The following is a 57,671-nucleotide window of genomic DNA, read 5'->3' as shown; positions in this document are numbered from 1 at the left end:
GCGCGGCGCTCTTGCGCTGCAACCCGGGCGTGTTAATCCGAATAGTCTTTCTGCTTGTTCATGCGGTTCACTTCCAGCTTGGCGTCCCGCTCTTTCAGGGTCTGGCGCTTGTCGTAGAGCTTCTTGCCACGACCGACCCCCACCTTCATCTTGATGCGGTTACCCTTGATGTAAATGCTCAAGGGAATCAGGGAGCACCCTTTGATGTTGAGCATGTCCGAGATCTTGCGGATCTCCTTCTTGTTCAGGAGCAGCTTTCTCGGGCGCAGGGGGTCGTGGTTGGAGTGAAAGGAAAAGGGGTACTGGGAGATGCTCATCTGATAGACGAACAGCTCGCCGTTCTCCGCAATCTTGCAATAGGACTCCTTGAGGTTTACGGCCCCGTCGCGCAGGGATTTTACCTCGGAGCCCACCAGGACCAGGCCGGCCTCGTACTGATCGGTGATTTCGTAGTTGAACCGCGCCTTTTTGTTGTTGGCGATGGTTCGGGTGCTCTTTTCTGCCATAATCGCTGTCCTTGCCCACCTTATGGTGGCTGATCCCGCATGGCCCTGAATACAGAGATGCGGTCGAAAAAAACCGGTGGCCGCCTATGCGGCACCGGTTTCTCATGGGAGCCGCACAGGCGGCCGAAGGCATCACGCCGAAGCGGTACCGTTCTCGTTTTCTTCGGGGTAGACGAACTCGTCCATCATGGAGGCCACGCCGTCCACGGTGGTTGCCTCAAGAACCCTGGCTGCAAACTTCCGGGACTCGGAAAAACTCAGGCCTCGAACCATCTCCTTGACCATGGGCAGGGACTGGGGCGTCATGGAGAGCTCGTCAAGCTCCATGCCCAGAAGCACCGGCATGTTGGCGGGCTCCGAGGCCATTTCGCCGCAGATGCACACCTTAACGCCGTGCTTCTTGCCCACATCCACCACCTGCTTGATCATGCGCAGCACCGCAGGGTGAAGGGAGTTGTAAAGATGGGCCACCTTGCGGTTGCCGCGATCAATGGCCAGGGTGTATTGCGTCAGGTCGTTGGTGCCGATGCTGAAAAAGTCCACTTCGTCGGCCAGGCGCTCGGCCATGACCACGGCAGAGGGAACCTCCACCATGATACCGATCTCGAAGTTCTCGCTGTAGGGAATCCCTTCGGCTTCGAGCTGGGCAGCAGCCTCTTTGAGCATCTTTTTGGCTTCCAGAACCTCTTCCACGCCGGAGATCATGGGGAACATCACCCGGACATTGCCGAAGGCGGCTGCACGCAGGATCCCTCGGAGCTGGGTCATGAACACATCGGGCCGCTGGAGGCAGAACCGGATGGCCCGAAGCCCCAGGGCCGGGTTCTCCTCATCGTTCTCCCGGGCGTAGGCCAGGGCCTTGTCCCCGTTGATGTCCAGGGTCCGGATCACCACGGGCTCGGGGAAGATGAGCTCGGCCACCTCCCGGTACTGCTCGTAGAGTTCCTCTTCCGTGGGGAAATGGGAGCGGCTCAGGTACTGGAACTCGGTGCGGAACAGGCCGATGCCCTCTCCGCCGTAGTCCATCACCGAGACGATCTCCTCGGCCAGCTCAATGTTGCCCATGAGCTTGATGGTCACCCCGTCCACGGTGGTGGCGGGAATCTTGCTCCGGCGCTTGATATTGGCCCGCCGCGTCTCGTAGCGCAGCTTCTTCTCTTCGTACTCGAGGAGGGTCTCGTCCGAGGGGTCGATGATGACCAGCCCGTCGTTGCCGTCCACGATGATGATGTCGTCGTTCTTGATCAGGGCGGACACGTTGCCCAGGCCCATGACCGAGGGCAGCTCAAGGGTCCGCGCGATGATGCTGGTATGGGAGGTTTTCCCGCCGCGGTCGGTGACGAAGCCTTTGACGCGCTCCAGCTGGATGCGGCTGGTGTCCGCAGGGGTCAGGTCTTTGGCCACGAGGACCACCCGCTTGTCGATGTTGCCGATGTTCACGGCGTCGACCCCTACGAGATTCATCATGATGCGATCCGAGTCTTGCGGCCGCCGCCGCCGCCTTCAGTAGGGTCGGCAATGTCCTGGAACATGGCCTTGGCACGGGTGGCCACCTTTTTCAGTGCCCACTCCGCGTTGATGCTTTCGTCACGGATCGCGTCGATGGCCCGTTCGTAAAGCATCTTGTCCTTGAACAGGGCAAGATGGGATTCCAGGATCGTCAGGTGATGATGGAGCTCCTCGGGGAGCTCTTCAATCACTTCGATGAGCTCGTCCTCGGACTTTTTCACCGCTGTTTTGAAACGGTTCACTTCGTCTCGGATGCTCTCGGGTCGGACGGTGTACTTCTCCACAACGTCCACGCCCTCCCGATCCACGAGATAAGCCTGGCCGATGCAGATCCCCGGTGATCCGCTGATGCCCTTCAATACTGTATCTGAACCTTTGTCTGCCATGGGTAAAGATCTGCTCTTCTTAATTTTTCGTAACCTTGCACACGTCGTGGTGCCGGTTCACGTTGTATTGCCCGGGCCTTGCAACGCCCGGTGTTGACACTCGCACACCACGGCCCAACCCAAAGGATCGGGCTCCCGGCGAGCGCACCTCATGGTGTTATACACCAAGCCGTCCGCCAACTTAAACGGAAAACGGCCTTTGGTGTCAAAACACCTTGGAGGGAAACGTCAATCAATGAATGAATAGTTGAAAAAGTATCGCCGCGGACCACGCTTGATGCGTATCTCCCCGGGCCGGACGGCCGGGGCGGGGAACCACTCATCGACCTCGATGGGTCTTCACTCATCATCCTCGATGAGTTCGAAAATTCGATCAAGGACAGGCCTGTCGGAAGCGTCTTCCACTTCGATCTCCACCTCGGTGCCGCAGGCGCAGCCCAAGGTCAGGATATCGATGATGCTGGTGGCGTCGGCCTTTTCGCCATCACGAACCAGCCACACCTCCCCCATCGCCTCAGCCGCGGCTTTTGCAATCATGGCGGCAGGCCGAGCGTGGATGCCCAATTCACTTTTTACCGTTGTTTTTCTTGAAATTGCTTTGATATGACTTACCTTCAGGAAATGATGCGTAACAGCCCGGTTTCCCGGTCCAACGAAAAATACCGGACATTATTAGCACACAGCACCCCCTTGTGTCAAATTGAAAAACGTCGAGATTCTTCCAGATTAAAAACAATCCCAAGGGGTTGGGTTTACCCGCATATTCGCTGAAACCGGTTCATCAACAAAGGAGGCTGATCCCATGAAGCACTCGGTCACCATATACGGCAAAGACAAATGTCCCTTTACCCGGGCCGCCGTCGACGCCCTGAAAGAACGGGGTAACGATGTGGTCTACATCGATGTCCTCAAATCCCCGGAGATGATGGATAAAATGCTCGCCCTCTCCGGGGGCGGGCGAAAAATCCCGGTCATCGACACCGACGGAGAGGTCTCCGTCGGCTGGCAGGGAAAAACCTGACGGGTCTGAGACGACTCCGGCAGGTTGCCGGAGCACCCCATCGCCTGTCTGCACATCAACCAAGGGCCCAGCGGCCCGGCACCCCTTTTGGAATGCCCAGTTGAGCGGACGTTGCGTTTCACCACATGAGGAGTAATACCATGAAGCATCAGTACGTCATCGAAGAGTTCAAACTTGAAGAATCCTGGAGACTGTTCCGCATCATCGGCGAATTTGTGGAAGGGGTGGACAGACTGCATGACCTGGGCCCTGCCGTAAGCATCTTCGGCTCGGCCCGCACCAAACCGGGGACACCCTACTACGAAAAAGCCCGTGAGATTGCGGCCCTCATGGTGAAGAACGGGTACAACGTCATCACCGGTGGCGGCGGGGGCATCATGGAAGCGGCCAACCGCGGCGCCACCGAGGCCGGGGGAAAGTCCGTGGGCCTCAACATCAACCTGCCCTTTGAGCAGAAGCCCAACCCCTACGCCAACATCTGCGTGGAATTCAACTACTTTTTCATCCGCAAGGTGATGTTCGTCAAGTACGCCTCGGCCTATGTCATCATGCCCGGCGGCTTCGGCACCATGGACGAACTCTTCGAGGCGGTGACCCTCATCCAGACCCAGCGGGTCATGCCCCTGCCCCTGGTCCTCTTCGGCACAGAGTACTGGGGCGGCCTCATAGACTGGATCAAGGCCCGCATGCTCGAGGAAGGCACCATCAGCGAAGGGGACCTCGATATCATCAAGCTCACCGACGATCCCGAAGAGATCGTTGAGTTCGTCAAGGCAAGCAACAAGGATTAATCCGCGAGGCACACCAGCCCCCGAGGCGGCTCATGCAGCCGCCTGGCCCCGGCGGCAGCCCCGTCCCCAGCGAGCGGGCACACAACCCCGCGCCCCCTTCCGTGATTCCGGCGTTGTGGCACAAGCCACAACCTGATACACGTACCGTCTGTTTATGAGACACATGAAACACATCGCACACCGAAACGAACCACGGACAACCCCAGCATAACCCCAAATAAGCAGACCGGAAAAACAGGCTGGCGTCTTCCTGGCCGGACCAGAGACGACCGAGCCCGAGGGGCTTTACGGCCCCATGCCCGACACCCGACAACGCCTGTGCCTGCACGGGCTCGACATATAAGGCAGTACATTTTCATGAACACCACCCACGCCCTTCACTTTCTCAACGCCGCCGCCATGGAGGCGACCCCGGACCACAGCGTCGACCTGGTGGTCACCTCCCCCCCGTACCCCATGATTGCCATGTGGGACGAGGCCCTCTCCAACGCAGACCCCGCCGTGGCAGAGGCCCTTGACCAGGGCCGGGGCATGGAGGCCTTCGAGGCCATGCACGGCATCCTGGATGCGGTCTGGGACGAGCTGGCCCGCGTGGTGAAAAAGGGAGGTTTCGTTGCCATCAACATGGGCGACGCCACCCGAACCATCGCCGGGGAGTTCGCCATCTACCCCAACCACTCGCGCATCACCATGGCCATGCTGAAAAGGGGGTTCACCCCCCTGCCCGAAATCCTCTGGCGCAAGGTAAGCACCGCACCCAATAAATTCATGGGTTCCGGCATGCTTCCTGCAGGAGCTTATGTCACCCAGGAACACGAATACATTCTTCTCTTCCGCAACGGCGGCAAACGGGTCTTTAAAAGCGGCCCGGACAAGGAGATTCGAAAGGCCTCGGCCATCTTCTGGGAAGAGAGAAACCGTTGGTATTCGGACACCTGGAGCGATATCTCCGGCGTACGCCAGGAAACAGGCGACACAGCCCTGAGGCAACGCAGCGCCGCCTACCCCCTGGAGCTGCCCCTGCGTCTCATTCTTATGTACTCTGCCATGGGAGACACCGTGCTGGATCCGTTTTCCGGGACAGGCACCACCATGCAGGCCGCCCTTGCCACCGGCCGCAACAGCATCTCCTATGAGATCGACAGCGGGTTTGCCCCCATGTTCGATGCCCGGGCCACACAGGCACCCGGCCTTTCGCACACCATCGCGCGAAGCAGGTACGAGGACCATGTGCGGTTTGTCGATGAAAGGCTGGCGTCCGGAAAAGCGATCAAACATACACATGAAGCCTGGGAGCTGCCCGTGGTCACCGCCCAGGAAAAGGGGATGACCCTGCCGGTGACCGTATCCGTCGAAAAAAACGGGGCCGGCTTCAGCGCTGAACACGCCCCCTTTGTTCCGGGCCAAAAGGCGCCCAAGCCGTCGCCCCTCACCGGAACAGATGAGGCCCCCGAAGAAAAGGGTGCCACACAGATGGCACTGTTTACCTAAACCCAACCAATGAAAACAGGTTTTCACCACACCCCGATCCGTGTTTTCAGGAGGATGCATGCATATATACCCAGACACCACAGAGCACCCAGAGGGATACCCCTCGCGGAAGGATTTTTTCGTCTCCACGGAAGGTGATGAAAAAGGATTCGGTCTTTTTACCAGGCGAGCTTTCAAAAAAGGGGAGATGATGGCCCGTTTCACCGGCGAGGTCCTCGACGAAATCCGGCTGCACACCCTCCAGATCAGCCCCACAAAACACCTCCACGATCCCCATTTTGTGGGCTACCTCCTCCACGCCTGCGACCCCAACGTGGCCCTGGACATGAAGACCCTCACCATGTGGGCCCTCAAGGACATCGACCCGGGTGAAGCCCTCACCATGGACTACACCTCCACCGAAGACGTCCTCTACAGGCAGTTCCCCTGCCTTTGTGAGGCCGACAACTGCCGCAAGTGGATCACCGGACGCCTGGAGGCCCCAAGCGAAGAGGGATACGCCTACCTCGAAGGGCTGAAACTCGCCACTCCGGCCAAGAAAGTCTACGCCCATGCCTGATTCTTCCCACACCCCATTCTGGTGGGAACGCCAAGGGCTCTGCTACGACAAAGGGCACCTTCGCTTTGCAGAAAAAAAGGTGCAATCCCTGGCCCGGCGCTTCGGCACCCCCACCTTTCTCTACAGCGCCCCACGCATCCGGGAAAACCTTGCCAGGCTCCGCCAGGCACTGGAGACCACAGGACGCCCGTATCGCCTGCACTACGCCATGAAGGCCAACCGGTTCGCGCCCATCCTCACCCTTATGGCCACGGAAAGACTCTGCTGCATCGACGCCTGTTCCCCGGAAGAGGTGATGCACGCCATGGGATGCGGATTCAAAGAGTCCGATATCTCCTACACGGCCACAGCCGTCTCCAATGAGGACTTGGACACCCTGGCCCGGTTCGAAAAGCTGCACATCAACTGCGACGCCATAAGCACCCTGCGCCGCCTGGGCACGCGGGCCCCGGGGCGGAACATCGGCCTGCGCATCAACCCGGCCATGGGCGTGGGCTACGGGGACAACGCACTGCTGCGCTACAGCGGCAAGAGCACCACCAAATTCGGCATCTACGCCGAACAGTTTGACGAAGCCCTTGAAATCGCTGCAAAGCACAAACTCGCCGTCACCACCCTTCACCTCCACACCGGCTGCGGCTACTTAAGCGATCAGCTCGCCCCATGGGAACAGATCCTTGAAGAGGCCAAAACCTTTGCCGAGAAAATCCCCGGCCTGCGGACCATTAATTTGGGTGGCGGCCTGGGCGTGCCCCACACCCCCACAGACACCGCCCTGGACCTTGGCCAATGGGCCGCTGTCATCAAGCGGGTCTTCGGAGATTCCGGCCTCACAATCGAGGTGGAGCCCGGGGACTACATCGCCAAAGACGCAGGCCTACTCCTCCTCACCGCCAACACCGTGGAGACCCGGCGATCCACCCGCTATATTGGCGTGGACGGCGGGTTCAACATCGCCGTGGAGCCCGCCTTTTACCGCCTCCCCTTCGAGCCGGTTGTCACCCGACTCAAAAAAGGCCCCATCCTTTCCGCAACCGTTGCCGGCAACATCAACGAAGCCCTTGACCTCTTTGCCGAAGGGCTCCCCCTGCCCCCTGTGGAAGAGGAAGACACCCTGGCCCTCATCAACGCCGGGGCTTACGCCTCCTCCATGAGCTCCAACCACTGCATGCGCGGCCAGTTCCGTGAGGTGTTGCTTTTTTAAAAGCGTGCCTCCGGCGGCGAGGTGAGCCACCTCGAAAGCATATTGCCCTTGCGCTTCGCCCTTCGTTCCTCAGGACAAATCGCAAGGACATTAAGGACGGGATCTTTTCTTCGCTCCCAGGCTCTGCCTGGGAATGTTTGACGCAAGGCTCTGCCTTGCCAGCATGGAGGCAGAACCTCCGAAAAACATCCCCAGGCGGAGCCTGGGAACGACGGGGCCAAGTCGGCTACGGAGGCAGCATCGGCCTTGATCACCGTTTGGCCCATGGGCGTATATACATCCCCCCCGAAAACCTTTGTCCCCTGGAGCGCCGCACTCCTGTGCGGCACGGGTAACGACGGCCTAAAAAGCCGCACCGGAGTGCGGCGCTCCATTTCAGTCGGTCTTCTCGGGTTTATTTAAGGTCACCGCCAAGCGTCATCCAAAGCGATCCTTATCAAGGTATAGCCCCGCCAAAAGACAAAGTCGGTGGCCATTCACCCATGGTGCACGGAGTGCGCCCTACAGGATGTCGTTCAGCGTGCCGCCTTGTCCTATCCAAAGCCTTTAAGCAACGAGATCGGAGACCTCCCCTTGCATTGGAAGCACCGGGTACCGTTTTCCTCGGAACCTAGTCGGCTGCGGAGGCAGTATCGGCCTTGATCACCGCTTGGCACATGGGCGTATGTACATCCCTCCCGAAAACCTTTGTCCCCTGGAGCGCCGCACTCCTGTGCGGCACGGGTAGCGACGGCCTAAAAAGCCGCACCGGAGTGCGGCGATCCATATTCAGTTGGTCTTTCTCGTTTTTTTAAGGTCACTGCCAAGCGTTATTCAAAACGAGCCAGTAAGGCCTAACCTCGTCAAAAGACGAAGCCCATTGCGGTTCCACCATGGTGCCTGGTTCTTCCCCCATAGCCCCCCAAAACAAAACAGGCCGTGGGATAATGGGATCATCCACGGCCTGATGTATTCAAATAGTCTGGAGAATTCTTTCAACGCACCATCCGGTTGTACCGGCTGCCGAAATTGACGTAGTCCCCTGACGGCGTCTTTTTGGGCAGGGCATTGATCCTGCGGCCCATGGAGTTGGGAAGCCAGTGGGAAGGCTCTTCGTCCCAGGGCACATCGGCCTGGACGCGCCTTAGGCGGGTCAAAAGCGTGGCCATGCCGGAGGGATCGTAGCCCGCCCGTTTGGCGTAGAGCACACCGCGGGCGTCGGCCTCCATCTCGTAGACCTCTTTGCGCCCCCTGATGGCATGTTCGTACATGTCCATGGCCAGGTCATCGAGTTCCTGCTCCACCTCATCCTTGCCCAGCTCATCGTCCATCTCGGCGAAGGCATCCTCTGCATGGATCTTGGATTTCCTCGCCTCGGTTTCGATGGCACCGTGCTGGAGGGTCACGTGGGAAAGTTCGTGGGCCAGGAGACAGGCCAGCTCATTTTCACTGCGGATGATATCCAGCATCCCCCTGGACACGAGGATCACTCCCATGGGGGTGGCGTTGGCAAAGATGGCATCCGTATCCACCACATGGACACTGATGGGCAGATCATAAAACTCCGAGCTCTCTGCCACCAGCTGGGCCACGTTGTTGACGTAGGAGACAAGGGCCCTGTCGGTCACCAGCCCCGGGGCGGCAAGGCGCCCGGTGATGTAGGCGCTCACCGCCACGGTGTCTCAAGGATCGAAAGAGGCTGCGGAGTACACCGGGGTTTTCGAAAGGAAATACCCGTGGGACCGGCGGCCCCTGAAGGTCTCTTCCTTGAACGCCCCGTACCCTTCGGGGGTCACGTATCGCACAAAGGGCGCCTCAAACAGAGCCCGGTTGAGGTTGCCGGTACGCACCCTGTTTTCAAAAAAGCCCTTCACCGCAGCGGTGACCATCACCGTTGCCATGCGCCGTCCCGAGGTGTCCTGGGCCATGAGGCCGTAATCGATGGAGCGACCCTGGGCCTTGAAGGCGTTTTCAGACACCCACCCGGTCTGGCCGTCCGCGGTCTTTGCCCGGCGCCACATGCCGTGGGTCTTCAGAATGGTCACCTCGTCCCCTTTGTTCAGGACTGACACCACCGGATAGAACGAGCCGGGGTTCTGCCGCAGGGAGGCGGAAGACACCTGAATGGTCTCGGCAAAGGCCGCGCCGCAGAAGAGCATCACCAGCATCGCTGTCATGCATTGAATCGTTTTCATGGTCCCTCCATGAGATTACTTGGTCTTAAATGTAAACACCCCGTCTGCGTCCACCAGCTCGGGGGTATGCTTGAGAAGCCTGCACCGGTCGATGTAGGCGGCGCTGGGCTTGTCGTCCGGGTCCAGGGCCAGCACCTTCTCAAACCGGGAGATGGCATCGTCCCACATCTTCTGTCGATAGGCGGAGAGGGCCTCTTTAAAGGCGTCTTCCACCTGCTGCATTCGGTCCGTGACATGCTCCAGGCGGTCCACCAGGGTAAAGACCCGGATGGGCTTGTTCTTACCCTTGACCCGGATGCAGTCCAGCTCCCGGAACACGTATTCGTCCTTCACCTGCTCCCAGGTCTGCTCCGAGAGCATGTTGGTGGTGCCGTAGGCCTTGTTCACGCCCTCCAGCCGGGCCGACAGGTTCACGGTGTCCCCGATGGCGGTAAAATCCATGCGTCGGGTGCTGCCAAGGTTCCCCACCACCACCGGCCCGCTGCTGATGCCGATGCGTGTCAGGATGTTGCCCTTGTCCGTTGAAATCATCTCGTTCACCTTTTCCCGGCGAAACGCAAGGATCACCTCGCAGGCGGCCCGGGCGTGGTCCTTGCGGTCCACCGGCGCCCCGAACACCGCCATGATCCCGTCTCCGGTGTACTTATCCAGCAGGCCTCCCTGGTCCAGCACGATGTCCGTCACCACCTGGAAATAGTCATTAAGCACCTTGATGAGCTGCTTGGGCGTCTTGTCCTCGGAAAAGGTGGTGAACCCCTGGAGGTCGGTGAACAACACCGTGCCGTGGCACTCCACCCCGTCTAAGGAGACCTTGTCCGGGTCCTTCATGAGCTGATTGATGACGTCCTCATGCAGGTACCGGGAAAAAACTGTCCGAATCTGACGGCGCGCCGCCCCTTCCGTGACCATGCGGTAAACCGCAGCGCCCGAGGCGGAAAGCCCCAGGGATGCCATGGGAAAGAGAAAATCCGCGGCAACAGCGCCCGAGCGAAACAGAACCCAGCTGCCCCCAAGCGGCACCAGCAGGAGCACGCCGCTGGTCAGGGCCGCCACGGGAAACGATCGGGAGGTAAAGGCCACAGCCGCCAGAAAGCTGCCGGTAAAGGAAAAAAGCACCAGCCAGACAAACCCCAAACCGCGAATTCCATGGCCGTTGAGGTAGTTGTCCAGAAGGGTGGCCTGAATCTCACCGCCGGGGTAAGGCGCCAGGGCCGTAAAGGGAGTGGTCTTCAAATCCGTGAGGCCCGGAGCCGTTGCGCAGACCACCACCACCTTGTCCTTGTATGCCTCCGGGGCAATCACCGGCGTCTCCCCGCCCAGGGCCTGGACCGCGGAGCGCAGGGTGTCGTAAAAGCTGTCGTAGCGGTAGACCCCGCCACTCCCCCCCTTGCCATGCCAGTACACGATGTGGTTGCCCCGTGCGTCCAGGGCAAAGGTGCGGTTCCTGGTCACCAGTTCGCGTTTCCGGGGGTCGTAGCGCACCACCTCATCGCCGGTCACCGCCAGGTAGGCGGCAAAGGCGAGCTGGGGGTAGAGGCGATCCCCCACCCGAAAAAAAAGGGGCATGCGCCGCACCGTGCCGTCGTCATCGGCCAGAAAATTCACCACGCCGTTTGTGGCATGGGCCCCAAGGGAGTCAATGGGCATGGTGATACTGTGGTATGGCGGCAGCTTGAGCATCCCGCTGTTTTCAAAGACCATGGCCCCGTCATCGGACAACCGGCCGTCGCCGTTGGTGGACACCACCGACCCCAGCACCACGATGCCGGACTCCCGGATGGCCTGGGCAAAGGCCTGCTCCGAAGACTCGGCGTCCACGTCCAGGCGGTCCACCTCTTTTTCCGTGAAGAGCATATCAAAGACCACGGCCCGGGCACCGGCATCGGCCAGGTAGCGGGTCACCACCCCGTAGAATTCACGGGGCCAGGGCCAGTTCACATGATACGCTTCGGACAGGTTGCGGATGGAGGCGTCGTCAATGGCCACCATCACCATATCGGGGTCGGCCGTGCCCTCGTCCGTTACCATGCGAAGGGCGGCATCAAAGGCTGCGTGACGCATGTTCTGATAAACAGGGGAAAATGAAAAAAGCCCCACCACCAGGGTCGCCACACAGGCAGTGGCCAGGGCCGCCACCATGGCCGGCCAGTTCTTTACCGTCTCCATACCCCTCCTTTACCCACACGCATCCGATCCCGCTTCCAGGCACCCGACCGACAAACCCGGCGCCTCTTTTTGGCATGAACACAAACAAAGTATAGCCCGAATCCCGGATTTTTCCAGTGACCCGAGTCACAACACACGGCATCCCATGCAGCAAAAAACCGCCGCACCGAGACGATTCCATTGACGTGCTAAGAACCCCGCATCGTATGTTAAAAGCGATGGCACAGGTGTGCCTCTCCGGCGGCGGTCCTGCCGGGGACAAAACGTTTAAACGTAGAACAATTAAAGATGTCAGGTAAGTTTTCCCAGGCTCCGCTGAAATAGTGCCGGCTGTTTTTTGCTGATGCCTGACACGGCGATGCCGCCACCCTGCGGCTATGGGTGCACTCGACTCGTGAAATATACAGGGTAAAGAAAGCCGGGGCGGCCTCAGCCCCGCTCAACCCCCGACAGGTCCACGGGCTCCCCGGAGACGGTGATGGCAAGGGGCTTGCCCTCGACGCCTTTCAACACCACATCAACGGCCTCCCCCCCTGCAAGGCGGGCATCCTTGCCCCTCAGGGCCGGCAGGTCCAACTCCTCCAGCGCCCGGGTAAGGAGCGCTATCTGGGTTTCCAGGGACTCCTTGTTTCCGCGTCCCTTGAAGTAATCGGAGATACGACGATTATGGAGCCTCTTCACCTCGCTGGCGATGCAGTGACGGCTCACGTCCAGTTCGATCTGTGTCACGATCCCTCCTAAAAGATCCCGTCGGTTAGGGCCCGACCGCCAGGTACAAAGCCCTGTTCACTCCGGTGAATAGTACCACCCCTTGCCCTGCCCTGCCATCTCTTATTCCTCGTAACACCACACATGAAAGCAATAAAACACCTTGGCCCCGGCCATAAAACAGCACCGTTTTTTTGCCTGTCCCCTTTTTTAATACGTTTTTCAAAAGGCGACCCACCGGAGGCAACGGCACAGGTAAAGGCGCTGGCACCGGGGTTTTTATGGCTTGAATTGACTTTCAGGGGTGCCGTTGATATCCTGATTAGTTATGAAATCTGGAACCATCATCGAATACATAGATCAGCAGAAGCTGATATGCGCCGCGGTGGCAGATGTCAAAGGTAAACGCCTGAGACTCATCACCGAAAGCGATAAAGAGGTGAGCCTTTCCGCCTCCCGCATATCCCTGACCTCGGACGACGCCCTTTCTGAATCGGCCAGCCGCGCCACCATGGTGGAAGCCCTCAAGGCCACCGTCGCCCGTCGTGAATCCCTCAAACAGGAGATCGACCTCAAAGAGCTGTGGGAACTGCTCAATGAAGAAGGGGAGTGGATCGATCTCACAACCATGGCGGAATACTGCTTCTCCGAAGCCGTGACCTCCGACCACAAGTCAGCCATCATCCGGGCGTTCTTCGAAAACCGGACCTGGTTCAAGTTCGACCACGACCGCTTCCTCCCCTACACCCCGGAGCAGGTGGAGCAGATGCTCGCCAAAAAACGGGAAGAGGAGAGGCGACTGAAGGTCATCACCGAAGGGGCGGCCTGGCTCAAGGGCCTCCTGGGAGACAAAAAGCCCGGCCCCTGCGAGCATGCCATGGAGATCATCGCCTGCCTCAAGGGGTGGTACATAGAAGAACGGGAGAGCCGCCACTTCGACATGGCCAAGGCCATCCTCGCCGAAGCCAACATCTCCTCCCACGAAACGGTCTTTCGCCTGCTGGTGAAACTCGACGTGTTCGACGAAAACGAAAACATCGACCTCATCCGCATGGAGGTGCCGCGACACTTCTCCGACGAGGTGCTCGCTGAGGCGAAACGCCTGGTAGAGGAGGCTCCGGCCTCCTTCGAAGGCAGGCGGGACCTCACCCACCTGTCCACCATCACCATCGACGGCAGGTTCACCACCGATTACGACGACGCCGTCACCATCGAGCGCCTGGACGACCGCAAAACCCTTCTGGGCATCCACATCGTGGATGTGGCCGAGTCCGTCAAACGGGGCAGCCTCATCGACAAACGGGCCCTGTCCCGCGGCAGCTCCATTTATATGCCCGACCAGAAAATCCCCATGCTGCCCTCGGACCTTTCAGACAACCTCTGCAGCCTGGTGGAAGGCACGGTGCGCCCCTGCATCAGCGTGATGATCACCCTGAACCGATTCCACGCCGTGGAAGACTTTGAGGTGGTACCCACAATCGTCACCGTCCGGCGCCAGCTTACCTACACCGGGGCCAACACCCTGGCCAAGGAAGGGGACGAGGACCTGTCCACCCTCATCAAGATCGGACAGGCTTTCCGCAAGAAGCGACTGGACAGCGGTGCCGTGCACCTGAGCCTGCCCGAGGTCAATGTCCACCTGGATGAAGAGGGCACCCCCGTCATCTCCACCGTGGACCGGGAGAGCCCCTCCCGCATGATGGTGGCAGAGCTGATGATCATGTCCAACTGGCTCATGGCAAGCTTTCTGGCCCGCCACAACCTGCCCTCGTTCTTCCGGCTCCAGCCCGATCCCAAGGAACGCCTGTTCAAGGGGGAAGAGGCGTCCCTCTACCTCAACTGCATGCAGAGGAAGCAGCTCTCACGGGCCTACATCAGCCAGAAGGCAGGCCACCACTCCGGTCTCGGCCTCGACGCCTACACCACGGCCACCAGCCCCATCCGGCGCTACTACGACCTTGTCTCCCAGCGCCAGATCCGGTCCGTCATGGGCCTGGAGGAGCCGTACACCGAAGATGAGGTGGCCGAGGTCTCCCAGCACCTCGACATCCCCATGGGCAGCATCGGGCGCATTCAGTCCAACCGGCGCCGCTACTGGATCCTCAAGTACCTGGAGTCCAAAGTCGGCGAACGCGTGGAAGGGCTGGTCCTGGACAAGCGCCGCCACAGCTTCCAGGTCCTCCTGCCGGACTACATGATGGAGGTGATGCTCCCGGCCAGCGGCCTGAGCCTCAAGTCCGGGGACATGGTCCAGACCGTGATCCAGCACGCCGATGCGCGAAAAGACAATTTTGCGGTGTTTGTGGGGTAGTGAGGGCTTAAGGGCTAAGGGCTAAGGGCTAAGGGCTAAGGGCTAAGGGCTAAGGGCTAAGGGCTAAGGGCTAAGGGCTAAGGGCTAAGGGTGAGCTCACGATGTGGGTGTGTTTGTGTCAAGGACTTATTCGGACCTGGAAAACCGGACACCGGCCCCCGCTCATTTGCCCGGGCCCTGACGGCCCCTCCCATTCAAGATAAAAAGTAACTAATCAATTGCCTCCGGCGGGTCGCTTTTTTGAAAAAAAGCTCCGCAAAAAACGTTTCTAATGCACTCGTGCTTCGTTTTGATCGCCCCGAAAGGCGATCAAAACGAAGCACGGGTGCGAAAATGTCGGAATTGTTTCGGCGGAGCCTATAAATGATTACATGAGACCTGTTTATCAAACTTTTTAAAAGTTTGGCCCCCGGCAGGGCCGCCGGAGGCTTTTTTGATCTGAATAGTTACGAAAAAAAAAGCCCTGCCGATTCATCGGCAGGGCTTTTTGTTTTGACAGGCCGGGCCACCTTCATGCTGGCGCCATCACTTTTAATGATCTACAGTGCCCCCATGAAACCATGGTATCTCTACATCCTTGAATGCGCAGACGGCACCTTGTACACAGGCATCACCACCGACCCCGGGCGGCGCCTTGACGAACACAACGCAGGCGTCGGCGCCCGCTACACCCGGGCTCGCCTCCCCGTGACCATGGTCTACCAGGTCTCGGTGAAAGACCGATCCGAAGCATCCCGCCTCGAATACCGCATCAAAAAACTTCCCCGGAAAACAAAGCTCGAGATGATAAGGGCTGAAAAAACAGGTCACAGGTCATAGGTGGCCGTTTATCACGGCCACCTCTACCCGTCTTATGACTGAAAGGCTTTTTCGGCTTTAGCGGCCACGGAGAGGCCGCTGAAAAAGCTCCGGGTCTCGGAGAAGACCACCTTGCTCAGGCCCAGGAGGCCGATGAGGTTGGGAATGGCCATGAGGCCGTTGACGATGTCGGCCAGGGTCCAGATAAGGCTGAGGTGGAGAAAGGAGCCTGAGGCCACCAGAACGATATAGATCAGCTTGTAGGGTTTGATGCCCTTGATACCGAAAAGGTACTCGGTGCAGCGCTCCCCGTAGTAGTTCCAGCCGAGGATGGTGGTAAAGGCAAAAAACATCAGGCCCACGGTGACCACGTACTGACCGATGCCGCTTCCCATGCCGATGTTGAAGGCGGTGTTGGTCATGGCAGCCCCGGCAAGGGACGGATCGTTCCAGGTGCCGGTCATCACCAGGACCAGGCCGGTGAGGGTGCAGATGATGATGGAGTCGATGAAGGTGCCTGTCATGGCAATGAGACCCTGACGCACGCATGAGTTTGTTTTGGCGGCGGCCGCTGCGATGGGCGCGCTGCCCAGGCCTGATTCGTTGGAGAAGACCCCGCGGGCAATCCCGCTTCGCATGACCATGATCATGGTGACGCCGGCTGCGCCCCCAAAGGCGGCTTCGGGATTGAAGGCGCTCTGGATCACCAGGGAGACGGCGGCCGGAATGCTCGACAGGTTCAGGATCAGGACCACGGCAGAGGCCAGAATGAAAAAGATGGCCATGAAGGGCACGATGGCCGAGGCCACCTGAGCGATGCGTTTGATCCCCCCGATGGTGACAAGGGCCACCAGCACGGTGAGGACCGTTGCCGTTACCGGAACGGGGATGTGAAAGCTCAGCAGGGCCGCGTCCTTGATGGCGTTGACCTGGGCAAAGGTCCCGATGCCGAAGAAGGCCACGCCAATGCCGAACAGGGCAAACATCTTGGCCAGGAATTTGTTTCCGAGGCCCCGCTCAATATAGTACATGGGGCCGCCGGACATCTGCCCGTTTTCGTCCACCACCCGGTATTTCACCGCCAGGAGCCCTTCGGCGTACTTGGTGGCCATGCCGAAAAACGCGGCCACCCACATCCAGAAGATCGCTCCGGGACCGCCGGCCTTGACGGCGGTGGCCACACCCACGATGTTTCCCGTACCGATGGTGGCGGAAAGGGCGGTGCAGAGGGAGGCAAAGCTCGACACATCCCCCTGGGCCCCGTCGCCGTGGTCCTTGCTGAAAAGGTACTTGATGGCCAGGGGCAGCTTGGTGATCTGCAGCAGGCCAAGGCCCACGGTGAGGTAAATCCCGGTTCCCACAAGGAGGATCAGAAGGGGGGGCCCCCAGACAAAGGAATCAATCGTTCCCAAAAGTTGTGCAAAATTTTCCACAGTATCATTCCTTTCCAGCCCGTGTGCGCACAACAAGGCAAAGCACAGGGCATGATCACGGCGTTTGGCTGCCGCTTCAATAATGAAATAAGATGAATAATGTGGATGAATGGATCGGTCTGCTAAGAGAAAGGCGTAAAAAAGAGGCACTACCAACTGATGTTACTTCAGTTTTCACGACAGCCAGCGGGCACCGGAATCGATACCGGCGGTTCTGCTCTGCCATGCCACTCTGTCCCTTGTACCTGAGAGTTTCACCACCGCCCGTGCGATACGGTGCGGCAGCTTGCTCCTTCGGCGCTCAATAAAAGCGGCTCCGCACAACCCTTGGGTTGTGCAGAGCCCCCGAATATTGAGACTCTCCAGAGGCTCGTCCAACAGCAGTCCCTTTTACCTGAAAGATTTACTTCTTCGGTGCCTTTCCATCGCATCGCACTCGCAACAACGCGCCGAAAGGTCTCTCCTGCTGTTTTCATCCGAGTTGTCCCCGCAGCGCATCCGGGCCATGCCCGAGGCGCCGCAGGTAAGGCACTTCTTCTACACCTTCTGGAGAATTTATCAAGCCCTGAACAGTCGCTGCGTCAAAAATCAAAGAAAACGCACACGAATACATTACAAAAAAACAAAACAATGAAATGGAACCGCACGCCACGGAACCGTGGAGGGTCGGTTTATGCGCCTGGCCCCTTGTTCAAGGGACCGTTCCATTGGTGACCGCACACATTGCAGACCCATCGCCTGCGCCGGAAAAACCAGGGAATGCCCAGAAAAACCAGCAGCAAGATCCCCCGCCACACCCGAAGCCGCCATCCCACGTTTCGCTCACAATCCACGTCAAAGCTTTCGCACCGCGGGCACCGCTCTTCGGTCTCCGCCAGGGGATCCCGGTACCCCAAGACGGCCAGGGCGTCCTGGCGATCCGATGCAAACACCCGCAGTTTCACCCCGCCCACGGCCAGAGAGTACCAGGGATGAATGCCCACCAAATTGTCATCGAACACAAAGGCCTCGATGCCGCTGGACTCCAGCTGGGCCTTGGCCAGATGGGCTTCATGGGGTGCGGTAAAGGTCGCGATGGTAACCAGGGATTCCTGTGGCATCATGCCCTCGCTTTGGTTGTGGCCGAAGCCGTGTCAAAAGGGGTCAGGCAAAACAACAGAACAAAAATCAAAACAGCTGTGGGTAGGTCCGGGACAAAGTCGCCATGTCCTTGGTTTGTTTTGCCTGTCCCTTTTTTTATTTCGGAACGAAAGAATAAAAAGGGTCAGGCAAATAAAAGGAGAAAAAAACAGGATGGACTGATGGCCGAGCCCAAAGACAACGTATCATGCCCTCGCATCCCTCGCCTCGCCAATTTTTGCCTGTCCCCTTTTTTTAATCCACGTTCACATGGCGATTCAGGGAGATGCCGTACTTTTTCATTTTGCTTCTTAACGTATTGGGGTGAAGGCCGAGGCGTTCGGCGGCACCGTTGGGGCCTGCAATTTTCCCCTGGCACAGAACGAGGGTTTTGCGAATCCAGGAAGCGGCCATCTCGTCGAAGGTTCCGGAGAGGGGCTCTGTGACTTCCCAGGCCTTTGTCTCCGTCCTGGGTGCGGGCCGGTTCAAAAGGGCCTCAAAGCGCAAAGGACGCCCGCCGGAAAGGATGAGGGCCCGCTCCACAAGGTTCTGCAACTCCCGGACGTTGCCGGGCCAGTGATAGTCCATCAGGGTTGCCAGGGCGCCCTCCTCAAGGCGCGGGCGGTACGGCAGGTTCATCTCCCGGGTCTTGCGGAGGATAAAGTGGTCCACCATGGCCGGAATATCTTCGGTTCGCCTGCGCAAGGGAGGAATCCCCAGGGGGAACACATGGAGGCGGAACCAGAGGTCCGAACGAAAGGTCCCTTCGGCCACCATGGCCTCGAGGTTCCGGTGAGTGGCGGCAATGATGCGCACATCGGCCTGCATCACCCGGGTACCGCCCACCCGCTCGAACTCCCCGCTCTGGAGCACACGAAGCAGCTTAACCTGGGCGGCCATGGGCAGTTCTCCGATCTCATCGAGGAACAGGGTCCCTCCGGCGGCCCGCTCAAACCGGCCCACCGAGGTCTCAAAAGCCCCCGTAAAGGCCCCCTTCTGGTGCCCGAACAGCTCGGAATCCATGAGGGACTCCGGAATGGCCCCGCAGTTCAAGCGAATAAGCGGCCCTTTGCATCGGGGCGAAAGCTTGTGGATCTCTCCGGCCACCACCTCTTTGCCTGTCCCGGTCTCTCCGAAGAGCAAAACCGGGCTCTCGGTGGGAGCCACCTGCTCAATGAGGCGCCGCACCTCGCCCAGTCCCCCGTGGGAGCCGATCATGACGTCACCGGTCATCTGCCGGGTATCGCGCTGAAGGGCCTGGTGATCCCGGACCAGGTCCTTGAACCGCATGGCATTGGCCAGGGCCATGCCAAAGGGCTCGCAGATATCCTTCATCACGTCGAGATGGCTTTCGTTGTAAAGGGACTCCCCTGCCGCGGCAAGGATCAGGTTGCCCATGATCTCACCCTGGTTTTTCAGCGCGCAGGAGATGGTGCAGCACAGGTTTTGGAAGCCTTCGGGACGACTTCGGACCGAGGGGAGCCAGTGTTTCACCAGCCCCATGAATTCTTTGTTGATGGGATGGGTATGGTCGCGGATCCAGGGGGTGGGGTTTTGAAGGGATTCCTCGTGCCAGGCCCCCATTCTCTCCCAGGTTCCGTCGGAGATGGAGATCATCTCATCGAGCCCGATCCCTCCCTCGGCACAGGCAAGGGCGATGACCCGCGCTTTTTTCTGGCCATGGTCATAGGAGGTAATGAACGCGCCGTCCAGGGGCATGATCCCCTTGAGGTAGGTGTACGCATCAAAGAGGGCGGACTCCAGGTCCAGGCTGCTGAAGATACGTCGGGCGACTTCTCGAAACCGGTCGGACACAATTCCTCCATTCCGTACTTAAACGATATTTCGTGCATTGGTCACGATATCTCGTTTACCATATCCACCACCCGCACCGCAACCCCTCAATAATACTCAACCTGAAACCCTGGCATGATATTTGGTTTATCTCATAGGCAGAATATTCGGACCCCACACGTCAGGATCCACCTTTCCAAGTCCGAATCTTCGCTGTGCCGGCGGAATCCGAAAGTCAGGCATTCACGTTTCCATTTCCTTGCCTCGCGCAAGACATGGGAATATCCCCCCTTGCCCTTACGGATTCCTCCGGCGCACATTTCGCCTGCAGCGCCCATCTCGGCAAAGGCAGCAGTCGGGCCCGATGTCAAGACAATGGAGCGCTCAGCGTAGTTTTCCGAACGTCGTTCGTTAAGACGTACACAACCTTCAGGTCTCAAAAAAAACGCCCTGCCAACGCCGCGTAACAAACTTCGGACCACAGGGCGTCAAAAACATCCCGCCCCACAGGGACCTTCACATGATTGCCCGACATGGTGAAGGCCCTCCCACCCGGACAGGCCGGCCAGGCTCCCTGGCCTGGCCGGCCATTTTTAAACGAACACCGGCATTAGGTAGAAAGTCAGCTCAAAAAAGCCTCCGGCGGGTCGCTTTTTGAAAAAAGCTCCGCAAAAACGTTCCGGTAACCAAAGAGATGCTTCCGGGTTATGGCCTGAGGGTCACCTCATGATTGAACACCGCCTCCGCGAACCTGTCCAGCACCCCATACAGGCTGTAAAGGCTCTCGATCTCCACATGCTCTTCGTCGGTGTGCTGGCTCATGTTTCCCTGTGGCCCCCAGATGACCCCGGGTGTGCCGGTCCGGTTCAGGAACCGGGCGTCGCTGGACGCATGCTCGGCCACTTTCTCGATGTTCCCGGCCAGCTCTGCCAGGAATCGGGTCACCGGTCCGTCCCCGCCGTTGAAGAGGGTGTCCACGGAGACCACCTCCACCTCGGAGGCCACGTCGGCCCGTATCGCCTCAATAAGGGCGTGGGGATCGTCGGCCTCCGTGTAACGGATATCGAGCTTTGCCCGGGCCTCGCCCGGTACCTGGTTCACGGCGCTGCCTCCCTGGATGCAGCCGATGTTCAGGGTTCGGTGCCAGTGGTCCTCACGGGTCTCAATAAAATGACGCCGCACCCTCATCAGATCGTCCAGCAGGGTATCGATGGCATTGTCCCCCAGCCAGGGGCGTGCCCCGTGGGCCCCTTTGCCCCGGGCGGTGAGGTTGAGCCGAACAATCCCTTTTTCCCGGACCACCAGGCGCTCCGGGCTTCCGCCGTCCAGGGCCACGCAATAGTCGCAGGACACGCGTTTCAGGGCCTCACCGGCCCCGTTGAATCCGCCGGTCTCCTCGTCACCTGTCAACAGCACGCCAAAGGGCAGCGCCTCCTGACCTTTGCCTCCGGCTTTCAGGCGATCGAGCCACGCTTTCACAAGCACCATGCACAGGGCCACGGCGTATTTATCGTCCACGGCCCCACGGCCGTAAAGCCGCCCCCCTTCTTCCCGGGGGGTAAAGAGCTCGTATTCTGCAGGCACCACATCAAAATGGGCCATCAAAAGCACCGGTGCGGCGTCGGCAGTGGGTGTCACCCACAGGGAGGGGGTGCCGTCCACCTCCATGCGGTTCACGGAGAGCCCCGCCTCCGTCAGCCAGCGTTCGATAAAATCTGCGCAGGCCGTAATCTCATCCGGCCGATCGGCCACGGAACGAAATTGAATCAGGCGTTTCAACAGGGGAACCATCTCGTCCATACTCACACATCCTTGCATTCTCTGTGGCATCATCCGCCGAGGCAGCCCTCACCCGGCAGACGCGCCCGTTTTCCGACAGCGACGCGAAAAGACTCCGCCAGCGGGAAGACGGGCTCCCCACCAGGCGCATCATAATCCGAAGCATGGAGACACCACGCTCCGCCTCTCCGTTCGCTCGCCGTCGCGCTCTTGCTGACACCGCCATTAAAGGAGAGGATTCCTCCTGTTGTATTCCAAAGAAAATCAGCGAGCAAGAGCCTGGAGGGGAATATCTCACCGCGAGGAAAGTAAACTTCGCCTTTGAAGCGCGATTCACTTTGTGATAGCCTCTTCAACAAAGATCACCAAGCCTTCCTGAGTTTAAAGTAAAGAGCAATCAAAAAGAAGCACATAACACGACCAGGCGACCCGTTCCGGGCACCCGATCACCCGCACAAAGGAAAAATCCATGAGCCCATCAAGCGTGTTGAAACGCACCCTGTTTTTCCTCTTGTTTCTCTTTTTTGCCACATCCTGCAGCGGCACCACCGAAGAGGCCCCCCAGGAACCCACCAAAATCAAAGTGGTCAAACCGGAAGTAAAAAACCCGGATACCTTTGTCTTCGAAGATTACGGAACGGTCCGGACCCTTGACCCCGCATGCGCCTACGACAATGTCTCCCATCAGCGCATCATGAACATCTACGAGCCCCTCGTGGCCTTTGACGGCTCGGCCACCGACGCCTTCGTGCCCGTCCTGGCCGAAGAGGTCCCCACGGTGGAAAACGGAGGCATCTCGGATGGTGGCAAGACCTACACCTTCAAAATCCGCAAGGGCGTCACTTTCCACGCAGGCGGGACCCTTTCCCCCGAAGACGTGGCCTACTCCCTCAAGCGCCACATGGTGGTGGACCAGGACGGTGGCCCCATCTGGATGCTCCTGGAAGCCCTGGTGGGTGAGACAAGCACCCGGACAAAGGGCGGCACCCTGAAACCCGGCATTTTTGAAAAAATCGATGCGAGCGTTGCCGTTTCCGGCGACACTGTGGTCCTCACCCTGCCCCGCCCCTTTCCCCCGCTGCTGGCCCTCCTTGCCTACGCCAACTGCGGCGCCATCCTCGACAAGGAGTGGACCATTGAGCACGGCGGCTGGGACGGCACCCTGGAAACCGCGGCAACCCACAACAACCCTGCCTTCGGGGCCGAGCCGTTGCACCACATCACCAACGGCACCGGCGCTTACACCATGCTGACCTGGGAGCCCTCCAAGGTTTTTATCTTCCAACGATTCGACGGCTACTGGGGTGAGGAGCCCGCCTTGAAGACCGCCGTCATCCGGTACAACAAAGAGTGGAGTTCACGGAAACTGGCCCTTCAAAACGGCGACGCCGACCGCGTTCTGGTGGACACCCAGTACCTGTCCGAAGTGCAGGCCATGAAAGACGTGGTGATCCACGCCGTGCCCCAGCTCTCGGTGACGGCAGCCCTCTTCTGCCGCCAGGTCAACCCCGAGGCCAACCCCAACATCGGCAGCGGAAAGCTTGACGGGGACGGGATCCCCCCAGACTTCTTTGCCGACCCCCACGTGCGAAAAGCCTTCCTCCACGCCTTTGACCGCAGCACCTACGCCAAGGACGTCTGGGACGATCGCGTGGTCATGCCCACCAGCCCCAACGCCAGCGGCATGCCTTACAACATCCGTGTCCCCATCTACGACTTTGACCTGGAAATGGCCAAAGAGGAAATGAAGCAGGCCTGGGGGGGGGAGCTGTGGAAAAAGGGCTTCAAGATGGTAACGATTACCACAACACCGGCAACGCCCAGCGGGAAGCCGCCGCCCACATGCTGGCGGAAAACATCATGAGCCTGAGCCCCAAATTCCAGATCGAGGTGCGCAACGTGGACTGGAAAGACTACACCGTGGCTTACCGAAAATACAGGTATCCCATCTTCATCATCGGCTGGGGCGCCGACTACCCCGACCCCGACAACTTCATGTTTACCTTCATGAGCTCCGAAGGGGTTTACGGCAAGTACATGGCCTATGAAAACGAAGAGGTGGACCGTCTCTGCAAAGAGGGCCGGTTTGAGGTGGACCCCGAAAAACGCCGGACCATCTATGAGCGCCTCCAGAATCTCTGGTACGAAGAGGCCATCGGCTGCATGATCTACCAGAAAATCGACAACTTCGTTTACCGCAGCAACATCAGGGGGTTTGTCCCGCACCCCATGCTGGACACGGCATGGGAGGATCTTAAGCGGCTCTCCAAGTCGGACGCCGCCACCCAATAGCCGGGGAACCAGCCATGACAGCCTACATCACGCGTCGCCTGATGTTCCTTTTCTTTGTGCTGTTCGGGGTGTCGGTGCTCATCTTCGGGCTTCTCATGACCTTCAGCCCGGAGAGGCGGGCCGCCGCCTATGTCACCACACCCCAGCAGGCCGAAGACATCCCCAGGATCGTGGAGCAGTTCGGGCTCACCGACCCCTTCCCGGTGCAGTATGCCCGCTGGGTCAAAGAGGTGGCCTCGGGCAACCTGGGATGGTCCCTGGTGGCAGCCCGGCCCGTCACCGAGGCGTTCTGGGGCTACTTTGCCGTCACCCTGGAGCTGAATCTGTTTGCCTCTCCCCTGGTGATCCTCATCGGCATCTGGCTTGGGACCCTCTCGGGGGTCCACCGGGACACCTGGCTCGACCACGGCACCCGCATTGCCGCCATCATCGGCTGGTCCCTGCCCACCTTTCTCTTTGCCCTGGTGCTGCTCATGGTCTTCTACGGCTATCTGGATCTTTTTCAGCCGGGCATCGTCTCCACCCACACAGCCCTGTGGGTGGCCAGGAGCCCGGATTTTATCCGTTACACCGGCATGTACACCGTGGACGGCATCTTAAACGGCGAGCTGTGGATCACCGGTGACGCCCTGGCCCATCTCGTCCTGCCGGTCATTACCCAGATCATCGTGGTGGTGGCCCTTCTCATGCGGGTGATGCGATCTGGCATGATCGAAGAGATGGGCAAGGACTACATCATCACGGCCCGGGCCAAGGGAGCCGACACCCACACCATCACCCGGGCCCACGCCAGGCCCAACGCCCTGATCCCCGTCATTACCGTGGCAGGCCAGCTTGTGGCCCTTGCCATGGAAGGATCCATTGCCGTGGAGGTTGTCTTCAGCCGCCAGGGCATGGGGTGGTGGCTGGCCGAATCCGCCACCCAGCTCGACATGCCAGTACTCATGAGCGTCTGCATGTTCATGGGGGTTGTCTTTGTGGTCTCCAACCTTGTCATCGACATCCTCTACGCGAAGGTCGATCCGAGGATCCGGCTCACATAACACGTGATGATGCCCGGATCGCCACGGAAATGACGCGGGGACGGCACCCACCGGCACCTCCCTGCTGCAAACCAGAACACCTGCTTGCTGAAAGGTAAACCCTATGGATCCAGCACCGGAGCCAAGACAAACCAGGCACCCGAGGTGGCGAGAGTTCACCTTCACCCTGCACCGAATTTTTCGAAACCCCTCGGCCCTCATCGGCTTCGGCCTGCTCCTCTTCTTTGTGGCCGTGGCCCTTGCCGCGCCGTACATTGCCCCCCCGAAATACGCCCACGCCCCCTACCAGATGCCCCACACCGGGTTCTCCCCCACGCCGAAACCTCCGGGTGACCTGCACCTGTTCGGCACCACCTCCGGCCAGTACGACATCTACTACGGGGTGGTCTGGGGCACGCGAACCGCCTTTAAGATCGGCCTGTTCGTGGTGGGGATCGCCGGGTGCTTCGGCACCTTTCTCGGGGTAATCTCAGGGTACTACGGGAGGTGGTTCGACGAGATCCTCATGCGCATCGTGGACATTGTCTGGTCCGTGCCGCTCCTGGTGCTGGCCATGACCATTGTGGTGGCTTTCGGCAGGGGCCTTGAAAACATCATGATCGCCCTGGCCCTTGTGGAGTGGCGCTGGTATGTGCGGGTCATCCGCTCGGAGGTGCTCACCCTGCGGGACCGGGACTTTGTGCAGGCGGCCCGGCTCATGGGGCGCTCCGATACAAAAATCATCGCACGGCACATCCTCCCCAACGCCATCTACCCCGTACTCATCATGGCCTCCATGGACATGGGTTCCATGGTCATCTCCGCCTCCTTCATGAGCTTTGTGGGGCTGGGGGCGCCCAAGGGGTATGCGGACTGGGGGCAGATGGTGGCCCTGGCCCGGAACTACATTGTGGGCCCGCCGGAAGACCCGCTTCGATTCTGGTACACCGTGGCCATCCCCGGCACCTGCATCATCCTTTTTGTGCTGGCCTGGAACCTCATCGGCGATGCCCTGAGGGACGCCTTCGACCCGAAGCAGCGGAGGAGATGACCATGGCCCCCCTCATCGAAGCAACGGATCTCACCACCCACTTTTACACCTACGAAGGGGTAGTAAAAGCGTTGGACAGAATAAGCCTCCGTGTGGACCGGGGCATCACCTTCGGCCTCGTGGGGGAGTCGGGGTGCGGGAAAAGCGTAACGGTTCGCTCCATGATGCGCATCATCCAGGAGCCCGGACGCATCGTGGGCGGCAAGGTGCTGTTTTACGGCAGGCAAGGTGCCTGCGAAGCCCCCGTGGACCTCATCGCCCAGTCCGAAGCCTGGATGCAGGGGCTGCGGGGGGACCGCATCTCCATGATCTTCCAGGAGCCCAACGCGGCCCTGAACCCCATCTTGCGGGTGGGGGACCAGGTGGCGGAGAGTTTTCTCTTTCACCGCAGGCGCTCCATGGCACAAAAAATCCTTTCGGACCTGGCCGATGCCGACACCCGGGTCTTCCCGGGAAGCAGGGGGCTGCAACACGTTCTGTATGCGCGCACCGCATCGAACCCTAGGGCCCTTCTGCTTCGGCTCTCCCGACGCATACCGATCCTGAAACGCTGGGAAACGCGCCTGAAAAAAGAGGCGTTCCGGCGTGCCACGGAGATCATCGGGCGCCTCGGCATCCCCCACCCGGACGAGGTGGCCAGGAGCTATCCCCACAACCTCTCCGGCGGCATGAAGCAGCGCATCGTCATTGCCATCGCCCTGGCCTGCAAGCCCGACCTTCTCATCGCCGATGAGGCCACCTCCAACTTGGACTTTACTGTTCAGGCCCAGATCCTCGACTTGCTGCACGAGCTGAAAGAGACCGAAATCGCCTCCATCCTCATGATCACCCACGACCTGGGCGTGGTGGCCGAGACCTGCGACCGCGTGGGGGTCATGTACGCCGGGACCCTCTGCGAAGAGGCCGACGTCAAAGACCTTTTCCAGGGGCCGAAACATCCGTACACCAAAGCCCTCATGGACTCGGTGCCCCGCTTTCACCAGGAAGGTGAGCTAAAAAGCATTGACGGTGCGGTGCCCAACCTCGTGAATCCACCGACGGGATGCAGGTTCCACCCACGGTGCCCCCACGTGATGACGCGATGCAGAACCGAGGTCCCCGAGCTTCAAGCCGTTGGAGAAAACCACAGGGTGGCCTGCCACCTGTATGGAAACAAGGAAAAGTGTGATGCCTGACGAGACCATTCTGGAGCTGGTGGACCTGAAAAAACATTACCCTGTCCTGGGCGGGGTGCTCAGGCGACAGGTGAATTCCGTCAAGGCCCTGGACGGCGTCTCCCTTACCATCAGGCGGGGCGAATGCCTGGGCATCGTGGGCGAATCCGGGTGCGGCAAGACCACCACCGCAAAGGCCGTGATCCGGCTCCATGGGGCAACCTCCGGGGCCATTGTCTTTCACCCCAAGGACCAGGACGCGCCGGTGGAGATCACGCACCTCTCCCCCAGGCAACTCAAAAAAAAGGACCTCCGCCACCGACTGCAAATGGTCTTTCAGGACCCCACCACCTCCATGAACCCGCGCATGCTGGTCAAGCACATCATCGCCTGCATCGAAAAAGAGTCCCTCACCTCCGTTGAACTGGAGGCCAGGGTGGTGGCACTCCTGAAACTGGTGGGCCTGGACCGCTCCCATCTGTATCGCTACCCCCACGAGTTCTCAGGGGGCCAGAGGCAGCGAATCGCCATTGCCAGGGCCATCGCCACCAACCCGGAATGCCTTGTCCTGGACGAGCCCACAAGCGCGTTGGACGTATCGGTGCAGGCCCAGATCCTCAACCTGCTCCAGGGCCTGCAAAAAAAGATGGGGCTGACCTACCTCTTTGTCACCCACCACCTTCTGGTGGTGAAGTACATGGCCGACCGCATCGCCGTGATGTACCTGGGCAAAATCGTGGAACTCGCCGTCACGGACGATCTTTTTGAACACACCCTCCACCCGTATACCTGGGCCCTTCTTTCCGGCATCCCCAGCACAGAGCCGGACGCCACACGACAACGGGTCCTTCTGAGAGGCGACGTTCCCAGCCCCCTGAACCCGCCACAGGGCTGCCGATTCCACACCCGCTGCCCCTTTGCCGAAGACACCTGCCTGACAACCGAGCCCCTCCTCACGGACATGGGCGACGGCCACATGGTGGCCTGCCATCGCAGCCACGAAACACCTGCCCTGTTCAAACAACAACGCTAACCCACAACAACAACCCACCCCCACCCAAGAAAAAAAGGAAAAAGGAAAAAGGGGTCAGGCAAGTTTATTTTTCTGCCTATTCGATTCGGATCGGAGTGGTGTTGCCTCCGGCGGCCCTGCCGGGGGCCAAACTTTTAAAAAGTTTGACAAACAGGTTTTAAGCGCTTCTTGGGTTTATTCGAATTCGTTGGTTTCAGGCTTAACGGGGCTAAGCGGTAAAAAGGGAAGGGGCCGAAAGTTCATGCCAAGCGTTTTCAAAAAGCGATCCGCTGGAGGCACAGGTGACCAATTACTGTTTGTGAAGGGAAATTTGTCGGAACGGCTGATTCACATTTGAGGCCATGGACCCTTCTCCCCCATTCTGTTATAAAACTGGCATTTTATCACACTCATCTCCGCAGCACGGCATCGCCTTCCGAAATAAGAGGAAGGTGCACATGCCTTGCGCGGCATATATACAGGGCGAGGCACGACATGGATCCCATTATGGAAAATAAATATCTGCGGCAAGGAGAGATGCTTGCCAACAAAGCAAAGAAAAAATTCAAACACCTGAAAAAACGTTTTGCCAAGCAGGGAATCGAGGTGTTTCGGATCTATGATTGGGATATTCCAGAGATCAGGGCAGTGGTCGACTGGTACGCAGGACACCTTGTGGTGGGAGAATACACCCGTGCCCAGTCAACACCCGAATGGCTCCCCATGATGGGGCAGGCCCTTGCCGAGGCCTTTGACGTTCCCATGGAGAAGGTCCACCTGAAGCAGCGCAAGGCAGGAAGGCAAAACGGCAAACGGTACGAGCGTATCGACCATACCGACGCCAAAATTATCATGGGGGAACGGGACCTGAAATTCTATGTCAACCCATGCGACTATGTGGACACCGGGCTCTTCTCCGACCATCGCAACACACGGCTGATGGTCCGAGAGATGGCCCAAGGGAAACATTTTCTGAATCTTTATTGCTACACAGGTGCCTTTACCTGTTACGCGGCCAAGGGAGGCGCAGCCACCACGACCAGCGTGGATCGCTCCGAAACAGCCGTCAACTGGGTTAAAGAGAACCTCAAGCTCAACGAGCTTTCCTCAGAGAGCAACGAGGTCATTCAAAAGCACACACCGGAATTTCTGGAAATTGCAAAAAAAGAAGGGCGAACCTTTGACCTCGCTGTGGTGGACCCACCATCCTACTCCACCACCATGACCACAGGCGAGGCCTTTGATATCGATAAAGACCACCCGTGGTTGCTCAACGCCGTGGTGGCCATCATGAAGCCGGGCAGCACGATTTTTTTCTCCACCAACCACCAGGATTTCACCCCCAAGCTCGATGTTCTTCCTGTCACCGGCTTCGAGGAAATCACCCACACAACCATTCCGGAAGATTACATCAGCAAACGAAAAACCATTCACCGGTGCTGGAAAATCACCGTGTGATAAACTAGGTGGAGATGCAAAAGGGACAGGCAAATTTAAATCAAACCCACTCCCATTGTTTACACGACACCTGCAGCCAACCGGTTTCAGGTGTCACTCACCCTCTTCACCACAAACAGCCCTCCGCCCCCCTCGATCACTCTGGGTATGCGCGCCCTTGTCGAGGGGGACTTATTCTTGAAACGCCGACACGTCGCCTCCACAAACGCGCGGGATCCAATCACCCCGGACTCCGTAAAATGTCGTATCCTGCCCTTCACGAGGGAGGATCCACTGATTTTGAACCCATGGGCCACTTCATTTTCCAGAATGCTCCGGGGAATGGCCCCCTTTCCCTCTTTTTCGAGGGAGCCGGCATGGTACATGTACTCCCGGTACCGGATCAGCCGATCTTCAGGGTCCTCCACACCAAAGTCCACAAACCCGAAATCAAGGGACAAAAAGCCGTCGCGATTGCCCGTCTGCGCATGATAGCCCATGGAGCACCACCTGTAGGCCTCCGGCCTTTTGACGATTCCTGCACGTACGGGATTGAGATCAATATAGGAAAGACAACGTACAACCGCTTCCCCCCTTTCCAGAATCACACTTTTGAACCGTTCCCCCCAAAGGGTCCCTTTGCGATCATACCTTTTGTTGTAAAACCGTGAAAACGTCTGTTTGATCTCTTTGATGAACTCGGACAAATTGCACCATTTGCTCCGAAAATGAGACATTTTCCCCTCAGGAAAAACCGTCTTTTCTCCGTACAGGAGGCCATAGCGATGCCTTATCTCCGCATCGGAAGCCCGCATCTCGGTATGCATGGTGACCAGCAGGTGAAAATGGTTTCCCATGACAGCGTAGCCCAGGACATCTGCAAAATAGATCGAACTGAATTTTTTGATGATATCAACCAGCGCTTCTTTTTCGATATCGCCGAAGGGCAAACCGTCTAAGGCCGTTCGTGAAATGATGTGGTACGCAGTGCTTTCGTCGGGTACTACCATTCTCAGACTTCGGGGCATTGGCACCTCCTTCATCGGATCATGGAATCGTATTGCGGGGTGATCAATTGGTGGATGGATTAAGCCCAGTCTTCTAACATACTGGAATAAAGAAACATATAGACTTCAAAGTTCTGATATTCTTATGATATACAAACCAGCATATGTCAACGCTGTTTTGCCTGTCCCTTTTTTACAACGACCAGCTGCCGCCTTGTCGTTTTCCCTTTATGGCCCCCTTGGGCATGAGTATCTTCTCAGTGAGTATCTTCTCAGGGGCGTCAGCGTCAGGGCTTCGCTTGCGCAACCAGATACACCGCAAGGCCTGACGCCAAAAGGGCTGATCAAAGGCCTCTTCACGCCACTTTTCGCCTTCCGCTACCTGTGTTTCCATGACATCCCAGGCAGCAGCATAGTCGAAGACCGGCCACCTGGCGCCTGCTTTGTAAAGGTGTTCGGGGGATGCGATCTCCAAAAGGGATTTCATCCCCTGTTCGTAATCAAACCGCTTCCAGTGAAAGCCTGCATAACAGATCTGTTCGGGATCACCGGCCCTGGTCAGGGCCTCAAGCCCCCTTGCCGCGTCAAAGGTGTTCCAGTTAAGGCCTGCAAGGTAGATATACCGGGCACCGGCCCATGAAAAAAGCGCGTCCATGCCCCGTTCATAATCAAAGCCCTTCCACATCCAGCCGCATTTATAAAGACTTTCAGCATCCCTCAACCCGATGACCGCCGTCAAGCCGTCGGCAACGTCAAAGCCTTCCCAGCGCAAGCCGGCCTTGTAAATGGCCTGTCCGTCCCCCAGCACGACCAGTCGACGAAGGCCTTCTGCCACCGAAAAGTCGCCACCGGCGGCTCCCATCTCAACAATTGATTCCGAATCGGTCAGCGTATGTAACGATTGTGGCATATGCTTTGCTCCCAAAAGCCGTGCACCCAGACGGTTTCACCAAGAGCCCGGGTGGTTGTCGTGGGTAAATAGAAAAATTTGCCTGTCCCCTTTTATTTCCGATCCAGCCTGACGACGTCGCCGAAGGGGGCGTGGAATCCCTGGGCCGTGGAGGGAAGGAGCCACAGGGTCCGCTGGTAGGGGAGCAGCCGCTCCAAGTCGTAGATCTCCCCGTCGGTGATCACCACCACCATCTCCCGATGATTAAGGAGATAACGATTAAACAGGGCAGAAAAAAAGGTGGTGCCGCTGTTTCCCGAACGGATCAGGCGCCAGTCGCCGCGCCGGTAGGTGCACACCCGCGTTTCGCTTCCCCCTTTGACAAAGCGATCGCCTTGTTTTTCCGGGACGAAAAGGGTCTCGTCGATGCACAGCAGGTTGATGCGGTACCCGTCCAGAAGGGATTCCACCGCCCCGAAAGCCTCTTCGATCTGCTCAGGTCGCGTCACCATGGAGGCGGAAAGGTCCACCACCACCGTCAACAGCTTCTTGTCCACATAGTGCCGCCCCGCCGAGTAGATCCCTTCCGTAAAATAGCGCCTGTTGAACCGGGCGGAGCTGTACTCCCACTCCCGGGACGGGGTGCCCCGGGCAACAATGGTGCGGATCTTACGCTTCAAAGGGGAGATGTCCACCTTTGCCACCTGCTGGATCAGGGTGCTGATCTCCCGGACCAGCCGCTCGTCCCGCGCCTTGACATCCTGGCCGGAGAGCGTAAGGGCCTCACGGACATTTTTCCGTATCCTCACGGCGGCCGAAGCATCTTCCATGCGATGCACCCCCGTGGGAAGCTGCTGGCCCTGGCCCGGGGAGAGGCACCACTCACCGTCCTCCGCCCTGCCCTCCTCATTCGGCGTCATGGGGGCAGGCTCCGGCTGTCCCGATTGCTCCCGGCTTTTGCTTGGCCGGAAATTCTCCTTGAGGCCTTCGGCAAAATCCCCCAGAACAGTGGGCTCATCCGTTTTCAAAAAGCGGTACACGCTCTCCCATGAAGGATCATTCTCACCGGTCTTCTCGTAAAACTCCGCCGGAATCCTTGGCAGGCCCCCGGGGAGCGTAAGCGTTGCCTCGCCTGTTGAGAAAAAGGTCCCACTGGTGGTCGTCCATCCAGGAGTTGATCACCATGTCCTGGGCCATGTTCTGAAGATACGGATGCTCATCCCTAAGCACGTGCCCGAACACCGCGTGCATCATCTCATGGACCAGGAGCCCCATGCGCTCCTCCATGGAGAGCCCCTCGATGAACACACCGTTGTACAGAAGGGTCACCCGCCCCGATCGAACGGTAAGGGCCAGGGTGGGCAGGCTGTTGTCCTCGACAAAGGAGACCAGCTGGTAAAAGTAGGAGGTAAACCGACTGCGCTTCCAAAGCTCCGTCAACAGGGGATCCCAGGGGGTCATGCCGGTACCTTCTCCCCGTCAAACACCACGTCAGTGAGCAACGAGAGAATCTCTTCCTGCTCCTGCCCCTGGGACACAGCCCGCACCGCATCGGGAATCTGAGAAAAGACGCCGCACTCCCTCAGCAGCATAAGGAAAAAGCTCACGCGGGCATCGGCTCGGGACGCCGCCACATACCGGAGCAGACACCCCAAAGGCTCCAGGAGCCCTTCATCCCCGGCCATTTTTTTCTCGCGGATGCGCGTCACCGCCCCGGACACAGCCCAGAGCAGGTCCTCAACAGGCACCTCCCCAGCTTTGAACCGGGCAAAGGCCCCGGCATCCCCGGAAAGCACCTCATGGGTGCTCAGCTGCCTGGGGGTAAGAATCTGGGTGACGAAATCCGAGGCGGCCAGCTCTCCCACCAGAGAGGCCAGGACCTTTTCCACGGCCCGGCGCCCTTCACCGGCAAGGGCTCTGTAAAGGGCGTCTTCGTCTTCCAGGCCGTAGGAGAGACACAGGGCCTGGGAGGCCTGGTGCCACCCCCTGGGGTTCGGGTGAATGGCCGCCGCATCCCAGAGCCGCTCGGGAAAACGGGAGATGTACCGGACCACCGTGGGGTGGATGCCGCTTTTGCGCGCCCAGTTCAGCCAGTGCTCGGCCAGGGGTTTCAGGTGAAAGATCCCCAGGCGACCGTCCAGGGCGCTGTCGTCAAAATCGGTGATGTGGGTGTGATCCTCCTCCCCCAGGTTACCTGCAATGACGATGACCGTCTTTTCAGGCAGCAGATGCTCCCCGCAGCGCCCCTCGGTGATCACCTGGAACAGGGTCTGAATCACCGTGGGGTGGGCCCGGTTCGCTTCGTCCAGGAACCACACAATGCCGTCAAATCCTTCAGGCACCTCTTCAGGAGGAATGAACCGGGGACGGTAATAGACCATGCGCCGGTTCTCATGGTCCGGCACCGGGTAGCCCCCCAGATCGATATTCTCCTTGAAGGCAAGCCGGGTATCGATGAAATACCGGTTCTTGCGCTCCGCCGCCTGCTTGACGATGGATGACTTGCCGATCCCCGGATGCCCCACGATTTTCACGGCATAGTTCACCTGGCCGTCAGCGTCCAGATAGCGGTCCAGAATCTCTGCCATCTCCCCTGCATCCACCTCCACCGGTCGTTTCTGCATACCCTCACTGCCTTTCTGCGGGCAGCCGTGATGCCGCCCATGCACGTCTTCTGTTCCTGCGTAACGGCCCGGGGGAAAAAGACCCATTGCACACGCCCCCAAACGCCATCAATGTTCACACGATCAGTACACCATACACCATTTAGAATAACCATTCTACCCACGATACTGCGCTGGCCGGACCGAGCTGGCTTTGACACACATCGAATCTACGTGGTAACTTAAACAGTTACGTACACCTTCCCAAAGTCCAAGGGCCTCATCCCCTTCCGGCCCACCCATCACACACCATGGAGAATGCCCCATGCACCTGAAACCCTTGCTTGCATGCCTGCTGCTGATCAGTGTGCTGCTCATGGCGGGATGCGATGATGAGTACACCGAGGATCCCGGCGGCTCCCTGGGCCCCGGCAACTGGAAACTCACCCTCTCGTACGAAGGAAAAACGCGGCCGGTCTACCTGCATGTCCCCTCAGGATACAGGGCAGGCGTCCCCCTCCCCCTGCTGCTCTCCTTCCACGGCCACCGGGACACCCCGGCGGGCCAGGCGGAAAAAGACGGGTTCCCCCACCTTGCGGACCGCGAGCCGTTTATCGTGGCCTACCCCAAAGGCTCGGGAACGCCGGGACTCCTGGGGTGGAATGCCGGTCCGGCCTGTTGCGGCCAGGCAGAGAACAACAACGTCGACGACGTGGGCTTTGCGCGGCACCTCGTGGCCCACCTCCAGACCCGCTGCGCCATCGACGCCGGCAGAATCTACGCCCATGGCCACGCCAACGGCGGTGGCATGGCCCACAGGCTGGGCCGGGAAGCCCCGGATCTCTTTGCCGCTGTCTCCGTCTCCTCCATGCCGGTCCTCGTGCCCGAGATCACACCGGACTACCCCATCCCCGTCATCCACTTCCACGGCACCTCAGACAACACCATCGCCTACTCAGGCGGCACCATTCCCCTGGAAGACGCCCCATACATGGGCGCCGAGGAGAGCTTTGCCGACTGGTGCGACAAAAACGGCTGCATCAAAGGGTCCGCCGAACTCCACTTTCACGGGGCGAGCTGGTGCACCACCACCAGTGCCTGCGACGACGGGGTCACCGTCACCCTCTGTACCCTGAAAGGCGGCGGGCACAACGCCCTCTACGAACACGGCGACATCTCTGTCAGCCAGATGTCCTGGGATTTTATGACAGGGTCCACACCATAATCCCCCAAGCGAAAAGAAGGCTTTCTGTGGTTAACGTGAGTTAATAAAAGCAGGCCTCCGTAGGCCAGGTGGGGGCACCTGGAAACCCTGTGGCGAATGCATGGAGTCAGCCATTTTGCGTGCGTTATCAATGCATTCGCATGAGGTGTGACATCTGGCAACCGCCTTCTATGGTTAAAGTCTGATGAATCACAGGGTCAAGAGGGCTCAGGAAAAAACAAAAGCAATGCCTCCGGCGGCGAGGTGTACCACCTCGAAAGCAGGTTGCGAATGAGCTTTCCCCTTCGTTCCTCAGGGAAAATCACATTCGCTATTGATTCAAATTAAACCGAATCTGTTTTTAAAACCTGTTTATTAAACTTTTTAAAAGTTTAGCCCCGGCAAGGTCGCCGGAGGCACCTTTAACCGCACCGCCTCCGGCGGCCAAAATGTATCGAACATCCAACTGTTTTCTGCGTAACAGGCATTCAACCGGAACGTTTTTGCGGAGCTTTTTTCAAAAAGCGACCCGCCGGAGGCAAGGGAACAAACACTTACTCGGGCATAAATCGTTCGGCCTGCCTTGTCACCGGATCCCTGCCGACTATTTCCCGGCCCTTCAGGGTCAGGGTCATGAGGCCCCGTTGCCTTGAGATGCTTACCACCCCCGTGTCTTCGAGGGTGATAAGGGTCCCGTCCACCGTCTTCTTCGGCAGGTTGGAGGCGTAGGCCTTTTTCAGGGAAACGGTGTAATGGGGATGAGCCGCATGGGCCAGGAGCCCTGCGGCCAGGTTCAGGTCAACCTGCTCACCCGCATTGAAAAAATACCCCAAAAGGGTTCTCAGGTAGTGGTACGTAAAATGGGGTAGCGCCAGAATAAAACCGCCTGTCATATGGGCCCTTTCCATATCGTCCTTTTGGCTGAACGGGTTGCCCCTCATCCCGAAGTCATACGATGCCCTGGGCTGGTAAAAGAACCCCGCCGCCATCAAAAGCACAAAAAAACCGCCGTAAAACGCCCAAAACCAGTCCTCCACCACCTTCTGGTCCACCTCCAGGCAAAACATCACCCCACATTTCAGTAAAATTCCGGCGCCCACATACCCCACAACAGCCAGGAGACCGCCCCACAGCAAGCCGGAAAGGGCCTCACGACGCGCAGCTTTCAAATGACCGACCAGCGCCTTTTTGATGGTTCCATGATCCATGGTGACTCCTGCCAACTCAACGGCCCTTTTTTTCAACCCGCAGCCAGAGTTGTTTTCGCCAATATTTGCCCCGGATATGTCACGTTAGTACTTCCACTTCATCAGGGCATCCATCCCCTTTTCCTCAATCTCCTGCTGCCTTTTCGCACGTTCTTTTTCCACCCCGGCAAGGAACCGGTCCACGGCCAGGGTCTCCCGGCCCAGGCTCTCCTCCAGAAACGCCACAGGAGACATCATCCGCTGCTGCGCCACGGCAAGCTCCTCCTCCAGCAACACGCCATGGCGCCTGAGGCGCCGCTCCACCTCCTCCTTGAGCCCCTGGGCCACCCGCTCTGATTCCCGGGCCACGGCCTCGTCAAAGCGCACGGCAAGGTACGCGTCCAGGTTGCTCTCCAGTTCCCAGCGCCCCTGCCCACCGTCAAAGGTCATGACCGCGCGCACCTCCAGAAAAGGAACCCGTGCCAGGGACTCTTCCAGGGCCTGGCGCAGCCAGCCCAGCCCCCCTCCGTCCCCCGTCACCGTGGCACCGGTAAGGGTCACAAGAGTCTCCACCCGGGCCTCCTGTCCCACCATCCGGTAAGCCATGCGAACGTCTGCCACCCCCTGGGTCAGATGGACGCCCGGCGCCAGGATCACCTCCTCCGCCGGAACCTCCTGGGCATGGATTATCCCCCCCTGGTCACAGGCGTCTCCGGGGCAACCGGCCCTGCCCGTCACCTTCAGCCGTCCTGACTCGGACAACGCCTGCCCCTCCAGGTCAAAGGTGAGGGCCCCCTCTCCTTGGGGCCTGCGGCTGGACAAGCCTTCTGCGGTCCCGTTCATGGAAAACGCCCCCAGATCCATGGTCACGGCAGCCCGGTCGATCCACAGTTTCGGACAAGGCCCCGCAGCCTTTAAGCCCTCATCCTCTTTCAGGGCACAGACCAGGGCCCCTAAGCTCTCCAGCCCCTCCACCGCAGGAACCGTAAGTCGGGCCAGATGATAGGAGAAGAGAGTCTCCGCCAGATCCTGTAACCCGGGCTCCCCCGGCCTGACCATGACCCGGGCTGCTTCAACGTCCCGAGCCACCCACCCGGGGTAGGCTGCGGTCCATCGCCCGAGGCGGGAGAGCTCGGCCTTGGCTGCGGCTTTCTCTTTAGCCAGCTCCTCCCCGAGGATTTTCAGCTCTTCCTTGAGGCCCTGGCCTCTCTCCGTCATCGCCGCCAGGGCCTCCATGGTCTCGGCGGCGGAGGGGTCCTCGCCATCAAGGGCTTCCGCAATGGCCTTCAGGCGTCCCTTGTAATCACGGCCCCGAAGATGCCATTGCCACCGGGCCGACCGTGCCTGCATATCGGCCCGGGCCCTGTCCACCTGTGCCGGGGTCTGAAACGACACCGCCCCCATCACCCCGCGCACCGTCTCCGAGCTTCCCCGGTCAACCGTTGCCACACCCGGCAGTTCCTTTGCCTCCTCCTCCAGCTGCCTGCGCAGCCAGAGCGACAGACGATCCGAAGGTGTTCCGGCCACAGAGGACGGGTCCGTCACCCGAGCTTTCAACCGGCGTGCGCCCCCCACCACCACCCCTCCGGTGGTCAGGCTCTCCACCTTGAGGCACCCCTTCAGCAACGGGGGCCCGGCAAGGGTAAGGCGTCCTGAACCGGTTTCCACGAGGTTCTTCCAGGGATCACGGGCATCGGCCACCACCAGCCGCTCCCAGGCAAGCTCCAGGCTGAAAGGCCCGGCCTTTACGCCTTCCACGGACACCTCGGCGCCCACCAGAGCCTCGGCACCTCGGGTGAGGGCATAATCCGCAAGGGGATTCCGGAACAGCCAGAGCAGCACCCCGGCCACGACGGGCAGGCTCACAACCGCGGCCAGTGCAATCAACCATTTTTTCATGGGGCCCCCTTCATCAGGCTGGACAAAAACAGGTATGCATACACGGCAAGTACACCGGTACGACCAGAGCACAGGTATCCTTACTTAAAAAATATGCATCATTCGCACAAAAAAGGAAAGAAGGAGGAGAAAGGCTCCCCGGCAAGGCATCGTCCCCACCGAGGGCCACGTACGTAACCGCGCACAGCAAAACGCAACAGGGCTATCAGGGGTGATAGTTGAAGTTGCTGGAGTTGTCCGTGTACAGGCCGTCCTGGGGCAGGTACGAGGGGTAGGTATGGGTGGCCTCGGCGTGAGGTTCTCCGTGCCACCATTTGTAGAGGGATTCGTTGATGTGCTCTCCCCGGTACTGAAAACTCGTGGCGACCAGCTCGTTGTAGCCTGTCACGATCTGGTACCCGAAGTGGGGACTCTCCCGATCCAGGCCGATGCGCAGGAACATGCCGTTGTGGGCGTTGCTGTTGGTGGGATTGTCGGGCACCGCCGCCATATAGCTCTCCCCGTCGGGGACCCGGTAGTCCCGGCCGAAATAGTAGTGGTCCACCAGCATGAGCATGGAGTCCCGCTGGAGGATCACCGGCACCGGCGTGCTGTTGAACTCTTTGGCCAGGTCGCTGGAGCCCTGGAGCATGGGAATCCCAACCATACGGCCCACCTGCCTCGAACGATAGGCGTTTTTCGGGCTGTACAGGCCCGTGGCCCGGCGGAAGTCCACCATGAGATCGGCCTGAAGGTCGTTGGTGCCGATGATGATGTCGGTGAGGCGACGGTCCGGGTCGTTGATGTTGTCGTATTTCAGACGAATCACCAATCCGTTGATCTCCGCCGGGTTATCCGGGCTGGCCCCCAGGCGCAGGTTGTCCAGGCTGATGTCCCAGTCCAGGTAGTTGCGGTTCTGGTAGGTTTTTTCAGAGAAGTAGAAGAGGGGAATGCCCAGCAAGGTGGCGTCGTTGTCGGCCTGAACCCCGTCCACCCACAGCTTCTGACCTGTGGAGACCTTGTATTTGGCCATAAACAGGTCGTCATCGGTCCACGGCACATACTCCGTCTCCAGCTCACCGTCTTTGAACAGCTGGTACTCCATGGCGTAGCGCTCGGGGGTCTTTTCGCCGCCGTACATCCTGTAATCGACCTTAAAGGTCCGGTGGCCGTCCACCACTTCATTTTTCTTCCACTTCTGGTTGATGCGCGGATCAAAGTCTTTCATGCCCTGGCCACCGTGTACCCCGGGGTTCATCCCCTTGCGCGTCACAAGATCCGTCTTGTCCTTGTAGTAATACCCCATGCGCACCTGGTCGGCCTCCACATAGGTCTTGATATAGGTGTCAAAAAAGATACGCACCGTGTCCTGCTCTACAGAGATGGTCACGGGCCCGGCCTGGGCGTCCACCATGGCCAGGGCCTCATCGCTCAGGGGCTCCGCTGCACCAAAAGTGACAGCCATCACCACCGCTATAAGTCGACCTGCCCTCCTCAACGCCGCCACCAACACTCTGCCTGCCCCCAATCGCCTCATGCTCTCCCCTTTCCTGACGTTACCCGTGCCTCAATTCCTGTAGATCGTGTAATCGCTGTTGATGGGGTAGGGTTCCCGGATTTGCCAGAAAGACGTGTCTTTCACCAGCCTGTCCCCGTCGTACACATTTTCGCCGATGCGGGTGCGGTACTGGTCCCATCCCGAATTCACCGGGGCCGGGGTGACCCCCAAGCTGTGGTCGCTGCTGTCCACCCATGGCCCCGGCTCGGGCCTCAGCCGGTCCATGAACTCTTCCGCCCCCCGGCCCATGGGGTTGTACTCCTGTTGCCCCGCGGGAATGTCCTGGGCCACGGGAAGCCTTCCGGCCCGGTAGGTGTACAGGTGGGGGTTCGGATCCGAGGCGCTCTCGTTCACCGCGGTCTCAAGGGCATAGGTGGTGTGCCGCCCCGGAAACTCGATATAGAGTTTTTTCACCCGCAGCCCTTCCACGATGAGGGGCCCCATGGCGTTGCCTCCCAGGTAGCCGTTGTCCCCACTGGAGTTGTACCCCACGGTCTCCTCCACACGGATGGCCCCGTGAAGGGGCATGTTGAGCACCATACACGAGGACTCGTCCAGAGATTCCTCACGGGTACGCGTCTTAAAGGAGAGGGTCATGGGGCGCTCCACGATCTCCGCATAGTCCACGCGGTCTTCGTCGGACACATAATGTATGGGAAACGCGATGCTGTATTCCTGATTATCCCAGCCGTCATCCCTCAACTCATCCGTGAGCTGGTCCCTGTGGTTTTCATGGTAGGCAATCTCCCTGTTCCCGGCCACATAGTCGGTGAACCCCACCTGCCGCAGGTTGCCGATCATGAACCGGCCGTCGTACATGTTGTTGACGGAGCGCTCGGCAGGGACCTCCGTGCTCCCCCAGGTCTCGGTCATCGCCGCATAGTCCGCAAGAAGGGCTGATTTGTCCCCGGGTCCGTACCCGTCGGAATCCCCGGTGCTGTTGGCGTACAGATCGCCCATGGAGTTCTTTTTGTAATGTCCCAGGTGGTCATAAACAGGGTCCAGCTCCTCAAAACTCTCCCTCAGATGAAACCCCTTCATCTGGAAAAAGTGAAAACCCTCCTCCGAAGGGGAGTCGATGGTCATGGACGAAAGGGAGAGGCGGAGCCCCATCTCCATGGCGATGCCCTCGCCCGAGCAATACCCGTCAATCTCGGGCATGGCGTAGAGGATCGTCCGCTGGTCGATGAGGTGAAGGTTGGAGAGGCCCAGGGCCCCCAGGGAAAAAAGGTCGCTCTCCGTGCCGTAGCGCACCTCCAGGTTGCCCTCCACCGGGCTGCCGTCAGGCCCGAGGGTCAAAAAGGGCCCGCCCAGCCCCATGGCCTCCAGCACCACCACCTGCCGGTGGGCGTCGTTGACCTGGGGCTCCTTGTCCAGGGTATGGGTTTTGGCCACGTGCACAAAATCGTCCTCCTTCCAGACATCCGTGGCAAAATAGGGCCCCGACCCCGCAGGGTAGGCAAAGGTTTCGGCCTCAATCTCCACGGTGCCTGAAACGGCAAGGGCCATGGACACATCGTTGAGGCCGAGGCTTCCGTAGGCCCCCCCATGGCCCCCCAGGGAGTCCATGTTCCCCTGGGCGATGTAGCCCATGCCATCGGTGGCGTGATGGACCACCATGTCTTCAAAGGCCAGGCGAATCCCGTTGGCGGCATGGGTCTGGGCCAGCCCTTCGTCGGACAGGGGGGTCAGGGCCTGTGCAGGCCTGACCTCCGCCAGGGAGAACCCTGCGGCCATCATCGCAAAACAAAGGAGTCGTCTTAGAATCGGGTGATTCATGGCATGAAGCCTCCGGCCGTCTGCTGTGGGAATAATGAATCAAGGTGGAACGCGATGCATTATATGAATACTTCTTCTTGTTCGCAAACATTGTTTACAATTTTTTACTTAAAAAAAGCCTCGACTTCCAAAAGGCCTTTTGTTCAAGGTTCTCCAAAGACTCATGACTGACAAGCAAACGCAACCTTTACGGTAACGCCATTACTTCCCAGGGAATATTTCAACACCGCCCTGAATGTCGGGCCATTGATAAAATGGATAAATAAGGAAACAACGCCCATGGGAAATCCGGCGACTCAGGTGCGCGCTGATGCACGCAAAAAAACCCGTCACCCTTTGCGGGGTGCGGGTTTTCGCCTGAACGCCGGAGCTCGGTTTACCGCCCGTGGCGTGAGGTGTCGTAGTTGTTGAGATACACAAGGATGGAGCCGCTCTTGGACTTTTTGCCCTTTTCCCAGGCCCAGGCAAGGACAATGCCCTCCTGTTTCAGGGCTGTCATGCGATCGGCGATGGTATCGGGAAGGACGGCCCCGTGTTCAGAGTGGAGCCCTTTGCCCACGATGAGGCGAAGGGTATAGGTTCCGACGGAAAAAGCGCGCCGCACGTAGTGTTCGGCGGTCTGATCTGCCTTGGCCGCGGTGTAGCCGTGAAGATCCAGCTGGCCCTGGGGAGCGGGGTAGCGCTTGAGTCGCTCTTTCACCGTGAGGGTACGGGCCTGCTCGAGCTTGTCCACCTTTTCGCTCAAGAGCACCTCCCCGCTCTTCTCCGACAGGGAAGAGGCCAGGAGCTCGGCAAACTCTTCGCTCTCCTCGGAGGCGGGGATCTGTCCCTGTTCCAGGATGGGAAGCCCGTGTCGGTCCCGCTGAACCTTTTTGGCCGGGGGAATCTCCTCGGGGATCACCTTTTTCCGGGCCGTGGGCACCACCCGGTCCCCTTCGCGCTGAGCCTCTTCGGCCATGAGGCTGCACAGGTCCTTCTCATCGGAGAGGACCAGAATCCCGTTGCGATTTCGTTTTTTCTGCTTTTTCCTGGGCGGGGGAGCCGTCGGCCTGGCTGGTCGGGGTTTGGGCTTTGGCTTGGGCGGGGCCGGGACCTCCTGGGGGCCCTCGTCGCAAAACAGGCTCTCCAGGTCCTCGTCGCCGGACAGTACGGAGATCCCGTGTTTTCCTTTTTTGGGGGCAGCCTTGGTCCCCTTGCCGGGTGACGGCACCTTTTTCCCGCCACCGGGTTTCTCTAAGGGAGCCGGGGGCTCCACAGCCGCAGGTTCAACCGGAGCCGTCACCTCGGCACGGGGCTTATCCACCGGTGCCTGGGGGGCTTTTCCCGTCTCTTTTTTCGTTAACAGCTGCTTCAGTTTCTCAAACATCCCCATACCCTGTGCCTTGTTTGTTGGTGTGCGTCCACGTGCCCTCCGGCCATCCCGCCGGGGCCAACTGATTAGGCTATTTTTCCCCAAAGGTCAAACCCGCGTAAAAAAAAGGGGCGGATAACCGCCCCTTATCAATGCCACCGGATCCATCGCACCGGCTGTTGCCGCATCACCCCCTGGCAGGGATAATCACCACGTCGATACGCCGGTTGCTGGCGCGCCCCTGGCGGGTCTCGTTGGAGGCAACGGGCTTGTCCTCCCCGTACCCCACGGCTGAGATCTGGTCGTCCGTCACCACGGAGTTGGCGATGAGGTAATGGCGAACCGAATCAGCCCGCTCCTTGGAGAGGCGCTTGTTGACCTTCTCACTGCCCAGGGAGTCGGTGTGGCCTTCAATGATCACCCGGCAGCCCGGAAACTCCTTGAAGGTGTCCCGCACCTTGGCCAGGAGGCCGAAGTATTTGTAGTCGATCACAGCCTTGCCGCTGGAAAAGGAGAGTCCGTAAAGACGGATGATAATCTTGTCTCCGTCCATGAGGACCTTGCCCTCTTCCGGTGTAAAGGCATCACGGATCCTCGTGATCTTCATGTGCTTCAGCCGCTCGGCCTCTTTCTGTTGTTTCAGGGCCTCTTCGGCTTCGTGCTTGCGCGCCATGAGGTCCTGCTCCAGCTTGCTCAGGCTGGCCACGGAGGTCTCCAGGTCCGTGACCTTGGCCTTCAAATCTGCAATCTCCCGGTCCTTGGCGTCATTTGACGCCTTCAGGGCCTGTACCCCGTCCAGAAGCTGCCAGGTGGCACCGCTGACGCCCCGATCAAATTTAAGCTCCATGTCCAGCCCCTCGGCGATCTTGACCAGCTGCATCTCCATGTCGATGATCACGTCTTCAAAGCTGTAATCGGCCTCCTTGAGCTTGCCCACCCGGGTATGGATGTGCTCGGTGTGGGCCAGCTCGTACTCGGCCTCCTTCACCAGGGCCACGGCTTCGGCATTGTTGTAGCGGTTCTGGTCCAGCTTCTTTTCTGCAAGGGCCACCAGCCGACGGGCCTTCTCATAGGTTTTCGGAGCGTTGTTCTTACGCCCGAGGTCCTCGAACCGTGCCAGCTTCTCCCTGGGCCCCCGCCCAGAAGGGCGTGCTTGATGGTCTCAAGCTCGGCGCCCCGGAACAGAGCCTCGGCCTCATCGGCCTGACCGCGGGCCTTGTCCACGTCGCCGTCCTCAAGGCTCCTCACGGCCCGTTGGAATTCGGCCTCCGCCTTGGACGTCAGTTTCGCGCTGTATTTTTCGGACCCGATGGAGGAGGCATCCTCCCGGGCCTTTAACACGTTTTCGAAGGTCACCTCAGCCGTCACGCACACGGCCATGGCCCGGGTAAGGTACGACTCGGCTTTCTTGAGTTCTTTTCGGATCCCGTTCAGGTTTCGTCCCTTGTTAAAATCGGTGAGGGCGTCCTGATAGGCCTCCATGGCCTCACCAAAGGCATCCGGGGCAAAAAGGTAGGCCCGCTTCTCCTTGGCCTGGACAATCATCGCCTCGGTCCCCTGGAACAGAGAGTTCCGCGTCTCATTGCCTGCAAAACCGGTTTGCCAGAAGCCGAGCACACACGCCGCCGCGACAACAGCGGCCATCCATCGAATAGCAGTCCCTCTGACAAAAACCATAACACTCCCCTTGATCCTGTATTTTGAGGTTGTTCTCGACCGGGTTTTGCAGCCGACACCTTAACCCAAGCCATATCGAATACTTACTTATGATAAACACCCGTCATGTTTCAACCCCAAAAAAAGAGATCCGTCCATCGCAAGGGCCATCCCATGACCCCAAAGGCCCTATTTTGACAGACCGATTCGGACCAAAGCAGAAGCTGCCCTGCGTTCCTCCAAACGGGATAATCAATTTTATTAAATATTTCATATAATCATCCTAAACCCAAACACGCCTTCATCCGATATTTAACCCATACACCTTATTTACCACCCTCAAACTGGAGTTCTGCGGATGTTCAGGGACATAAAACTACGCGGCAAGCTCATCCTTGCCATTTCCACCATTGCTTTTCTCTCCTACTTCATCACCATCACGGCTGTAACCTTGAAAGTTCGCAGCTCTGCCCATCACGCAGCCATCACCCAGGGCGAAGAGGTCGCCGCCCGATACAGCGCTGTCATCTCCGGGAAAATCGACGCATCCTTCAGCACGGTACGCTCCCTCTCCGAAACCATGGAGGCCTTCAAAAAGGCGGGCAGCTTCAACCCAAGGGAGGCCCTCGACCAGATCATGACCGAGGTCCTGGACAACAACCCCGAGCTCCTTGCCGTTTGGACCGCCTGGGAACCCGATGCCCTGGACGGCCTGGACGCCGCCTTTGAAAACAAGAAAGGCCACGACGCCACGGGCCGCTACGTCCCCTACTGGCACCGCACCGGAGACAGCATCGATGTCACCCCCCTGGTGAACTACGACAAGGAGGGAGACGGGGACTACTACCTCGTCCCCCTGCGCACCGGCCGAGAGACCATGACCCCGCCCTACCTCTATGAGGTTCAGGGCAGCCAGGAGTCCATCATCAGCCTCTGCGTGCCCATTCAGGTGGAAGGCACCACCGTGGGCGTCTGCGGGGTGGACCTGAGGCTCTCCATCTTTTCCGAGCTTATCAAGGGGCTGACCCCCTTCGACACGGGCTACACCTCTGTCATCGCCAACAACGGCACCTACGTGGCCCATCAGGTCAACCAGGCCAAGCACGGCCAGAACGCAGGATCTTCCGCAGACTGGGAGGCAGCCAAACAAGCCATCCAGGCAGGAGAGCCCTTTCAGTTCGAAACGGTCTCCCGGGACCTCAACACCGACATCGTCCGCATCTTCGCCCCCATCCCCTTTTCCGGCCAGGACACGCCCTGGTCCTTTCTCGTGAACATCCCCATGGCCCAGGTCATGGCCGAAGCCAACGCCATCGGCTGGCTTATCGTGGGCATCGGGGTGGCTGCCTTTGTTCTCCTCACCGCCGTGGTGATCTGGGTGGCGGGCTCCATTGCCAAGCCCCTGCGCCGAAGCGCTTCCCTGCTGGAAGAGATCGCCAAAGGGGACGGGGACCTCACCCAGAGACTGGAGGTCCAGTCCAAAGATGAGGTGGGCGAACTCTCCGGATGGTTCAACACCTTCATGGCCGATCTGCAGTCCATCATCGGAGAGGTCAAGGGCAACGCAGGGTCTGTGGACAGCTCTTCCGGTGAGCTCCTCACCATCTCAGGTGCCATGTCTTCCTCCGCCGACGAGACCCACACCCTGGCGTCCCAGGTGGGCCAGGAAGCGGGCACCATGGCCATGAACCTGGCCACCATCGCCTCGGCCATGGAACAGTCCACGGCCAACATCAACAACGTGGCCGCCTCCGCCGAGGAGATGACCGCCACCATCGGCGAGATTGCCGCAAACTCCGAAAACGCACGATCCGTATCCGACGGGGCCCTCTCCGACGCCATGGAGACCGCCGACCTCATGAACAGCCTGGGCAACGCCGTGGACGAAATCGGCAAGGTCACCGATACCATCACCGAAATCTCCGAGCAGACAAACCTGTTGGCCTTGAACGCCACCATCGAGGCGGCCCGGGCCGGGGAAGCCGGAAAAGGCTTTGCCGTGGTTGCCGGAGAGATCAAGGACCTGGCCGGCCAGACCGCCGCAGCCACCCTGGAGATTCGGGGCAACATCCACAGCGTCCAGGAGAAGACCAACGTCTCCGTGGAGAAGATCAACGCCATTTTGGGGGTGATCAAAAACGTCAATGACATCGTCTCCGGCATCGCCGCGGCCGTGGAAGAGCAGTCCGCCGCAACCAGCGAGATTTCGGCCAACATCGGCCAGGCATCGGCCGGCGTGGAGGAGGTCAACAACAACGTAGGCAACTGCGCTACAGCCGCCGATGCCATCAACCGGGACATGGGCAACCTCAACAACGCCTCCAGCGAAATCTCTGACGGCAGCCACAAGATCGAGGAGAGCGCCCGGGAACTCAAAGCCATGGCCGAGGCCTTAAACGGCCTGGTGGGACGTTTCAAGATTTAGCCTGGCGCCCTTCCCGGCAGCCATCAAAACGTAAAAAAGCCCGCAGGGTTATCCCCCTGCGGGCTTTTGTTCTTCACAAGCACCATCCCCGCCCCACGCGTATCCTCGTTGGCGGTCGTTTTCTCCCCTACCCTTCGAGCACCCGGTGGATCTCCGTAGAGAGGACCTCCACGGAAAAGGGTTTCTGGATAAACCCGTTGCACCCGGCCTCCATCATCTTTTCGGCGCGGCCCTCCAGGCTGTAGCCGCTGCAGAGAATCACCCGCACATCCGGGTTGATCTTCTTCATGGCCCGGTAGGCAATGTCCCCTCCGGCGTCGGGCATGACCACGTCCAGGAGCACCAGGTCGATCTCCTGCCACGCCTCCCTGAACACGGCAACGCACCGGCTGCTGTTCTCCGCCACCAGGCAGCGATACCCCAGGCCCTTGAGCATGGTCTTCACCACCTCCCGGATCTCCGGTTCATCGTCCACCACCAGGACCGTTCCCTCGCCGCTGTGGACCGCAAGGGGTGAGGCCTCCTCCTCCCACCGTGCCTTGGAGGTGGCGGGCAGGTGAATCGTAAAGCAGGCACCCCGGCCCTTTTCGCTGGTCACGGTGATGGCACCCTTGTGGTTCTTGACGATGCCGTACGCCGAGGCCAGGCCCAGGCCCGTGCCCCGTCCCATCTCCCGGGTGGTGAAGAAGGGGTCGAAAATCTTGCTCTGGGTCTTCTTGTCCATGCCCACGCCGGTGTCGGAGACCGCCACCGTCACATAGGCCCCGGACTTGAGGTTGAAGGCTGCGGCCAGCTTGTCGTCGAGGTCCGTCATGCCGGTCTCGATGTGAATCCTGCCACCGTCCGGCATGGCGTGGGAGGCGTTCAGGTAAAGGTTCAGGAGCACCTGCTCCATCTGGGTCCGGTCGATCTCCACGTTGGGGAGCCACTCGGCCATGGATTCGGAGATCATGATCCCTTTGCGGGTCCGACCGAACATGGAGAGGCTGCTTTTCACCACCGTGTTCACGCTCTCCGGCCGCACATGGGATCGTCCTCCCCGGGCAAAGCCCAGGAGCTGGCTGGTGAGGGCGGAGCCACTGGCCACCAGTTCCTCGATTTTGCCCCCGCGCTTGTGCACAATGTCCCCGGGACCGGTGAGGCTCATAATCAGGGAGATGTTGCCCTGGATGGCCATGAGCAGGTTGTTGATGTCGTGGGCAATGCCCCCTGCCAGGGTTCCGATGGCCTCCAGCTTCTGGGCCTGGAGGAGGTGCTGGAACAATCGGTCCTTCTCCTCTTCCACCCGGCGCCTCTCATCCAGCTCCTCTTGGAGCTTGGTGTGCATCATGGCGTTGTTCAGGGCAATGGTGGCCAGCTCCGCAAAGCGGATGAGGACCGCCATGGCCGTCTCGTCCATCTCAAAATCATCCCCGAACTGGGCAAGGCCCATGACCCCGCCCACGTTGCCCTCCAGGCGGATGGGCACGGCCACGGAGGCCCCCAGCGTCTCCAGGCCGGGGTGGCCCTTGACCCGGCCGTTCCATGTTTTGTAGTCCTCCACGTACAGGGGGCGATCCGTCTCCCACACGCGCCCCACAAGCCCCTCTCCGATGCGGGAAGGAATCTTGGGCACCTCCAGAAAGGGGCCGGAGGTGACGATGGGGTGAAGCTGACGGGTGGACTCCCTGTACTCGAAGTAGTATCCGCTCTCCATGTTCATGAGGCCCCCGGCCCGTTTGAGGAGAAGCTCCAAAAGCTCGTTGAACCCCAGCTGGCGCATGAGGTCCAGGGTGGTGTCGTGGAGGGCCTCCATAAGGGAATTTTTCACCCGGAGCTTCTCTTCGGCCTCTTTCTTTTCCGCGATCTCTCGCAGCAGGGCCCGGTTGGCCTTTCTGAGGGCGCAGGTCCGCTTGGCCACGTTCTTTTCCAGATCGACCTGCTGGGCCTCCAGCTGCTGCCAGTTCTCCACCAGCATCCCGCTGAGGGCCCCGAAGGAGAGGGAGAGTTCCCGGATCTCCGTGGTGGTGGACCCTTCGGAGATCTCGTCAATGTCCAGGCTTCCCAGCACCGTGCCCACGGGCTCCGTCTCAGCCCGCTTCCTGAGGAGCAGGAGCTTTCGGTTGAGCCGCCCCAAAGGGGCGATGCTGATGCGGATCAGAATCAGAAGGCCCGTGATCACCGTCATGAGAATGGCCGCCCCCCCGGCAAGGACATCCATGGCGCTCTTTCGGATATGTGCCGAAAGCTCCCGGGAGGAATACCCGATGCGCAGGCAGCCGATGGGCCGCCCGATATACCGCACCTTCATGCAGGTGTCGAAAACCGACTCCCCCTTGCCCCCGCGCACGACCCCCTTGTAGGCAACGGCTTCGGCCAGGGGGCGTTCGCGGACGGAGAACTCCCTGGACTGGTAACGCTCGAAGACCTCGGACCGGGGGACGTCCGCGACACACCCCGGGAGCCACCCTCCCACGCTCCTGCTGTCCGATGAAAAGAGAATCTTGCCGTCCTTGTCGTGGATGGCATAATACAGCATGTCCCCGTTGGACTGCAGGGCCATGTCCAGGGTAATCTGGATGGTTCGCCAGTTGGAGTTGTAGATGTTGTGGCTGATCCGGCGGGAGAGGTACCGTGCATCCCGCTCCATCAGCTTGTAGGTGGCCTCGGTGACCCGCTTTTTCTGGGAATAGGTCACCAGGCCGGAGGAGACAAAAACCACTGCCAGGACCAGCACACTCACCACTGCCAGAAGCTTGGTCTGCAACCGCATGTGAAACGCCATAAACCACTCCTAATCCACGGAGATCTCATGTAAAAAAAAGAGAGAAGCCGTCTCAGGGGCAACACGTTGAAGCTCCCCGCAGCTCATGACAGGAAAATAGACGGAAAACGGACCGCCCATGGCCGGATGGATGGGCTGGTCGTTGATGCGATACACCAGCATCACGTCACAGGAGAGAAGCGGGGCCACAGGCAACGTGATGGGCTTCCCCGCAAAAGGTGTCAGGGTCAGCTCCCCGCCGGTGACATCCTCTCCGTCAAACAGGGCCGCTAAGGGGACGGCCGTTACCCGGCACGGCTGGTTCAGCTTGGGCAGGTCCCACCGGTACCCCAGGGGAATAGAGAGATAAAGGGTCCGGTGCTCCGGCAACAAGGCATCCAGGTCAGGCAAGGTGTAGGTTTTTGTTTTCCCGTTGACGGACACCCTCACCTCCGGATCGTCCAGGTAATCCGGGACCAGCGTATCCACGTACCAGCAATAGGCGCTCTGGTGCATGCCCATCTCCGGAGGGAACAAAAGCTTCAGGGGCCCCCCGAGATAACGGCTCAGGGGCTTGCCGTCCTGCTCTGAGGCGATGATCACCCCCGGTTTTGAAACCACCTCGGCGGGAAGGTACACGGTGTACTGATCGTGGCCGATGAGCGTGACCCCCGCCATGTCCGTAACACCCGCCCGGCGAAGAATCCGGTCCAGGGGAACCCCCGTGAAGGAAAAGGAGCCGCCGGTGTCAAAGTTGGGATCCCCGGAGGAAAGGGTCACCGCTCCGGGAGCCCGGCCCCCCACGGCAACAGATACCGTGCCGTGCCCCTTTTTTCCCCCCATCACCTTGACGCACCCGTCAGGGCCCGTCTCTGCGAACAGGAGGGCGGCATGGCAGAGAAGAAGCCATGCGAACACACACAAACGAAGGGTACAGGAGCGCACCGTCATATCCTCTCCATGATGGGTTGAAACACAATGTCACCCGGAAATGTCGTAAAAAAACCATCAGGCCGACACAATACAATGCTATGCGACTCGTAAAAATATCCGGGTTCAGGGTTTTGTCATCCGGCAAAAATGGCGTACCTACGAAAAACGTATCGGCCGTTAAAGCTGATTAGTTAAACGCTATTCGGTGGCACCGGGTTTGCCTGCCCGGCTCGTCCTTGAGTTGACCCGTGGCGGGAAGCGCGGTAGGGTGCCTTCATCCCCCCCTACAAACCGGAACGTGTTCGCCCACGACGCCCAAGCCCGGATATTTCATGAGAAAACGACAGGGCTACAGGGGTAGGGAATTATGACAGATGGCCAGTGTGACAAAAATTAGTTATTTCAAGAACGCACCATGTAATTCACCGGTTTTGGCCCGATTTTCTTACCCTTCGGGCGCACTCGACTCGTGAAATATCCGGGCAAGGAGCCCCCATGATGTCCCCTTTGTTTGCCACCGGATTCCAGACCGTCTTTTTCTCCATGCTGCGCATCGTGGTCGTGGCCCTGCTGGCAGGTATTCTGGTGAGGCGTCGGGTCATTCGGTCCGAAGACATCGACACCCTCTCCCGCATCACCATCCATGTGCTGCTTCCCTGCCTCATCCTCACCTCCCTGATCACGCGCCTGGACACCGGTTCAACGCCCCTGTGGTGGATCCTCCCCCTGGCCTCCATGGCCATGAACCTGGGCGGCCTCTTTTTCGGATGGGTCCTCTTCGGCCGGACCACACGGCGCCACCCGGAGCTCATCGCCATGAGCGGCATCCAGAACTCCGCCTACCTGGTCCTGCCCGTGGGGCAGGCCCTTTTCCCGGAGACCTTCGACACCTTCGCCGCCTACTGCTTTCTCTTTGTCATCGGAAACACCCCCATCCACTGGACCCTTGGGGTGCGCCTCGTGGGGGGCAAGGGCAAGGTCCGCTTAAGGGAAATGATCAACCCGCCCCTTGTGGCAAGCCTTGCCGGAGTCGCCATCGCCTTGTCGGGGCTCTCCCCCCATGTGCCGTCCCTTGTCCTGGACGCCACGGGCCTCCTCGGAAGCGCCACCATTCCCCTTGCCACCTTCATCCTCGGGGCCACCTTAGGGGAGGTTCGCCTGCAAAAGCTTCCGCCCTGGCACCGCCTCCTTGGCCTTGCGGGCGTCAAATTCGGCCTGGTCCCCCTCATCACCTGGTGGGCCATCTCCGCCTTTGACCTCGCCCGGCAAAGCCCCCTCATCGCCTCCCTCTTCATGATCCAGGCCGCCGCCGCACCGGCCACCAACCTCATCCTCCAGGCCCGGGCCTACAACGGCCGCACAGAGGTCATCGGGGGCGCCATGCTGGCCTGCTACGTGGTCTGCCTTATGTCCATCCCCTTCTGGCTGACCCTGGCCACAGGACCGGTATCCCCCTGAGAACAGCCGGTGCCACCCTTGCCAGCAGCCCGGGATTGCGCTAAAAGAGACGGATTGTGACGATTGCATAAAGGAGTGATGATGGAGAGCGCACAGGAAAACCTGAACCGGTATCTGGAAATGGAGACGATCCTCAACCGGTTTTTCGGGATCTTTGACTTCTGCCTCAAAGGATGCGTGCTGCCCGAGCTGGAGCGCAACGGCAACCAGCCCTTTGCCGCCTGCTGCAAGGACAAGTATTACAAGGTCTACGATCTGGACCACCCCAGCTTTGACCTCCTGCGCAAAGAGCGGGAAGCCCTCTACGGCAAACCCGAGGACGTGAAAGAGTCCAGCCTGGTGAGCCCCTGCGAGTACCACACCAACACCGGCTGCACCCTTCCCACCCACAAAAGCCCCATCTGCCTGGCCTTCATGTGCCGAAAGAGCATCGACGCCCTCCGCGACGGCTACGGCATTTATACCTATGACTACCTGGGATTCAATTACGCTCTGGAATGGATCCTCACCGGCGACATGTCCCTTGCCGACTACGCCGAGTTCCGCCAGAGCTGCCTGGACATGATCACCACCCTGGAGGCCAGGTCCGCCCAGGCCTGCTGACGCGCCCGGCCACAGGGGCGACCCACATGGAAGCCGTTGATTATCCGGTATATCTCTGGTACGTTCGAACAATCACGGCCACGTTCTGCAGGCCCGCAGGACCCCGTCAACACATCGCAGCCATACCCAACAAAGGGGAACCCCGCCATGAAGACGCCGCCGTCCTTCCTTCGTCCCGGTTCTGTTTGCCCTTGCCTCCTGCACCACCCTCATGAACCTCATGCCCGAGGTTCCGCGACACCAAACGCCGAAATCTACGACATGGCCGACACCATGGCCTTTCCCGAAGCCCGAAAGCTGGGACGGTCCAAGGAGCGCCGCATGGGCCTGAAAAAGGGCCAGTGGATCACGGTTCTCCAGGAGACCCTGGACGGGGATAAAAATGTTGCCCTGACCACCACCAAGGTCATCTCCGTGGACGGCAACACCGTGACCCTTGAGACGGAAAGCCTCTCCGCATCCAATGAGGCCCGGCCCCTCCACAGCCAGGTCACCTTCGAGAATTACCCGGTGTGGGGAAGCCTCTTCTATACCCGGGACGAATACGACCGCATCGCAGGGCAGCTCCGCATCATCCGGGTCCGCACCAGGGAGGGGGACGGCCCTGTCAACGACATGGACCCTGAACTCCTGGCCATGGCCCGGGGCCTCACCGAAAGCGCCCTGGCCGGTTCCACGGTCCGCGTGGGGGAGGCCGAGCGCCAGGCCTACGACGGTACCTATATCCTGGCCCGCAGCTGCTTTTCCCACAGCTACACCGTCACCGTATCCGGCATCACCTCCAGCGGGCGCAGCCTGAGCCACAGCTCCGTTCCGGTCAGCGGCGCCATCCTCATCGAAGACGAACACACCCGGGCCACCACCATCGCCTACGGATACAATGGCGCCACCTCGGTGTTCCCACCGTAACCAGCCTGAACCGGGAGGGGGGAAACCGATCAGTAGGATTTTTGCCCCCCCCATGCATGGGAGCAGCCATGGACACCCCCGTCACCATCCCCCCTTTGTCGCGAAGAGAATTTCTAAAAAAAACCTCTGCCGCAGTGGCAGGTTCCATGGCGGCAGCCGGATGCGCCGGTCACACGCCTGCCATCGCCCCTGCCCATCCAGGCGAACCAACGCCCCACAGGACCCTGTTCACCAACGGACAGCTTCTCTCCCTGCCCGAAGGACGGATCACCCCCGGCTGGTCCCTGCTGGTGGAGGCCGGACACATTGCCTGGGCCGGTCCGGGCACGCCCTGTTCCGGCCTGGATGCCCGGCACATCGACCTCCAGGGAGGGTACCTCCTGCCCGGCCTCATGGACGCCCACTGCCACATGACCCTGCCTTCGGCCGCAAGCTTCTCCCCTTTGCTGGGGCTGGCCACCTGGCGACAGCTCAGAAGAAATTTCGAGAACCAGCTCGGCTCCGGGGTCACCCGCGTCCGGGACATGGGCGCCATGCCACCGGTATTGAGCACCCTGGTCCGCCAGGTGGATAAAGGCGAGCTGGCCGGGCCGGACGTGATCACCTGCAACGCCATCTTCAACGTGGACGGGGGCCACCCCGACATCTCCCCGTCCGATGTCTCCTGGGTCGCGGCCTTCGGCAGCCTCTTTACCGGGGCACCCACTGTCTCCTTCAAAGAGGGGGAGCTGGCCTCAGCCTTTGAGGCCAATTGCCGAAGCGCCGATTTTGTCAAGATCACCCTGGACAACACCTCCCTCATCGCGGGCAAGCCCTTTATCAACCGCTACAGCGACCCTGAACTCGCCACCATCTTCCGCCTGGCCCGGGACGCAGGAAAACCCGTGGCAGGCCACGCCATGAGCCGCTACGGCGTGGACCGCGCCCTTGCCTACCCCATCCACTCCCTGGAGCACACCGTCTCGGACGGCCCCCTGGACGAAGCAACCCTCAAGGCCATGGCCGACAACAAGGTCTCCGTGGTGCCCACCACCATCCTGGCCAACCTCTACACCCTGCTGGATCTTGCCGAGCCCCTTCCCAAAGGCCTCCTCTCCCGCAGGGCCCTTTTGGAAGCCCCCATCCGGGAGGCCTACCTCACCGCCGTCACCGAGGACGACGTGGAGCCCGCCATCCACGAAAACAACCTGGCCATGCTGGACGCCATGCAAAAACACCCCTTTTCCGAGCTCTACACACGGGGCGAGTACACCTTCAACCCCCACCTCTTCTTTCCCATCCTCACCCACGGCCAGAAAAACCTCATGCGCATGAAAGAGGCGGGCATCCGCATCGGCTGCGGCACCGACGCAGGGGTCCCCCTGAACTACCACGGCGCCATCGTGCGCGAACTCCAGTGCATGGCCCGCCTGGGCTTTACCAACACAGAGGCCCTCACCTGTGCCACCGTAAACAACGCCCACATCCTTGGCGTGGAAAACGAGGCCGGCACCCTCGCACCGGGCAAACGCGCCGACTTCATCACCATGGCGGAAAACCCCTTGCAGGACCTCGCGGCCTTAAACAACCTCACCCTCATCGTTAAAAACGGCACCGTGTACGAAAAAACCTAAAACCGTGCCTCCGGCGGCGAGGTGAGCCACCTCGAAAGCATATTGCCGGTGGTTTAGCCGGACTGTCTTCCATGGTTACAGTTGGTGGAAAGAGCAGCCTCCGGCTGCCAGGAAATGATCCCCTGGCTCCCAGGGTGCGACGTTGATGAATTCACGCGACAACACGCAAAAAGCCCTGATGATCTGCAAGAATCATCAGGGCTTTTTTGTGTTCTCTATAGCAAAGGAAAAGCACCTGCGTGCCCTTGGGTTCACGGGCAAGGCCCGTCAGCGAATGCGATGGCCTGAGGAACGAAGGCCGGGAGCATTCGCGAACCAGGGATCCAAGGGCTCAGCCCTTGGCCGCCGGAGGCCGCTTTTTCTTTCTTACGAAAGATCAAACAGGGCTGTGGTGTTGTTCCAGACGGTCTCGGCAAGGAGTTCCACGTCGTCGCCGCGAACAGCAGCCAGCTTGAAGAGCACCTCGCGGACAAAGGCGGGCTCGTTTCGACGCACCTTGTTTTTGTGGGGTGCGGGGGTGAGGTAGGGAGCGTCGGTCTCCACGAGGAGGCGCTCCCGGGGGATGGCAAGGACCTGTTCCCGGAGGTGCTCGCCCCGCTTCTGGATGGTGACGATGCCGGTAACGCCGATGTGGAGTCCCATGTCCAGGTAGGCCTCCATCTCCTGGGTGGAGCCGCTGAAGCAGTGGACCACGCCGCGCAGGCCGTCGAACCGGTGGGCGGAGAGCATCTCCAGGAACCGGCCCTCGGTGTCCCGTTCGTGAAAGATCAGGGGAAGGTCAAGGGATTGCGCCACCTCAAGCTGACGGACAAACCACTTCTCCTGCACGTCTTTCGGGGAGTACATGCGGTTGAAGTCCAGGCCGCACTCACCCCAGGCCTTGACCCTATCCCCCTTGGCCAGTTCGGCCAGGCGGGTCAGGACGCCCTCGTCGGTGTCGGCGGCGTCGTGGGGGTGGATGCCCACGGAGGCGTAGAAAAAATCGGAATTGTCGGCAAGGGCTGCGCAGCGCCGGGAGCTTGCTTCGGAAACACCCACCACCATGGCCCTGACCACGTCGGCGGCCTCTGCCCGGGCCACCACCTCATTCAAGTCATCCTGGTAACTCTTGTCATCCAGGTGACAATGACTGTCTATAATACGCATATCGCTGTTGCTTTGCTCATCGGTGTTCAAAAGAGGATGCATCGTCCGGAAGGCCCGAAAGGGGCGAGCCGGACCGGTCCGTCACACGGCCCACGCACATCACGCCGGGTAAGTCGGCTTCGATGGCCGCAAGGGTATCCGGGTTGCAGGCAAAAAGCAACTCGTACTCTTCTCCCCCGGAGGCCATGTACGTAAGAGGGTCTTCCCCTGTGGCCCCGCACCAGTCGGCAAGGGCGCCGTGGGCCATGTCCGGCCTCAGATCAAAAACCAGGCTCACCTTGGATTCCCGGGCCAGGTGCCCGGCGTCTCCGGCAAGGCCGTCGCTGATATCCATGGCGCAGCGCACCCGGTGTTTTCTCAGCACCTCGGCCGCATCGAATCGGGCTTCGGGTTCTTTGAAGGCCTTCACAAGCTCAGGGTAACGGGTTTCCTGGGTTTCCAGGCACCGAAGCCCGGCCCGGGCCAGACCCAGGGGGCCGGTGACGCACACCAGGTCTCCGGGGCAGGCGTCTGTTCGACGGGGCATGCGCCCCTGGCCCTCACCCACGGCAAAAAGATCCAGGGAGAGCTCGGAGGCCCGGGAGGTGTTGCCTCCGCCCAGGTCGCACCCGTAACGCTCCAGCGCATGACCCAGGCCGTCGTAGAGTTCCTCGGCCACGGCCCCGGGGAGTGTGGGTGGAAGCCCCAGGTTCACGAACAGGGCCACGGGCCTGGCAAAAGAAGCGGCAAGATCGCTTAAGGTGACGGAAACGGCCTTGGCGCCGATCTCAAAGGGGGTCTGCCAGTCGCGACGGAAGTGCACCCCTTCCCGCTGGGTGTCGGTGGTGATCACAGGCTGGGCAAGCCAGGCCAGAAGGGCGGCATCGTCCCCTGCGGCCACGCGGCAGGGACGGTAAAGGCTTGCCCTGTGGGGCCGCCGCGTCACCAGGGTGTCGATGAGCCCGAATTCTCCGGATTCTTTGGGGTCTGAAGTCAACGGAAGCGCCTTTGTGTGTGGGGTACGCATGGGGTT

At 59.8% G+C, this 57,671-nt stretch carries 47 protein-coding genes, 1 pseudogene and 2 riboswitches; of the genes and pseudogenes, 20 read left to right on the top strand and 28 right to left on the bottom strand.

Annotation, left to right across the window (positions count from 1 at the left end; genetic code table 11):
• Positions 1-32: 32 nt before the first annotated feature.
• The 4 genes from smpB to ACOYW2_RS29390 all read right to left on the bottom strand — a co-directional run bounded on the left by smpB (position 33) and on the right by ACOYW2_RS29390 (position 2,995).
• Positions 33-506, bottom strand: a complete 474-nt coding sequence (smpB, locus tag ACOYW2_RS29405) for an SsrA-binding protein SmpB (RefSeq protein ID WP_180137184.1) — start codon at positions 504-506, stop codon at positions 33-35.
• Positions 507-638: 132 nt separating this feature from the next.
• On the bottom strand, positions 639-1,973 hold the full coding sequence (gene ptsP / locus ACOYW2_RS29400) for a phosphoenolpyruvate--protein phosphotransferase (protein WP_482421136.1): 1,335 nt from the start codon (positions 1,971-1,973) through the stop codon (positions 639-641).
• Positions 1,970-2,401 (bottom strand): phosphoenolpyruvate-utilizing N-terminal domain-containing protein, encoded by a 432-nt coding sequence (locus tag ACOYW2_RS29395; RefSeq protein WP_482421135.1) that lies wholly within the window; start codon positions 2,399-2,401, stop codon positions 1,970-1,972. The genes ptsP and ACOYW2_RS29395 overlap by 4 nt, the downstream gene beginning before the upstream one ends.
• Before the next feature lie 339 nt (positions 2,402-2,740).
• Positions 2,741-2,995 (bottom strand): HPr family phosphocarrier protein, encoded by a 255-nt coding sequence (locus tag ACOYW2_RS29390; protein WP_482418839.1) that lies wholly within the window; start codon positions 2,993-2,995, stop codon positions 2,741-2,743.
• Positions 2,996-3,203: 208 nt separating this feature from the next.
• Between ACOYW2_RS29390 and uxx1 the strand changes: the two genes are divergently transcribed.
• The 5 genes from uxx1 to ACOYW2_RS29365 all read left to right on the top strand — a co-directional run bounded on the left by uxx1 (position 3,204) and on the right by ACOYW2_RS29365 (position 7,467).
• Positions 3,204-3,422 (top strand): UXX-star selenoprotein family 1, encoded by a 219-nt coding sequence (gene uxx1 / locus ACOYW2_RS29385; RefSeq protein WP_482414693.1) that lies wholly within the window; start codon positions 3,204-3,206, stop codon positions 3,420-3,422.
• 140 nt (positions 3,423-3,562) lie between these two features.
• Positions 3,563-4,213 carry an LOG family protein gene (locus tag ACOYW2_RS29380; RefSeq protein WP_180137187.1) on the top strand — a complete coding sequence of 217 codons (651 nt, stop codon included), beginning with the start codon at positions 3,563-3,565 and terminating at the stop codon, positions 4,211-4,213.
• Positions 4,214-4,570: 357 nt separating this feature from the next.
• Positions 4,571-5,704: a DNA-methyltransferase gene (locus tag ACOYW2_RS29375; protein ID WP_482768908.1), complete on the top strand. Its 1,134-nt coding sequence runs from the start codon at positions 4,571-4,573 to the stop codon at positions 5,702-5,704.
• 58 nt (positions 5,705-5,762) lie between these two features.
• Entirely contained in the window at positions 5,763-6,263 is a 501-nt protein-coding gene (locus ACOYW2_RS29370) for an SET domain-containing protein-lysine N-methyltransferase (protein WP_482768907.1), read from the top strand.
• Complete coding sequence (locus ACOYW2_RS29365) at positions 6,256-7,467, top strand: diaminopimelate decarboxylase (protein WP_482768906.1); 1,212 nt, start codon at positions 6,256-6,258, stop codon at positions 7,465-7,467. Before ACOYW2_RS29370 ends, ACOYW2_RS29365 begins: the two co-directional genes overlap by 8 nt.
• 974 nt (positions 7,468-8,441) lie before the next feature.
• Here ACOYW2_RS29365 and ACOYW2_RS29360 read toward each other — a convergent pair.
• The 4 genes from ACOYW2_RS29360 to ACOYW2_RS29345 all read right to left on the bottom strand — a co-directional run bounded on the left by ACOYW2_RS29360 (position 8,442) and on the right by ACOYW2_RS29345 (position 12,536).
• Positions 8,442-9,122 carry a M48 family metalloprotease gene (locus ACOYW2_RS29360; protein ID WP_482768905.1) on the bottom strand — a complete coding sequence of 227 codons (681 nt, stop codon included), beginning with the start codon at positions 9,120-9,122 and terminating at the stop codon, positions 8,442-8,444.
• Between the two features lie 6 nt (positions 9,123-9,128).
• A complete protein-coding gene (locus ACOYW2_RS29355; protein WP_482421131.1) occupies positions 9,129-9,641 on the bottom strand; it encodes an SH3 domain-containing protein in 513 nt (170 codons plus the stop codon).
• Between the two features lie 15 nt (positions 9,642-9,656).
• The gene (locus tag ACOYW2_RS29350; protein ID WP_482768904.1) at positions 9,657-11,807 is read right to left on the bottom strand and encodes a CHASE2 domain-containing protein; all 2,151 of its coding nucleotides are present in this window, start codon (positions 11,805-11,807) and stop codon (positions 9,657-9,659) included.
• A 429-nt stretch (positions 11,808-12,236) separates the two neighbouring features.
• The gene (locus ACOYW2_RS29345) at positions 12,237-12,536 is read right to left on the bottom strand and encodes a hypothetical protein (RefSeq protein ID WP_482414687.1); all 300 of its coding nucleotides are present in this window, start codon (positions 12,534-12,536) and stop codon (positions 12,237-12,239) included.
• Positions 12,537-12,843: 307 nt separating this feature from the next.
• Between ACOYW2_RS29345 and ACOYW2_RS29340 the strand changes: the two genes are divergently transcribed.
• Both ACOYW2_RS29340 and ACOYW2_RS29335 read left to right on the top strand, forming a co-directional pair.
• Positions 12,844-14,826, top strand: coding sequence for a ribonuclease catalytic domain-containing protein (locus ACOYW2_RS29340; protein WP_482414686.1), 1,983 nt, complete (start codon positions 12,844-12,846; stop codon positions 14,824-14,826).
• Positions 14,827-15,378: 552 nt separating this feature from the next.
• Positions 15,379-15,645 (top strand): GIY-YIG nuclease family protein, encoded by a 267-nt coding sequence (locus ACOYW2_RS29335; protein ID WP_482414685.1) that lies wholly within the window; start codon positions 15,379-15,381, stop codon positions 15,643-15,645.
• Positions 15,646-15,677: 32 nt separating this feature from the next.
• Here ACOYW2_RS29335 and ACOYW2_RS29330 read toward each other — a convergent pair whose 3' ends face one another.
• The 4 genes from ACOYW2_RS29330 to ACOYW2_RS29315 form a co-directional block, all read right to left on the bottom strand.
• Positions 15,678-17,057, bottom strand: a complete 1,380-nt coding sequence (locus ACOYW2_RS29330) for an alanine/glycine:cation symporter family protein (protein WP_482768903.1) — start codon at positions 17,055-17,057, stop codon at positions 15,678-15,680.
• A 230-nt stretch (positions 17,058-17,287) separates the two neighbouring features.
• Positions 17,288-17,425: riboswitch (glycine riboswitch) on the bottom strand.
• Positions 17,426-17,428: 3 nt separating this feature from the next.
• A riboswitch (glycine riboswitch) is annotated at positions 17,429-17,533 on the bottom strand.
• Positions 17,534-17,728: 195 nt separating this feature from the next.
• Complete coding sequence (locus tag ACOYW2_RS29325; protein ID WP_482768902.1) at positions 17,729-18,160, bottom strand: putative signal transducing protein; 432 nt, start codon at positions 18,158-18,160, stop codon at positions 17,729-17,731.
• A 271-nt stretch (positions 18,161-18,431) separates the two neighbouring features.
• Positions 18,432-19,991 (bottom strand): sigma-54 interaction domain-containing protein, encoded by a 1,560-nt coding sequence (locus tag ACOYW2_RS29320; protein ID WP_482768901.1) that lies wholly within the window; start codon positions 19,989-19,991, stop codon positions 18,432-18,434.
• Positions 19,992-20,675: 684 nt separating this feature from the next.
• Positions 20,676-21,770 carry a M20 family metallopeptidase gene (locus tag ACOYW2_RS29315; protein ID WP_482768900.1) on the bottom strand — a complete coding sequence of 365 codons (1,095 nt, stop codon included), beginning with the start codon at positions 21,768-21,770 and terminating at the stop codon, positions 20,676-20,678.
• A 448-nt stretch (positions 21,771-22,218) separates the two neighbouring features.
• Here ACOYW2_RS29315 and ACOYW2_RS29310 point away from each other — a divergent pair.
• The 6 genes and pseudogenes from ACOYW2_RS29310 to ACOYW2_RS29285 all read left to right on the top strand — a co-directional run bounded on the left by ACOYW2_RS29310 (position 22,219) and on the right by ACOYW2_RS29285 (position 29,738).
• A pseudogene (locus ACOYW2_RS29310) lies at positions 22,219-24,041 on the top strand (ABC transporter substrate-binding protein).
• 14 nt (positions 24,042-24,055) lie between these two features.
• On the top strand, positions 24,056-25,084 hold the full coding sequence (locus tag ACOYW2_RS29305; RefSeq protein WP_482768899.1) for an ABC transporter permease: 1,029 nt from the start codon (positions 24,056-24,058) through the stop codon (positions 25,082-25,084).
• Between the two features lie 103 nt (positions 25,085-25,187).
• Positions 25,188-26,114 carry an ABC transporter permease gene (locus tag ACOYW2_RS29300; protein WP_482768898.1) on the top strand — a complete coding sequence of 309 codons (927 nt, stop codon included), beginning with the start codon at positions 25,188-25,190 and terminating at the stop codon, positions 26,112-26,114.
• Positions 26,115-26,116: 2 nt separating this feature from the next.
• Positions 26,117-27,289 carry an ABC transporter ATP-binding protein gene (locus ACOYW2_RS29295; RefSeq protein ID WP_482768897.1) on the top strand — a complete coding sequence of 391 codons (1,173 nt, stop codon included), beginning with the start codon at positions 26,117-26,119 and terminating at the stop codon, positions 27,287-27,289.
• The gene (locus ACOYW2_RS29290; RefSeq protein WP_482768896.1) at positions 27,282-28,301 is read left to right on the top strand and encodes an ABC transporter ATP-binding protein; all 1,020 of its coding nucleotides are present in this window, start codon (positions 27,282-27,284) and stop codon (positions 28,299-28,301) included. The genes ACOYW2_RS29295 and ACOYW2_RS29290 overlap by 8 nt, the downstream gene beginning before the upstream one ends.
• Before the next feature lie 486 nt (positions 28,302-28,787).
• Entirely contained in the window at positions 28,788-29,738 is a 951-nt protein-coding gene (locus ACOYW2_RS29285) for a class I SAM-dependent methyltransferase (RefSeq protein ID WP_482768895.1), read from the top strand.
• An 86-nt stretch (positions 29,739-29,824) separates the two neighbouring features.
• On the opposite strand, the gene ACOYW2_RS29280 is transcribed toward ACOYW2_RS29285, so the two are convergent.
• Positions 29,825-30,217, bottom strand: coding sequence for a hypothetical protein (locus tag ACOYW2_RS29280; protein WP_482768894.1), 393 nt, complete (start codon positions 30,215-30,217; stop codon positions 29,825-29,827).
• A gap of 285 nt (positions 30,218-30,502) precedes the next feature.
• Here ACOYW2_RS29280 and ACOYW2_RS29275 point away from each other — a divergent pair, with 285 nt between their 5' ends.
• Positions 30,503-30,676: a hypothetical protein gene (locus ACOYW2_RS29275; protein WP_482768893.1), complete on the top strand. Its 174-nt coding sequence runs from the start codon at positions 30,503-30,505 to the stop codon at positions 30,674-30,676.
• Between the two features lie 241 nt (positions 30,677-30,917).
• Here the strand turns inward: ACOYW2_RS29275 and ACOYW2_RS29270 are convergent, their stop codons facing one another.
• The 4 genes from ACOYW2_RS29270 to ACOYW2_RS29255 all read right to left on the bottom strand — a co-directional run bounded on the left by ACOYW2_RS29270 (position 30,918) and on the right by ACOYW2_RS29255 (position 34,237).
• Positions 30,918-31,634, bottom strand: a complete 717-nt coding sequence (locus tag ACOYW2_RS29270) for a hypothetical protein (RefSeq protein ID WP_482768892.1) — start codon at positions 31,632-31,634, stop codon at positions 30,918-30,920.
• A 92-nt stretch (positions 31,635-31,726) separates the two neighbouring features.
• Positions 31,727-32,533 (bottom strand): hypothetical protein, encoded by an 807-nt coding sequence (locus ACOYW2_RS29265; protein ID WP_482768891.1) that lies wholly within the window; start codon positions 32,531-32,533, stop codon positions 31,727-31,729.
• A gap of 142 nt (positions 32,534-32,675) precedes the next feature.
• Positions 32,676-33,074 (bottom strand): DUF2201 family putative metallopeptidase, encoded by a 399-nt coding sequence (locus ACOYW2_RS29260; protein ID WP_482768890.1) that lies wholly within the window; start codon positions 33,072-33,074, stop codon positions 32,676-32,678.
• Positions 33,071-34,237, bottom strand: coding sequence for an ATP-binding protein (locus ACOYW2_RS29255; protein WP_482414671.1), 1,167 nt, complete (start codon positions 34,235-34,237; stop codon positions 33,071-33,073). The genes ACOYW2_RS29260 and ACOYW2_RS29255 overlap by 4 nt, the downstream gene beginning before the upstream one ends.
• Before the next feature lie 304 nt (positions 34,238-34,541).
• On the opposite strand from ACOYW2_RS29255, the gene ACOYW2_RS29250 reads away from it, so the two are divergent.
• Positions 34,542-35,441, top strand: coding sequence for a CE1 family esterase (locus ACOYW2_RS29250; protein WP_482768889.1), 900 nt, complete (start codon positions 34,542-34,544; stop codon positions 35,439-35,441).
• Positions 35,442-35,974: 533 nt separating this feature from the next.
• Here the strand turns inward: ACOYW2_RS29250 and ACOYW2_RS29245 are convergent.
• The 7 genes from ACOYW2_RS29245 to ACOYW2_RS29215 all read right to left on the bottom strand — a co-directional run bounded on the left by ACOYW2_RS29245 (position 35,975) and on the right by ACOYW2_RS29215 (position 44,850).
• A complete protein-coding gene (locus tag ACOYW2_RS29245; RefSeq protein WP_482768888.1) occupies positions 35,975-36,628 on the bottom strand; it encodes a hypothetical protein in 654 nt (217 codons plus the stop codon).
• Between the two features lie 84 nt (positions 36,629-36,712).
• Positions 36,713-38,506 (bottom strand): hypothetical protein, encoded by a 1,794-nt coding sequence (locus tag ACOYW2_RS29240; protein ID WP_482768887.1) that lies wholly within the window; start codon positions 38,504-38,506, stop codon positions 36,713-36,715.
• Between the two features lie 205 nt (positions 38,507-38,711).
• Positions 38,712-39,950: a hypothetical protein gene (locus tag ACOYW2_RS29235; protein ID WP_482768886.1), complete on the bottom strand. Its 1,239-nt coding sequence runs from the start codon at positions 39,948-39,950 to the stop codon at positions 38,712-38,714.
• Positions 39,951-40,052: 102 nt separating this feature from the next.
• A complete protein-coding gene (locus ACOYW2_RS29230; protein WP_482768885.1) occupies positions 40,053-41,822 on the bottom strand; it encodes a hypothetical protein in 1,770 nt (589 codons plus the stop codon).
• 376 nt (positions 41,823-42,198) lie between these two features.
• On the bottom strand, positions 42,199-43,188 hold the full coding sequence (locus tag ACOYW2_RS29225) for a Smr/MutS family protein (protein WP_482768884.1): 990 nt from the start codon (positions 43,186-43,188) through the stop codon (positions 42,199-42,201).
• A 172-nt stretch (positions 43,189-43,360) separates the two neighbouring features.
• Complete coding sequence (locus tag ACOYW2_RS29220; protein ID WP_482421104.1) at positions 43,361-44,224, bottom strand: OmpA family protein; 864 nt, start codon at positions 44,222-44,224, stop codon at positions 43,361-43,363.
• The gene (locus ACOYW2_RS29215) at positions 44,158-44,850 is read right to left on the bottom strand and encodes a hypothetical protein (protein ID WP_482768883.1); all 693 of its coding nucleotides are present in this window, start codon (positions 44,848-44,850) and stop codon (positions 44,158-44,160) included. Before ACOYW2_RS29215 ends, ACOYW2_RS29220 begins: the two co-directional genes overlap by 67 nt.
• 337 nt (positions 44,851-45,187) lie before the next feature.
• Between ACOYW2_RS29215 and ACOYW2_RS29210 the strand changes: the two genes are divergently transcribed.
• Positions 45,188-47,254 carry a methyl-accepting chemotaxis protein gene (locus tag ACOYW2_RS29210; RefSeq protein ID WP_482768882.1) on the top strand — a complete coding sequence of 689 codons (2,067 nt, stop codon included), beginning with the start codon at positions 45,188-45,190 and terminating at the stop codon, positions 47,252-47,254.
• Between the two features lie 127 nt (positions 47,255-47,381).
• Here ACOYW2_RS29210 and ACOYW2_RS29205 read toward each other — a convergent pair whose 3' ends face one another.
• Entirely contained in the window at positions 47,382-50,018 is a 2,637-nt protein-coding gene (locus ACOYW2_RS29205) for a hybrid sensor histidine kinase/response regulator (protein WP_482768881.1), read from the bottom strand.
• 9 nt (positions 50,019-50,027) lie between these two features.
• Positions 50,028-50,948, bottom strand: coding sequence for a molybdopterin-dependent oxidoreductase (locus ACOYW2_RS29200; RefSeq protein ID WP_482421100.1), 921 nt, complete (start codon positions 50,946-50,948; stop codon positions 50,028-50,030).
• A 477-nt stretch (positions 50,949-51,425) separates the two neighbouring features.
• Between ACOYW2_RS29200 and ACOYW2_RS29195 the strand changes: the two genes are divergently transcribed.
• The 4 genes from ACOYW2_RS29195 to ACOYW2_RS29180 all read left to right on the top strand — a co-directional run bounded on the left by ACOYW2_RS29195 (position 51,426) and on the right by ACOYW2_RS29180 (position 55,513).
• Complete coding sequence (locus ACOYW2_RS29195; protein WP_482768880.1) at positions 51,426-52,388, top strand: AEC family transporter; 963 nt, start codon at positions 51,426-51,428, stop codon at positions 52,386-52,388.
• A gap of 78 nt (positions 52,389-52,466) precedes the next feature.
• Complete coding sequence (locus ACOYW2_RS29190) at positions 52,467-52,991, top strand: hypothetical protein (protein ID WP_482768879.1); 525 nt, start codon at positions 52,467-52,469, stop codon at positions 52,989-52,991.
• 261 nt (positions 52,992-53,252) lie between these two features.
• Positions 53,253-53,900, top strand: a complete 648-nt coding sequence (locus ACOYW2_RS29185) for a hypothetical protein (RefSeq protein WP_482768878.1) — start codon at positions 53,253-53,255, stop codon at positions 53,898-53,900.
• Between the two features lie 68 nt (positions 53,901-53,968).
• Positions 53,969-55,513, top strand: a complete 1,545-nt coding sequence (locus ACOYW2_RS29180; protein ID WP_482768877.1) for an amidohydrolase family protein — start codon at positions 53,969-53,971, stop codon at positions 55,511-55,513.
• Between the two features lie 366 nt (positions 55,514-55,879).
• Here ACOYW2_RS29180 and ACOYW2_RS29175 read toward each other — a convergent pair whose 3' ends face one another.
• Together ACOYW2_RS29175 and thiL are read right to left on the bottom strand one after the other, a co-directional pair.
• Positions 55,880-56,659 carry a TatD family hydrolase gene (locus ACOYW2_RS29175; RefSeq protein ID WP_482768876.1) on the bottom strand — a complete coding sequence of 260 codons (780 nt, stop codon included), beginning with the start codon at positions 56,657-56,659 and terminating at the stop codon, positions 55,880-55,882.
• 16 nt (positions 56,660-56,675) lie between these two features.
• A complete protein-coding gene (thiL, locus tag ACOYW2_RS29170) occupies positions 56,676-57,635 on the bottom strand; it encodes a thiamine-phosphate kinase (RefSeq protein WP_482768875.1) in 960 nt (319 codons plus the stop codon).
• Positions 57,636-57,671 lie beyond the last annotated feature (36 nt).

Source organism: Desulfoluna sp. CLI2B (assembly GCF_056847375.1).
This window is presented reverse-complemented; position numbering and strand designations above follow the sequence as displayed.

Bases quoted from the DNA above. Each gene is read 5' to 3' on its own strand.
- smpB (WP_180137184.1), bottom strand. From the start codon at position 506: ATGGCAGAAAAGAGCACCCGAACCATCGCCAACAACAAAAAGGCGCGG.
- ptsP (WP_482421136.1), bottom strand. From the start codon at position 1,973: ATGATGAATCTCGTAGGGGTCGACGCCGTGAACATCGGCAACATCGAC.
- ACOYW2_RS29395 (WP_482421135.1), bottom strand. From the start codon at position 2,401: ATGGCAGACAAAGGTTCAGATACAGTATTGAAGGGCATCAGCGGATCA.
- uxx1 (WP_482414693.1), top strand. From the start codon at position 3,204: ATGAAGCACTCGGTCACCATATACGGCAAAGACAAATGTCCCTTTACC.
- ACOYW2_RS29380 (WP_180137187.1), top strand. From the start codon at position 3,563: ATGAAGCATCAGTACGTCATCGAAGAGTTCAAACTTGAAGAATCCTGG.
- ACOYW2_RS29375 (WP_482768908.1), top strand. From the start codon at position 4,571: ATGAACACCACCCACGCCCTTCACTTTCTCAACGCCGCCGCCATGGAG.
- ACOYW2_RS29370 (WP_482768907.1), top strand. From the start codon at position 5,763: ATGCATATATACCCAGACACCACAGAGCACCCAGAGGGATACCCCTCG.
- ACOYW2_RS29365 (WP_482768906.1), top strand. From the start codon at position 6,256: ATGCCTGATTCTTCCCACACCCCATTCTGGTGGGAACGCCAAGGGCTC.
- ACOYW2_RS29355 (WP_482421131.1), bottom strand. From the start codon at position 9,641: ATGAAAACGATTCAATGCATGACAGCGATGCTGGTGATGCTCTTCTGC.
- ACOYW2_RS29350 (WP_482768904.1), bottom strand. From the start codon at position 11,807: ATGGAGACGGTAAAGAACTGGCCGGCCATGGTGGCGGCCCTGGCCACT.
- ACOYW2_RS29340 (WP_482414686.1), top strand. From the start codon at position 12,844: ATGAAATCTGGAACCATCATCGAATACATAGATCAGCAGAAGCTGATA.
- ACOYW2_RS29335 (WP_482414685.1), top strand. From the start codon at position 15,379: ATGAAACCATGGTATCTCTACATCCTTGAATGCGCAGACGGCACCTTG.
- ACOYW2_RS29325 (WP_482768902.1), bottom strand. From the start codon at position 18,160: ATGATGCCACAGGAATCCCTGGTTACCATCGCGACCTTTACCGCACCC.
- ACOYW2_RS29315 (WP_482768900.1), bottom strand. From the start codon at position 21,770: ATGGACGAGATGGTTCCCCTGTTGAAACGCCTGATTCAATTTCGTTCC.
- ACOYW2_RS29305 (WP_482768899.1), top strand. From the start codon at position 24,056: ATGACAGCCTACATCACGCGTCGCCTGATGTTCCTTTTCTTTGTGCTG.
- ACOYW2_RS29300 (WP_482768898.1), top strand. From the start codon at position 25,188: ATGGATCCAGCACCGGAGCCAAGACAAACCAGGCACCCGAGGTGGCGA.
- ACOYW2_RS29295 (WP_482768897.1), top strand. From the start codon at position 26,117: ATGGCCCCCCTCATCGAAGCAACGGATCTCACCACCCACTTTTACACC.
- ACOYW2_RS29290 (WP_482768896.1), top strand. From the start codon at position 27,282: ATGCCTGACGAGACCATTCTGGAGCTGGTGGACCTGAAAAAACATTAC.
- ACOYW2_RS29285 (WP_482768895.1), top strand. From the start codon at position 28,788: ATGGAAAATAAATATCTGCGGCAAGGAGAGATGCTTGCCAACAAAGCA.
- ACOYW2_RS29280 (WP_482768894.1), bottom strand. From the start codon at position 30,217: ATGGGCTATCATGCGCAGACGGGCAATCGCGACGGCTTTTTGTCCCTT.
- ACOYW2_RS29275 (WP_482768893.1), top strand. From the start codon at position 30,503: ATGCCTTATCTCCGCATCGGAAGCCCGCATCTCGGTATGCATGGTGAC.
- ACOYW2_RS29270 (WP_482768892.1), bottom strand. From the start codon at position 31,634: ATGCCACAATCGTTACATACGCTGACCGATTCGGAATCAATTGTTGAG.
- ACOYW2_RS29265 (WP_482768891.1), bottom strand. From the start codon at position 32,533: ATGACGCCGAATGAGGAGGGCAGGGCGGAGGACGGTGAGTGGTGCCTC.
- ACOYW2_RS29260 (WP_482768890.1), bottom strand. From the start codon at position 33,074: ATGACCCCCTGGGATCCCCTGTTGACGGAGCTTTGGAAGCGCAGTCGG.
- ACOYW2_RS29255 (WP_482414671.1), bottom strand. From the start codon at position 34,237: ATGCAGAAACGACCGGTGGAGGTGGATGCAGGGGAGATGGCAGAGATT.
- ACOYW2_RS29250 (WP_482768889.1), top strand. From the start codon at position 34,542: ATGCACCTGAAACCCTTGCTTGCATGCCTGCTGCTGATCAGTGTGCTG.
- ACOYW2_RS29245 (WP_482768888.1), bottom strand. From the start codon at position 36,628: ATGGATCATGGAACCATCAAAAAGGCGCTGGTCGGTCATTTGAAAGCT.
- ACOYW2_RS29240 (WP_482768887.1), bottom strand. From the start codon at position 38,506: ATGAAAAAATGGTTGATTGCACTGGCCGCGGTTGTGAGCCTGCCCGTC.
- ACOYW2_RS29235 (WP_482768886.1), bottom strand. From the start codon at position 39,950: ATGGCTGTCACTTTTGGTGCAGCGGAGCCCCTGAGCGATGAGGCCCTG.
- ACOYW2_RS29230 (WP_482768885.1), bottom strand. From the start codon at position 41,822: ATGAATCACCCGATTCTAAGACGACTCCTTTGTTTTGCGATGATGGCC.
- ACOYW2_RS29225 (WP_482768884.1), bottom strand. From the start codon at position 43,188: ATGTTTGAGAAACTGAAGCAGCTGTTAACGAAAAAAGAGACGGGAAAA.
- ACOYW2_RS29215 (WP_482768883.1), bottom strand. From the start codon at position 44,850: ATGGTTTTTGTCAGAGGGACTGCTATTCGATGGATGGCCGCTGTTGTC.
- ACOYW2_RS29210 (WP_482768882.1), top strand. From the start codon at position 45,188: ATGTTCAGGGACATAAAACTACGCGGCAAGCTCATCCTTGCCATTTCC.
- ACOYW2_RS29205 (WP_482768881.1), bottom strand. From the start codon at position 50,018: ATGGCGTTTCACATGCGGTTGCAGACCAAGCTTCTGGCAGTGGTGAGT.
- ACOYW2_RS29200 (WP_482421100.1), bottom strand. From the start codon at position 50,948: ATGACGGTGCGCTCCTGTACCCTTCGTTTGTGTGTGTTCGCATGGCTT.
- ACOYW2_RS29195 (WP_482768880.1), top strand. From the start codon at position 51,426: ATGATGTCCCCTTTGTTTGCCACCGGATTCCAGACCGTCTTTTTCTCC.
- ACOYW2_RS29190 (WP_482768879.1), top strand. From the start codon at position 52,467: ATGATGGAGAGCGCACAGGAAAACCTGAACCGGTATCTGGAAATGGAG.
- ACOYW2_RS29185 (WP_482768878.1), top strand. From the start codon at position 53,253: ATGGCCGACACCATGGCCTTTCCCGAAGCCCGAAAGCTGGGACGGTCC.
- ACOYW2_RS29180 (WP_482768877.1), top strand. From the start codon at position 53,969: ATGGACACCCCCGTCACCATCCCCCCTTTGTCGCGAAGAGAATTTCTA.
- ACOYW2_RS29175 (WP_482768876.1), bottom strand. From the start codon at position 56,659: ATGCGTATTATAGACAGTCATTGTCACCTGGATGACAAGAGTTACCAG.